Raw genomic sequence first — 42,616 nt, forward strand, 5'->3', positions numbered from 1 at the left:
CGGGGTGACTTCCGGGGCGAAGAACGTCAAGGTCACCCCGGAGGCCGCTTCGGAACTCCAGACCGGAGCTGGAAGGCCTGCTTCTTCACATGCCTGCTGGATCAATACGCTGCCACGCCCAAGCTTCTCCATATAGCCAAGCAGATAGAGGACATGGGCAATATCCGGGTTGCGCAAAACTGAAATATGTCCCTGCTGCAGCTGTTCTGCGCTGACACCTTCAGGAAGACTGCCTGAATTCCATATCTGCACCTGTTGCGGGCTGACTTCCACTTTGATGCCGCCGGAGAAACTGCTGTAGTCGCGATGAGCAAAAGCATTGACGAGACCTTCACGTATCGCCATTTCGGGGAACAGGGGAGTATCTTCACGTTGCGTGCTGCTACTGATGAAGCGGGCCCTGGAAGGCGTATTGCGCATGATGAACGTGTACAACTGCTCGATCACTTCAGCCATGGGGCCGGCGAAATGTTGCAGATCCGGATATTCGTCTGCGGCCTTGCTGCTATAGGAAACAGCTCGCACCCTTGCCTGTGGATGACGTCGTACAGGGTCGCTGGCAAGCAATACATCGGCGGCATTGGTCAAACGACCATATTTGGCCAATGACAGTAATTGCAGTTGATGTAAAAACCCCAGCTCGGAGAGTTTCGCCTCCATCGGAATACGCGAAGCAGAGAACAACTTGCGGCACGCGGAGCCGGAGAGCTGCTGTTCATCCAGTTCGGAAGAAAACAGTCGCTCCCAACGCTCAGGTTCGACCTGCTTGCGGAGCACCATATCCCGAATGGTTTCGATATCGGCCTTGTGCGTCGCCTCTCCCCGGCGGATGTAGATATCACTGCGGAACGCATATGGAATGTCCTTGCCGGAAGGTACCTCGATCACCAGCACTTGCTTGCCATCGATGTCCTGCACCTCAAAAGAGAACAACACCGGCGGCTGGATCTGGGACTTCAACATGCTTTCCAGTCTTTGGGCTGCCTGTTGCGCATTCTCGATGCCCAGTATCCGGCCTTCCGGGTCGATCCCGCACAGCAGGTAACCACCTTGGGAATTGAGAAATGCACAAATCTGCGGACCACAGCTTTCAGGACGTGCATGCGCCTTGAACTCAAGGATCTGGTTTTCACCCAACAGCAAAAGCGCTCTGAGTTCGGCAGGGGTCTTATTCATCCTGGCCTCTCAAACGCTGGGCAACACTTTGACGATTGCCCAAGTGATCCAGCAGCCGCTGCTCCACGTCCTGATAGCGCGAGAATTGAGCAACGACAAACAGGTTGGCATCGTCATCGCGCTCATATTTCTGAACCCAGTTTCCCTGACGATCGTCCAGAGGCAAGTGTTCCATGGTCGCGTCTTCATACATATCAACAACTTTCAGGTTAGTAATGGATGTCGACTTGGGTCTGAGAGTGAGTTGTTGTCGCTCTGTCTGCTTGCGATAACCAAGGTCGGCCATCAGGCGTCGAGCGAATACGACATGGTCATGAGCGAGAAACCAGCGCGGCTTTTTCAGTTCGACAGCCCTTTTTATTTCCTGATGGGTGATGGAAATACCGGTGCTATCGACGCCACTGCCATATTGTGGCGTGATGATACCCAGAAACAAATCGCATTTTTCCACCGCCATCAGGCAGCTTTCAAACGCCGACTCTTCGGAAAATACCGGAACAGTCCCCTTGTGGGACATCCAGACTTCATAACCGAAGCTGGTCAACAACGTGTATACACGATCAAGAAGCTCTTCCACACCAAAGACAGTGGAAGAGACCATGATTTTCAGCTTTTTCCCATCCATGCGCAGGTTGATCCGACCTTGAGTTCAGGCCGAAAAGTACAGCGCCAGACCTCGCCTGCCTAGTGTCCTGTCACAGAAATAAACGGTTCTTCTGGCCGTTGATCTGAACAGGATGGTGACTCGCTTCAAGGTTTGAGGAACGATCAGGGGATGAGGATGACCTTCTCTCCCCTGCCCTCGTTCACCTCGGCATAACGCGCCAGCCCTTCGCTCAGGGGCGACTCGAGCAACCCGCTCGGCAGCGCCAGCAATCCCTGATCGAAGAACTTCCCGAACTGGTTGAGCATTCCGGCGCAGGCTTCGCAGTCGTAGAGCAGCGAGTTGATACCGACCACCGAGCCTCCCTTGCGATACAGCGCCAGCGCTGGCAACTGAACATGGCCATCGACCGGTGCTGCAATGATCGCGATACGGCCGAACGGAGCCAGTGCCGACACAGCGGCAGGCAGCCAGAAGCCGGTGGTGTCGAAGATCACGTCTGCGCCGCCCTTGAAGCTTGCGTCAACCTGGCAGGCCAGCGCTTGCGGGGTATCGAGCAGGATGCCGTCGAAGCCTGCGGCCTGCAGGTCTTCAAGGTGTTCGGGACGACGCACTGCGCCCAGCACCTGAGCACCGAGTATCTTGCCCAGCGCCATGGCGGCGCTGCCGACGGCACCATTGGCACCAATGACCAGTAAACGGGTTTCGCCGCCCACAAGGCCACGTTGCAAGGCATCCCATGCGGTGGTGTAAGGCACTCCGAGGCTGGCGGCCTGGGCAAAACTCAGGGCCTTGGGTTTTAGGGCAACGCCCTTGGCAGGCAAGGTGAGGAACCCGGCATGGGAGCCGTCACGAAAGAAACCCGGCTCCTTGCCAGTTCCCCAGACTTCCTGCCCCAACAGCTCCTGAGGGCCTTCGATGACGACACCGGCAAAGTCCCGACCGGGGATCCGCGGCAATGTGGTATAGGGAAAGCGGCCCAGTACGTTCTTCACATCGCTGGGGTTCAGGCCAGCGGCTTTGACCTGAATCAGGACTTCACCGGCAGCCGGCACAGGGTTGGGCAGCTCAAGATACGCCAGTGCCGCCAGGTCGCCGGTTCGGGAAAATTGCAGGGCTTTCATGGGTGTCTCCGCTCAAACGTCTTGGAATGCGCAGAGTGTAGGGAGAGATGTAAAAGGCTATCGGCCAAGGGCTTCGGGATATCGGCCAGATGGACGCGGAATCAGTCAGGCAGAACCGCCTTGCCTTGTCGCGGGAGGGGTGTATTGCGAGGGCGCGACACCCAGTTCCCGGCGGAACATGTCGCTGAAACTGCTGGGCGTATACCCCAGTGAGCGGGCAATACGGCTGACCGGTACGCCCTGGATGATTTCAGCCACGGCAGTTGCCAGCTGGACCTGCCTGCGCCATTCGGCGAAGCCCATGCCCAATACGCCTTGAAACAGGCGGGCCAGAGTGCGAACACTGGCTCCGGCGTTTTCGGCGTGCTGCTCGAACGGGATATCCAGCGACGGCTCGCCCATGACCGCCTGGCAGAGGTTCATCAGCCGTCGATCCGAGCCGTCGGGCATGGGGACTTTGATTAACGAACGCCTGGCTCGCTTGAGCTCAAGCAAGGCCAGGGTGACCAGCGCATCGTAGTATTGCGGCTCAAGATCCCTGTCCAGCGCGACCAGGTTGAGAATCAGCTCGCGCAGCAAGCCAGCCACTTCAAAGACCTGAACCGAGTCTTCCAGTGTTCGGGCAATGGCCGGACGCAGGTAGATGTTGCGCATTTCCAGCTCTGACACCACGCGGATGCCGTGCTCGACTCCCGGCGGCAACCACACCGCCCGTTGCGGCGGGACGACCAGCGCTTCGCGAGGTGTCTCGACCCACATTACACCCGACATTGCATACAGCACCTGGCCCCAGACATGGTCGTGAGGCTCGATGTAGTGCCCACGCGGATAGGTGCGCGCCAGCGGTTGCACGGGAATGGCAATATCGGTGAGGTCAGGTGGAGCGGCGAGAGCCATGGGCGTGATCGGCTTGTGCGAGGGTTCGTGCATGGTAGCCGACAACCTTCGTGCGTCGCCATTGAGCGGAGCCCATAAAAAATGCCCCGATCCGAAGATCGAGGCATTTTCGACAGCGGTTTACACAGTCACGTCTTAGAAGACGTTGATTGGGTAATCCACGAAGACACGAACTTCGTTACCTTCACCGCCATCGGCGGAAGCACGCAGGATTGAGCTACGCAGGCGAACGGACAAATCCTTGGCCGGACCGCCCTGCACCACGTAAGTCAGCTGGTTGAAGAACTCGCGCTCTGTATCATCGCTGCCGGTGCCATTGTCGATGTTGTCACCACGCACGTAAGCAGTCTTGTAGCTCAGGCCCGGAGTCACCAGAGTTGACAGGTCGACGCCGTAGGCAACTTGCCACGAACGCTCGTCCTTGTTGTTGAAGTCAGACCAGTAGGAGTTGGCCAGGTAGATGGTGTTGCCGCCATCACCAAAGCCACCAGCATTCCGGTAGCCACCATAGTTGTAGCCGGTTTCACCGGAGCTACGCTGATGAGCCAGGGTGAAGGAGTGGATACCCACAGCCCAGGTCGCCGCCAGACTCCAGATCTTGTTGTCACGTGCGCCAGTGGTCGCTACGGTTGGATAATTCTTGTCCAGCTTGGTCTTGTAGCCGTTGAAGTCCAGAGTCAGAGACTGGTCTTGTGGCAAGGCGAAAACGTAGTTCAGGTTCAGGTACTGTTTCTTGAAAACGTCTTCGTTATCAGAAGCATAAACCGCTGCGCTGAAGGCGTCGGTGAACTTGTAGCTACCGCCATAGACATTGATGCTTTTCAGATCACCGCTGTCGCCACCTTCAGCACTCTTGCGAACTTGCTGGGTGAAACGACCGGCAACCAGCTCCAGGCCTTCGATCTCTTTGGAAGTGATCATGGTGCCGGTGTAACTTTCCGGTAACAGGCGCGAGTTATCGTAGCTCAGCACTGGTAGCTGAGGCATTTGATCGCCGTACTTGAGCACAGTGTTGGAGACGCGGAATTTTACCGCAGCGCCAGCACGGGCCAGATCATTGGCCGCGGAGCCATTGCTGCCATCAGCGTCAGGGCTACCTTGCTTGAAGAAGTCGATACCACCAGCACCACTGCGACCTTTACCGCCATCCAGACGGATGCCATACAGGCCAAATGCGTCTACACCGACGCCAACTGTGCCCTGGGTAAAACCGGAGGTGAAGTTGCCCATGAACGCCTGGCCCCATTCGGCCTTGTCGTCATTACCGTTCTTGAAATCACGGTTGATATAGGCGTTACGCAGATTCACGGTCAGGTGGCTGTCTTCGACGAAGCCCTTGGAATCTGCCTGACCCTCTGCCATTGCCTGGCTGGCGCTGATGATGCCCAGAGCGAGCAAACCGAGACGTTTGTTAAACATATTATTTTCCTTCTTTACACGGATTGACACGCGCCGTGGCGGCTTCCCTGAGGTCTGCCGGGGACTTCTGACTTTGGGCGAAGTATAGAAGACCGAACGAAATCATCGCAGTGGACTACAGATGGACGTACATGGCTCATAGCCACAAGCGGTGGGACGTGAATCCTAGTCCCAAGACTTGAGGGGTGTCAAACATGGAAACATCCGTTCTAGAAGGGTCGCAGTCACAGCTCAGTCTTTGAGCACACTCAGCAGAGCTTCCAGTTCTGCCTCGTTGAACAAACCTGCCGGATAGCGCTGCAACAGCATTGCACGCACATCCGGTCGAGGTTTTGGGAGCCTGGTCGTCCTTAACCAATCCGCCATCATCTGACGAGCCTCGTTACTAGCAGACAAACCATGTGCACGATGCTGGTTGATACCTGCGTTCATAATGGACAACCTCTTAAGTCATGAGGGGCTAAAGCTACAGATGCTATGTGACATACAAACGAATCAGCCGAACGGTTCCACACCCCACCGCCTGTTATTTTCAGGATAGTTGATACAAAACGTTACCCACAAAAAAGCCCATCGGGTGATGGGCTTAGTGCAGCAAAAACAGGACCAGCTGCCGGACAAGGATGTAAGTGAATGTTACAAAGGCGCTTTCCAGGGAGCTGGCTGCTGTTGCGTCAGGCAGTGAATATTGCCTCCGCCCAGCAGTAACTCGCGGCCAGGTGCCATCACCACTTCATGTTCCGGGAACAGCCGCTGCAGGATTTCACAGGCCTTTTCGTCCATCGGGTCATCAAAGCTGGGGGCGATGATGCCGCCGTTGACGATCAGAAAGTTCACGTAGGAGCCTGCCAGACGCACCGAAGGGTCGCGTTCCTGACTGCCGTGCACTTTATCTACGCCTGCACATTCTTCGTCGGTGGCGAACAATGGACCGGGAATTGGCATCTTGTGCACGATGAATTCACGCCCTTTGGCGTCCCGGGTGTTTTCCAAAATACTCAACGCTGCGTGACAACGTGGGTAGTTGGGGTCTTTGGGATCATCGGTCCAGGCCAGCAAGACTTCACCTGGACGCACGTAGCAGCAGAAGTTATCCACATGCCCGTCGGTTTCGTCGTTGAACAGGCCATCGGGCAACCAGATGACTTTATCCACAGACAGGTTGTCGCTCAGCACCGCTTCAATCTGTTCCCGCGAAAGGTACGGGTTGCGGTTGCGATTGAGCAGGCATTCTTCAGTAGTAATCAGCGTGCCTTCGCCATCGACATGAATCGAGCCGCCTTCCAGTACGAAACCTTCGGTCACGTAACGCGGGCAGCGTTCGATTTCCAGGACCTTGCTCGCCAGTTGCGAATCCAGGTTCCACGGCGAATACAGACCGCCGTCAAAACCGCCCCAGGCATTGAAATCCCAGTCCACGCCGCGCACTTCGCCATGCTCGTTGATGACGAAGGTCGGGCCGGTATCACGTACCCAGGCGTCGTTGTTGCTGATTTCCACCACGCGAATGTTGGGCATGTCGAGGTGAGCGCGAGCGTTGTCGTATTGACCGGCAGACACCGCGACCGTGACCGGCTGGAAACGGGCAATCGCCTTGGCAATCGCCACGTGTGCCGCCTGCGCGGGCTTGCCGCCCAGGCGCCAGTTGTCGGGGCGCTCGGGCCAGACCATCCAGACCTGAGTCTGTGGCGCCCATTCGGCAGGCATGTGGAAGCCGTCAGCGCGCGGGGTGCTCTTGAACATCGTCATGTGCTCAGGACTCCAGCGAGCCGTCGAGGGTCTTGATCGCGCCGTACAGGTTCGGGCGACGATCACGGAAAGAACCCCAGGCGCTGCGGATGTGCTCCAGTTCGTCGAGGTCGAAGCTGTGGACCAGCACGCCTTCTTCGGTTTCGTTGAGTTCAGCGACTTTTTCACCGAACTGGTTGGCGATGAACGACGAGCCGTAGAAGGTGATGTCGTAGCCGTCCTGCTCTTCGTTGCCGATGCGGTTGCTGGCGATCAGCGGCATCAGGTTGGCGCCGGCATGACCCTGCTGCACGCGCTGCCAGTGGTCGCGGGAGCTGATGGTCTTGTCATGCGGCTCGCTGCCGATGGCGGTCGGATAGAACAGGATTTCCGCACCTTGCAGCGCCATGCTGCGGGCGCATTCCGGGAACCACTGGTCCCAGCAGATGCCCACGCCGATTTTCGCGTAGCGGGTCTGCCAGACCTTGAAACCGGTATCGCCCGGATTGAAGTAATACTTCTCGTGATAGCCAGGGCCGTCTGGAATGTGGCTCTTGCGGTAGATGCCCAGGTTGGTGCCGTCGGCATCGATGATCGCGATGGTATTGAAGCGCGCACGCCCGGCCAGCTCGAAGAAGCTGATCGGCAGGACGACTTGCAGTTCTTTGGCGATGTTCTGGAAATGCTTGATCGCTACGTTGGATTCCACGCTGGTCGCCAACTGCAGATAGTCCGGGTTGGGCTTCTGGCAGAAGTACGGCATCTCGAACAGTTCCTGGATCAGGATGATCTGTGCACCCTTGGCCGCAGCCTCGCGTACCAGCTTTTCAGCGGTTTCGATGTTGGCTTCCAGATCCCAGGAACAGGCCATCTGGGTAGCGGCGACGGTGACGATACGGCTCATGGAAATGCCTCCGGGCAATCGTGGATGACGTAAAAGCTGTAGGAGCGTATTTATTCGCGATGGTTTTCGCGGTCGAAACCACTCCTACGGATATCGTGGCTTTATAGCGGATAAAAATCGGCTTTTAAAGTACATATCTGCACAAGCCGAAATAAAACCCCCTTTTAGGCCGATATCCATCGAACTCACTCCAGCTCGCTCAATACCTTGGACACACTCTCGACAAAAAATTCCACGCTTTGCCGGGTGGTGCACATCGGCGGTTTGATCTTGAGGATGTTCAGGTAATCACCGGTCGGTTGCATGAAAATGCCCAGCTCGCGCAGACGATCGCACAGTTGCGCGGTCTCTTCGGTGGCGGGCTCCAGCGTCTGGCGATCCCGAACGAACTCGACCCCCAGATAAAAGCCCATGCCATGCACGGCGCCCACCAGCGGATGTTTATCGGCCAACGCCTGCAACCGCGCCTTGAAGTGGTCACCGATCAGCCTGGCGTTTTCCCAGAGGTTTTCCTCTTCCATCACATCCAGCACCGCCATGCCGATCCGGCAACTGACCGGGCTGCCGCCGGAGGACGAGAAGAAATAGCCTTCGGCTTCCAGCGCTTCGGCAATTTCGCGACGGGTGATGACTGCGCCGAGCGGATGACCGTTGCCCATGCCTTTGGCCATGGTGATGATGTCCGGCACCACGTTCTGTTCTTCAAAACCCCAGAAGTAGTGGCCCAGACGGCCATAACCCACCTGCACCTCGTCGGCGATACATACCCCGCCACGCTCACGGATCTTCTGATAGATCTGTTGCAGGTAACCGGGCGGCAGGGAAATCCCGCCGGCATTGCCGTAAACCGGCTCACAGATGAAACCCGCGACCTGGCGCTGCTGTTCATCCAGTTTCGCCAGTGCCTGGTCAACGCTTCGTACATAGTCCGCCGTGCTGTCGCGGCCACGATAAGGCCCGCGGTAGGTATTTGGTGCGGTCACCGGATGCACCCAGTCCGGGCGGGTACTCAACGCCTGCGGGTTGTCGGCAATCGAGGTGGAAATGGCGTCGGCGGCCACCGACCAGCCATGATAGGCCTCCAGCACACAGAGCATGTCGCGCCCGCCGCTGTAGGCCCAGGCCAGACGAATCGCCAGGTCATTGGCCTCGGTGCCGCTGTTGACCAGAAACACCCGATCCATCCCTTCGGGCGCCAGCTTGAGCAGGCGCTCGGAAAACTCGACGAGGGAAGCGTAATGAAAACGCGAGTTGGTATTGAGCAGCGACCACTGGCGAGCAGCTTCCCGGGCCATGCGCGGATGACCGTGCCCGAGCACCGCGACATTGTTGAGCATGTCCAGATAGGAACGGCCCTGCATGTCAATCAAGTGATTGCGCCAGCCACGTTCGATCTGCGGCGGGGCCTGATAATAATGCTTCTGCGAACGGGCAAAACTGGCATCGCGACGGGCCAGCAGTTGGGGAGAGTCCTGAGTGGCCGGAGCATCACAATCGAAGCCCAGCAAGGTCGAGGGCGACGGGCTCAGGATTCGCCATGCCGCAGCCCGGGAAGCCGTGGTAAACAGCGGCGGGCTCAGTTCGGCCTGCGTGCACAGTTGCAGCAGCAAGGAGCCGCCGCCCTGCCCGATCACATCGCCGGCCGCGACAAGACTGCCCGGTTTCAGGTTCGTGTCTGCGCCCCATAGCCTCAAGCTCAGCACATCGCCGACCAGCCATAACGCCGCATCGGCGGTCAGGCGCAGGGTTGCGTTGAACGGTGCATGCAGCGCTGTCTCGGCGGGAATGTGCAGTTCGACATGCAGGGCAAAGGTATCGGGCTCCCTGGCGCTATCGGGCAAGGTGCGTGACAGCCGATATTCACCGAACCGGCTTGAGGCCACGCCGGTCTGTCCGGCAGCGGCCTTCAACAAACGCTCGTCGATGCCGTCCTGCTCCCAGTTGCCGGCCTCAAAGTGTTCGCTGAGCACGCTCAGATCCACGGTCTGGAACTCATGCCCGGCCAGGCTCGGCAGCAACGGAAAATAGACCGGTTGCACGGGCGTCGGAGGCTCGATCCCGACCGCTTGCAGGATTGCCGTTTCCATCAGGCTCATCGGCACCGACGTGGCTACCTCGAAGATGCCCCATTCGCCTTCGAGGTTGGCCTGGATATAGGCATTGTCCGGCTCGACACTGGCCTGCTGTTCACTGCTGAGCACCAGCACCGCCGAACGGGCGACAATCAGCGGCCACAAGGCCTGCAACTCGGCGAGTTTCAGAGGATTGATGGCGTGGTAAGCGCGTATGACTGGCAGGATATAGAACGGATCGCCTGCGGCGTGGTGCAGCAGCGCCGCGCAAGTGACCGACAGATCCGCTACCCGCCAGGTCGTGACCAGATCACCGAAATCGATCAGCCCCTGCAGTTGCCAACGCCGCTGCGCATCCCGCGACCAGACCACGTTGTGCTCGGTGATATCCAGATGAACAGCCTGAACCGGCAGTTGCGCAATCAGCGGCAGCAAGCGTCTGTGCGCCTGCTCGGCGGCATCCATCAGGCAGGTGCGCTCATGGGCGCTGTCTATCACCGGTAACAGATGCTTGATCAGCGCATGGGCATGCCGGGGGTCCCATTGCAGAATGCGCTCCAGGCCGGGATGCTCGAACCCGACAAGCGCCTGATCGACCTGTGCGCACAATTCGCCGAGCCCGGTCAGCACTTCATGGCTCAGGTGCTGAACATGGCCCATCGACTGACCGTCGATAAACTCCAGCAAACGCACATGCACAGCCTGCCCTTCGATGTTCAGGGACAACAACTGCTCGGTGCTGTTGGCACGAATCACGCCCGGCACACGCACATTTGAATGGCTGGCCAGATGTTCGAGCGCCGCATGCTGGGCGTCCAGCTCCACGGTGGAATAATCGCCATGGCAGATTTTCAGCACGTAGCGGCGCTGGCCGGCGTCGAGCAGAAAGTTGCGATCCTGCTGGCTGCCCAGCTCTTTCAATGACCCGCTCAACCCGTAATGTTGTTCAAGCAGTTGCAGGGCCTGTTCAACATCGACCTGCGGGCAAGGCAGGCCGGAGCGGCGGATAAGCGTAGCGAGCGGCATGTCACAACCTCGTTCCTGTTGATCCCCGGCCAGTTCGGCAGAGGCATTCCAATCGAGCAACTATAGGGTGCCAGCGCCACGTCACCAAAGTCTGTTCGCTGACCGAACGGCAGATTTATGGCGATGAGACTGCGGCCTATCAATTTATTTCATTGCATGTACGCCGGATATTGCCCGATGCGACAGGCTATGCTGCATAACGATCAAGACCTACTAGAGAGAAGACCCGATCATGCGAATACTCGTGACCGGTGGAGCAGGCTTTATCGGCTCTGCGCTGATCCGACACCTGATACAGAATACCGGCCACGAAGTGCTGAACTTCGACAAGCTGACCTATGCCGGCAACCTTGAGTCGCTGACCAGCATCGCGACCAATACGCGCTACGAATTCGTGCAGGCCGACATCTGCGATCAAGCCAGGGTCAGTGCAGTGCTTGAGCGGTTCGAGCCGCACGCCATCATGCACCTGGCAGCCGAATCCCATGTGGACCGCTCCATCGATGGCCCTGGCGATTTTATCCAGACCAATATCGTCGGCACCTACAGCCTGCTGGAAGCCACTCGCGGTTATTGGCTGAAGCTGCCCGAAGCCGAGAAACAGGTCTTCCGTTTTCACCATATCTCTACCGACGAGGTGTATGGCGACCTGCATGGCGTGGACGAGCTGTTCACCGAAACCACACCCTATGCGCCAAGCTCGCCCTACTCCGCCAGCAAGGCAGCTTCCGATCATCTGGTTCGGGCCTGGCATCGTACCTATGGGTTGCCGGTGGTTATCACCAACTGCTCGAACAATTACGGGCCGTTTCATTTCCCCGAAAAACTGATCCCGCTGATGATCCTCAACGCGCTGGCAGGCAAGCCTCTGCCGGTCTACGGCGACGGCCTGCAAGTGCGCGACTGGCTGTACGTCGAGGACCACGCCAGAGCGTTGCTCAAGGTGGTGACCGAGGGCCTGGTTGGCGAGACCTACAACATTGGCGGACACAACGAGCAGAAGAATATCGATGTTGTGCGCGGCATCTGTGCCTTGCTGGAAGAGCTTGCTCCGAACCGCCCCGCTGGCGTGGAACACTTCAGTGACCTGATCACCCATGTGGTCGATCGTCCGGGGCACGATCAACGCTATGCCATTGATGCAGGCAAGATCGAAAACGAGCTGGGCTGGACGCCGGTGGAAACCTTCGATTCAGGCCTGCGCAAGACCGTGCAATGGTATCTGGATAACCTGGACTGGTGCCGCAGGGTTCAGGATGGCAGTTATCAGGGAGAACGACTGGGCTTCACTGACCACAAGGATCTGATTGCATGACCAAAGGAATCGTACTGGCCGGAGGCTCTGGCTCGCGCCTGCACCCGATCACGCTGGGCATCTCCAAACAACTGCTGCCGGTCTATGACAAACCGATGATCTACTACCCGATCTCGGTGCTGATGCTGGCCGGAATCCGGGAAATCCTGATCATCTCCACACCACTGGATCTGCCGCAGTATCGCAAGCTGCTGGGCGACGGCAGCCAGTTCGGCGTAAACTTTCATTACGCCGAACAGCCCAAGCCGGACGGTCTGGCTCAAGCCTTCCTGATCGGGGAAGAGTTCATTGGCAATGACTCGGTGTGCCTGATACTGGGCGACAACATTTTTCACGGCCAGCATTTCAGCGAACAACTGCAACAGGCAGCCGCGAACCGCAAGGGTGCAACCGTGTTCGGCTACTGGGTAAAAGACCCGGAGCGCTTCGGAGTGATCGACTTCGATGATGAGGGCCGTGCGCTGTCCATCGAAGAAAAACCCGAAAACCCAAAATCCAACTATGCAGTCACAGGTTTGTATTTCTACGATAACGAAGTGGTTCAGATCGCCAGGGACGTCAAACCGTCAGCCCGCGGCGAGCTGGAAATCACCGATGTGAACAACGCCTATCTGCAGCGCGGCGAGCTGCGCGTCGAACGTTTCGGCCGCGGCTTTGCCTGGCTCGATACCGGCACGCATGACAGCCTCCTCGATGCTTCGGCGTATGTGCAGACCATCGAACATCGACAAGGCCTGAAAGTCGCGTGCCTTGAAGAAATCGCTTATCAGAATGACTGGATAGACCGTAAACATTTACTGCACCGTGCCGACTACTTTGGCAAGACCGGTTACGGCCAGTATCTGTTCCAACTCGCAGGGGAACGTAAGTGAAAGTGATTGCCACAGAGCTGTCAGACGTCTTTATCATCGAACCCAAAGTCTTCGGCGATGAGCGTGGCTTCTTCTATGAAAGCTACAACGCCAAGGCCTTTTTTGAAGCGACCGGCCTCAAGCCGAACTTCGTTCAGGACAACCACTCGCGCTCACAGAAGGGCGTGTTGCGCGGCCTGCATTACCAGATTGAAAACGCCCAGGACAAACTGGTACGCGTCACAGCAGGCGAAGTGCTGGACATCGCCGTGGATATTCGTCGCAGCTCCCCTACCTTCGGCCAGTGGACCGGGGTACGGCTGTCGGCCGAGAACTCTCGCCAGCTGTTTATCCCCAAGGGTTTTGCCCACGGTTTTGTGGTGCTGAGCGACTACGCCGAGTTCCTGTACAAGACCACCGATTACTACACGCCGTCCGCCGAGCGCTGCATCCGCTGGGATGACTCCGACCTGGCCATCGACTGGCAACTGGCCGATGCCCCGCAATTGTCGGCCAAGGATCAGCAAGGCAAGAGCCTGAAAGACGCCGATCTGTTTGCATGAGTGCCTGTCGCTCCGGCGGCAGGCATAATGCGGTTTTCTGATACGCCTGTTCTGACGCGATCGTGAGATTCGCGAATGAATTCGTTCCCGACGAACGCATTCATTCGCGCAAGACAGGCCAGTAAACCTTTTGGCCAGCGCCCAGACATGACTACCAAACCTGCCATTCCACAACGCCCCCGCTGGCGCAGCCTCGCCCTTCTGGCCCTGTGTCTTGCGCCGCTGTTGTGGCCGCTCGAACACCTTGCCGAGCGCTACTATCGCAGCGAACTGGCCAGCCAGAATCGCCAGACTCTGGATCTGTACGTGGCAAGCCTGCTGGGCACACTGCATCGCTACGAAACCCTGCCGCAGATCCTCGGCGACCTTCCGGCCCTGCATGATGCGCTGGACAAACCTCACGATCAGGCGACCCAGACCCACGCCAATCATCTGCTGCGCGACATCGTCCGCCAGACCGGCGCGGACGTCATGTACCTGATGGACCGCAATGGCATGACCATCGCGGCCTCCAATTCGGATCAGCACGACAGCTTCATAGGCCGCAACTTCTCGTTCCGCCCGTATTTCCGGGATGCGCTGGCCGGCAAGCTGGGGCGTTTCTTCGGCCTGGGCACCACCTCGGTCAAGCGCGGCTATTTTTTCGCGGCGCCCGTCAGTGAAGCCGGTGAAGTCACCGGGGTGCTGGTGGTCAAAGTCGATCTGGACCATACCGAAACGTTATGGGGCAAGACGCCCGAGCAGTTGCTGCTCACCGATCAGAATGGCGTGGTGATCCTGACGTCCAACCCTGAATGGCGTTTCCGGGCGACTCGCGAACTGAGCGAGGACGAAAAGAAAGCCATAGTCGCCATCCAGCCATATCCGACCCGTGATCCACGTCCGTTGAAGCTCGATGAACGCGCCTGGCTGACCCAGACCCGCTCGATTGCCGAAACCGACTGGAATGTGAGCATTCTGGCGCCGCGTGTGCTGGTCGACCGTCAGGTGCGTACCGTGGTGGCGATTGGCGGCGCAGGCTTGCTGGTACTGATGTCGCTGCTGGGCCTGATGATGCAGCGCCGTCGTCATTATCTGGAGCGTATCGCCTTCGAGGCCAAGGCCCGGCGCGAGCTGGAGATGCGGGTCATCGAGCGCACCAGCGATCTGGAAGGCCTCAACAGTCGGCTCAAGCAGGAAGTGCTGGAGCGCGAACAGGCCCAGCAGGAACTGGTACGCGCCCAGGATGAACTGGTGCAGGCCGGCAAGCTCTCGGCACTGGGCACCATGTCGGCCAGTATCAGTCACGAACTCAACCAGCCGCTGGCAGCGATCCGCAGCTATGCCGAAAACGCCGAAGTGCTGCTCGATCACCAGCGCACCGAAGACGCACGCGGCAACCTGAAGCTGATCAGCGAACTGACCGGCCGCATGGCTTCGATCATCGCCCACTTGCGTGCTTTCGCCCGTCGGGATCGGCATGCGCCGGAAAGCGTGGCCCTGCAACCGGCACTGGACGATGCCCTGGCTCTGCTGGCCAAGCGGCGGCGGGCCATGGAAGTCGAGTTGATCCGCGATCTGCCGGACGCGACGCTATGGGTCCAGGCCGGCGAAACCCGCCTGCGCCAGGTGCTCGGCAACCTGCTGGCCAATGCTCTGGATGCGCTGACCGAAAAAGGTCCGCCGCGCAGACTGTGGATAAGTGCCGAAGCCACCGCCGATGGCGTCAATCTGTACATTCGCGACAATGGCCCGGGCTTTACCCAGGAAGCACTGGAACGGGCACGCGAGCCGTTTTTCACCACCAAGACCCGCACTCAGGGCCTTGGGCTGGGACTGGCGATCTGCGATACGCTGATGCGCGCCCTGGACGGCGAACTGCTGTTCGCCAATCACCCGACCGGTGGCGCACTGCTTACCCTGCGCCTGCGCGCCGGATCTTCCGGGGCCAACCTTCAACCGCCAGAGGATCTCTCCGCATGAGTTCGGATACCGCCATCGACAGCCACATTCAAGTGGTGCTGATCGACGACGACTCGCACCTGCGCCAGGCCTTGAGCCAGACGCTCGACCTGGCGGGCCTGAAAGTCCTGCCGCTGGCCGAAGCCAACGGGCTGGCCAATCGCATCGGGCGCGACTGGCCGGGCGTGATTGTCAGCGATATCCGCATGCCCGGCATGGATGGCCTTGAGCTGTTGAGCCATCTGCACAGCCAGGACCCCGAGTTGCCGGTGTTGCTGATCACCGGCCATGGCGATGTACCGCTGGCCGTTCAGGCGATGCGCGCCGGAGCCTATGACTTTCTCGAAAAGCCTTTCGCCAGCGATGCCTTGCTCGACAGCGTACGCCGGGCCCTGGCCTTGCGCCGGCTGGTGCTGGATAACCGCAGCCTGCGCATGGCATTGAGCGATCGCCAGCAACTGAGCACCCGGCTGGTCGGCCAGTCGACACCGATGTTGCGTCTGCGCGAACAGATCGGCGCTCTGGCAGCCACCCGCGCCGATGTGCTGATCCTCGGCGAAACCGGTGCGGGCAAGGAAGTGGTGGCCAGAGCCCTGCATGACCTGTCGAACCGTCGTAACGGACCCTTTGTCGCGATCAATGCCGGAGCACTCGCCGAGTCGGTGGTGGAAAGCGAGCTGTTCGGCCATGAGTCCGGCGCGTTCACCGGCGCGCAAAAGCGCCGCATCGGCAAGTTCGAGTTCGCCAATGGCGGCACGCTGTTTCTCGATGAAATCGAAAGCATGAGCATGGACGTGCAGGTCAAGCTGCTGCGCCTGCTGCAGGAGCGCGTGGTCGAACGCATGGGCAGCAATCAGCAGATTCCGCTGGATATCCGGGTGATCGCCGCCACCAAGGAAGACTTGCGTCAGGCCGCCGACCAGGGTCGTTTTCGGGCTGACCTGTATTACCGGCTGAATGTCGCCTCGCTGCGCATCCCGCCACTGCGCGAACGAGGCGAAGACGCGCTGATGCTGTTCGAGCACTACGCCGATGCCGCCAGCACCCGCCACGGCATTCCCAAGCATGAACTCAAACCGGGCCAGCGCGCCCTGCTGCTGCGGCACAACTGGCCGGGCAACGTGCGTGAACTGCAAAATGCCGCCGAGCGCTTTGCCCTCGGACTGGAGCTGGAACTTGAAGGCGGCACCACGCAGGAAGCCGCGCCGCTCAGTGGCGGCCTGAGCGATCAGGTGGAAAGTTTCGAGCGCGCCTTGATCGCCGCGGAACTGGCACGCCCGCACAGTTCGGTGCGCAGCCTGGCCGAAGCGCTGGGGCTGCCGCGCAAGACCCTGCATGACAAGCTGCGCAAGCACGGCCTGAGTTTCGGCGACAGCAGCGGAGGCTCCGATGAGCTCGAATGAACATGATTCGTCAGGGCAAGCGCTGGAGCGTGTTCTGCACCACGATATCCCGCTGACTCGCGAAATGGGCATGCGGGTCATCGACTGGCAGGAACACCGGCTACGCCTGCACCTGCCGCTGGCCCCCAATATCAACCACAAGAGCACTCTGTTCGGCGGCAGCCTGTATTGCGGCGCGGTACTGGCAGGCTGGGGCTGGCTGCATCTGAGGTTGCAGGAGGCCGGGATCGACGATGGGCATATCGTGATTCAGGATGGGCAGATCAGTTATCCACTACCGGTGCGCGGTGATGCGATTGCCCTGTGCGATGCGCCGGATGATGCCCAATGGGACAGATTCATCGCCACCTACCAGCGCCGGGGCCGCGCGCGCCTGACCCTGCAAACCCGCATCACCGCTCAGGACAGTGATGTGGATGCGGTCAGGTTTACCGGGCAGTTTGTGTTGCATCGGTGAATGAAGCGCTTTCGCGAATTCATTCGCGAACGATGCCGTCAGCCAGTTCCAGCAGTTTCCCGCGCCATGTCGCCTGGGCAGGCAAGGCCAGGAAGAACGGGTTGAGCAAGGACTCACGGGGCGGATAGCTGAACGGCTGGCCATCGAGTTGCAGCACTTCTCCACCAGCGCCTTCCAGTACACCCTGAGCCGCAGCGGTATCCCACTGTGAAGTCGGTGCCAGACGTGGATAGCAATCGGCCGCGCCTTCGGCCAGCAGACAGAACTTCAACGAGCTGCCGATGCTGGTCAGTTGCAACTCGCCCATAGCGGCGGACAATCCCGCCAGCAAGCGCTCCTGTTCGGGGCTGGAATGGCGGCGGCTGGCGACCACGGTAAAATCCTGGCCGACACCCGGCTCGTCGCGCACCGTAACAGGCGCACTGTGCCCGGCATTATCGCTGCGCCAGGCACCCAGGCCGGCGCCACCGAAATAGCAGCGGTTATTGGTGGGCATCGACACCACGCCAAACACCACGCGGCCCCGTTCGATCAGCGCGACATTGACCGTGAACTCTTCGCTACCGGAGATGAACTCCTTGGTGCCGTCCAGCGGGTCCACCAGCCACCAGCGCTCCCAGCCCGCGCGCTCGCTCAGGGGAATATCGGCGTCTTCTTCGGATAACACATGAATCGAAGGATCAAGGGCCTGCAAACCATCGACCAGTACCTGATGGGCCGCCAGATCGGCAGCGGTCACCGGCGAATCGTCGGCCTTGGCGGTCACGGCAACGTCGGCTCGCCAGAACGGTAGGATTGCTTCACCCGCCGACCGGACAAGAGCGATCACCGGGGCAAGGAGTGGATGCGGCAGGTTGTCGAATACATCGGTCATGGTAGAAACAGTCCACGTTGGGTTAACAGGTCGCGCGTCAGGTACAGCGCAGCCAGGGCACGGCCCTCGGTGAACTGTTCGTTCTGGGCCAGGCTGACCAGTTCGCGCAGGCTGACCCGGTCGACACGAATCGGCTCGGGCTCATCACCCTCAAGACGCTCTTCGTACAGGTCGGTCGCGAGCACCACCTGAATCTTCTGGTTCATGTAACCGGGCGATAGCGACAACTCGGTCAGATGCTCCAGTTGCCGGGCTCCGAAGCCTGCTTCTTCCTTGAGTTCGCGGTTGGCGGCGGCCAGAACATCCTCGCCCGGCTCGATCAGGCCCTTGGGCAAGGACAGCTCATACTCGTCCGTACCGCCGCAATATTCTTCGATCAACAGCGCATGCTCGGCATCGATCATGGCGACGATCATCACCGCACCATATCCCGCGCCCCTGCCCACCAGCCTTTCGTAAGTGCGTTCGACTCCGTTGGCAAAGCGCAATTGCAGCTCTTCAACTCGGAACAAGCGACTGCTGGCGACGATTTCGCGGGCGAGTACGGTAGGTTTCTGGCGCATGACAGGCTCCTTTGCGGTGACGGAGTACTATACCGTGGCTTTTCCGATTGTCTGTCTCGGATATGCTTACTTCCGTCATCAATTCCTGAAGAGGCCAGAATGCTTTCAATGCCCTGGAGCGATATCGACACCGTCCTGCTGGATATGGATGGCACTCTGCTCGATCTGCATTACGACGAACACTTCTGGATGCAGCACTTGCCGCAGCGCTATGCCGACCTGCACGGCATCAGCCTGGCCATGGCCTGGCTGGAGATGCAGCCACTGTTCGAGAACAATGCCGGGACGCTCAACTGGTATTGCCTGGACTTCTGGAGCAAGGAGTTGAAGCTGTCGATACGCGACCTGAAACTCGAAACCGCGCACCTGATTGCCCTGCGGCCCGATGCCCAGACCTTTCTCGCCGCCCTGCAGAAGGCCGGCAAACGGGTGATCATGATCACCAATGCGCATCGTGACTCGCTGTCGCTGAAACTGGAAAGGATCGAGCTGGCGCCTTACTTCGAGCGGCTTATCAGCTCACATGACTATGGTTTCCCCAAGGAAAACGCGCAGTTCTGGGACGCCCTGCAGGCCGACACCGCATTCGATCCGGTGCGCAGCCTGTTCATTGACGATACCTTGCCGATTCTGCGCAGCGCCCAACGCTTCGGTGTCGCTCACCTGCTGGCAGTCAGCGAACCCAACAGCCAGAAAGGCCCCAAGGACACCGAAGAGTTCGAGGCGGTGAGGGATTATCTGGAGCTGATCAAAGGTTTGTAGAAGCGGATTCATCCGCGAAGGCGACATTCGCGGATGAATTCGCTCACAGTCATCTGCGCTGCGCTAATCGGGAATCCTCAACTGCTGTCCCGGATAGATATGGTTCACGTCCTTGAGCAGCGGTTTGTTGGCCTCGAAGATTTTCTGATACTGGTTCGGATCGCCATACACCCGCTTCGAGATCGCACTCAGGGTGTCGCCCTTTTCGACCGTGACGTAGCGTGCAGCCGCTGTCGCTGGCGCACCGGCGGCGATGGTCATCTGGTCATCCACCTGTTCGACGCCCGAGATATTGCCCAGCGCCAGCAGGATCTTTTCCTTTTCTTCCTGGCTGGAGACTTCACCGGTCACGGTAACCTTGCCGTCATCCACGCTGGTTTGCACAGCGGGATTACCCAGGCCGACCCCGGAAATGTGCTTTTTCAGAACTTCGTCGGCATTGGCATTGCCCGGTGTCAGCGCATCAAGGATGTTTTCACCTGCATCTTTCAAGAAACTGAAAAGACTCATTGCTCATTCTCCTTACGGTTGTTGCCACGCCCGCAAACAACAACGATAGCTCCCGTAATCACGGGGCTGACGCATTCCGACCAACGTTGCCCATCCCCCTCGGCACCGTTGAGGGCGTAGAATCGATCCCCTGCATTGCCTATCGGAGTGAAGATGGACATCAAGCAACTGAAATTCCTGATCGCACTCGACGAAACCCGTCACTTCGGCCAGGCAGCAGCACGCTGCAATATCACCCAGCCCACGCTGTCCATGCGCCTGCGCAATCTTGAAGAAGAACTGGGGTTGCCACTGGTCATGCGCGGCCAGCGCTTTGAAGGCTTCACGGCGCCGGGCGAGCGGGTGCTGGCCTGGGCACGCACGGTGCTCTCGGCGTATGACGGCCTGCAGGCCGAAGCCGCAGCCTGTCGCGGGCATCTGGTCGGGACGTTGCGCCTGGGCGTGGTGCCACTTTCGAGCTTCGATCCGCTATCGCTGTTGCAGCAATTGCATCAGATCCACCCGAACCTGCGCTTCGAGCTGTCGTCGCTCAGTTCCGAGCAGGTCCTGGAGCAACTGGCGAGCAATCGCATCGATCTGGGCGTCTCGTATCTGGAACGTCTGGATAACGAACGCTTCGACACCCTGACGCTGGACGAAACCCGCATGGGCCTGCTGTATGACCGGCGCCACTTCAGCTTCGGCGAGCAGCCGTTGAGCTGGAACGAGCTGATCGAGCTGCCGTTGGGCACCCTGACCAGCGGCATGCATTTTCGTCAGTCCATTGACCACAACTTCCACAGCCGCGGCCTGCATCCACAGCCCCTGCTGCAAACCGATGCCGTTCACCAACTGATGCAGGCGGTCCACGGCGGCTTCTGCTGCGCAATCATGCCGCTGGATGGCGGCCTGGATATGCTCACCGAGCATCTGGGCCTGCATCCCATCGAGGATGCACGCACGCTGGCGCCCATCGGTCTGATCATGCGCCGCAGCGCGCCACGCTCGGCACTGGCCGAAGCCTGCTTCACGCTCCTGGCAGAAAAAAATCGCTAAGTATTGATCGACGTCATCTATCAGAGCATTGGAACTAGCGATTAGACGATATCCGACAAGAGGCCTAGGCTAAGGGATATCAAACTGCCGGTAATCCAGCCCATGCACGCCAAGCGCACGGCCAGCACGGCGCCCGCCATTCAGTCGCCCGCGCCTCAAGCAAGCCAGTCCTATAGCTACTCGAACCTCGAGCGCGACGACTCGGCACAGACCGCCCTTGCCGAAGAGGTGGCCCTGGCCATTGCCTACAACGGCATCAGTCAGGCGGTGATGCTGGTCAGCCCGACCGATCTGGAAGACTTCATTGTCGGTTTCAGCCTGGGTAGCGGCATCATTGCGTCAGCAGACGAAATCTACGATTTCAGACTCAGCGGTTGCGGCTCGGCCATGCAGGCCGAAGTCGAGATCGCCAGCCGGGCCTTCTGGAACCTCAAGCAGCAACGTCGGCAACTGGCGGGCACCAGCGGTTGCGGGCTGTGCGGCGTCGAAGCGGTCGAGCAGGCGCTGCCGGAACTGAATGTATTGCCCGGCGCGCCGTTGCCACCGATCGAATGGCTGCAAGGCCTGCGTCAGCGGATCGGCGAATTCCAGCCGCTGGGTCAGCACTGCGGTGCCGTGCATGCAGCCTTGTTCATGGACAGCAATGGCGAGTTGCTGCTGGGCCGTGAAGATATCGGCCGCCACAACGCCCTCGACAAACTGATTGGCGCCCTGACCCGCCAGAACATTGGCCTGACAGGCGGCATCGCCATCGTCACCAGCCGCTGCAGCCTGGAGTTGATCCAGAAAGTCCTGCGCGCCGGTATCCAGACGCTGGTCAGCCTGTCTTCGCCCACCGGCCTGGCCCTGCAATGGGCGCGCCGACATAACCTCAATCTAATTCACCTGCCGCAGCACAGTGCGCCGCGGGTCTATAGCCCTGCGATGGAGATTCAAGCGTGAGCACTCATCACCAAGCCGACAAAACCCCAAAGCCCCGCTACAAACCTTACAAGGGTCCGGCAGGCGGCTGGGGCGCCCTGATCAGCGTGACACAGGCCTGGCTGGGCAGTGACAACGCGCTGAAGAACCTGCGCATGATGCTCAAGACCAACCAGAACGGCGGTTTCGACTGCCCTGGCTGCGCCTGGGGCGACTCGCCGGAAAGCGGTATGGTCAAGTTCTGCGAGAACGGCGCCAAGGCCGTCAACTGGGAAGCCACCAAACGTCGCGTGGATGCCTCGTTCTTTGCCCGCTACAGCGTCAGCTCGCTGCTGGAGCAAAGCGACTACTGGCTGGAATATCAGGGCCGCCTGACCGAGCCGATGGTCTACGATCAGGACAGCGACCGCTACAAGCCCATCAGTTGGGACGACGCTTTCGCGCTGATTGCCAAACACCTGAACAATCTGCCAAGCCCGAACATGGCCGAGTTCTATACCTCGGGCCGGGCCAGCAATGAAGCCGCCTATCTGTATCAGTTGTTCGTGCGCGCCTATGGCACCAACAACTTCCCCGATTGCTCGAACATGTGCCACGAAGCCAGTGGTGTGGCGCTGTCGCAAAGCGTCGGCGTGGGTAAAGGCACAGTAACCTTCGATGACTTCGAGCACGCCGATGCGATCTTCGTGCTGGGCCAGAACCCGGGCACCAACCACCCGCGCATGCTCGATCCACTGCGCGATGCGGTGAAACGTGGCGCGCAAGTGGTGTGCGTCAACCCGCTCAAGGAACGTGGCCTGGAGCGCTTCCAGCATCCGCAGCACGCGATGGAAATGCTCACCAACGGTGACCGTCCGACCAATACCGCCTATTTCCGCCCGGCCCTGGGCGGCGACATGGCGCTGCTGCGCGGCATGGCCAAGTTCCTGCTGCAATGGGAACGCGAAGCCCAGCTCAACAATGCGCCAGCCATTTTCGACCACGCGTTCCTCAATGAGCACACCCAGGGCGTTCTCGATTACCTGGCGGCCATTGACGAAACGTCGTGGGAAGAAATCCTCGAACAGTCCGGCCTGCCGCTGAGCGACATCGAGCAATCGGCGCGCATGTATGCCAAAGGCCAGAACGTCATCATGTGCTGGGCCATGGGTATTACCCAGCACCGTCACTCGGTAGCGACCATCCAGGAAATCGCCAACCTGATGATGCTGCGCGGCAATATCGGCAAGCCGGGCGCAGGCCTGTGCCCGGTACGCGGTCACAGCAACGTGCAGGGCGACCGGACCATGGGCATCAACGAACGCCCTCCGGTGTTCCTGCTCGACGCTCTGGAAAAACGCTTCCAGTTCAAGCTTCCGCGCGACAACGGCCATAACGTGGTCGAAGCCATTCATGCCATGGCCGAGGGTCGTTCCAAGGTGTTCATCGCGCTGGGCGGCAACTTCGCTCAGGCCACGCCGGACAGCCCACGCACCGCCGCGGCCCTGAGCAACTGCGACCTGACTGTCCAGATCAGCACCAAGCTCAATCGCAGCCACCTGTTCCATGGCAAGGACGCGCTGATCCTGCCGTGCTTCGGTCGTACCGACATCGACATGCAGGCCAATGGTCCGCAATCGGTTACCGTGGAAGACTCGTTCAGCATGGTCCACGCCTCCAATGGCCAGTTGCAGCCATCTTCGTCGCTGATGCGTTCGGAGCCTGCAATCGTCGCCGGCATCGCCAGCGCGACGCTGGGCAAGCAACCGGTGGACTGGCTATGGCTGGCTGAAGACTACAGCCGTATTCGTGACCTGATTGCCGACACCATTCCCGGCTTCAAGGATTTCAACGAGCGTATCAAGAACCCGGGCGGTTTCTATCTGGGCAACGCTGCAGGTGCCCGCCGCTGGAACACCGCGACGACCCGCGCCAACTTCAAGCCCAATGCGCTGCCGCTCAAGCTGATCCACGAAGACATCAGCGCTACCGGCCAGACTCCGGACCTGATCATGCAATCCATGCGCTCGCACGATCAGTACAACACCACCATTTATGGCCTCGATGACCGCTATCGTGGCGTGAAAGGCCAGCGTGACGTGTTGTTCGTCAATGAAGCCGACATTATCCGCCTGGGCTTCCAGCCGGGTCAGAAAGCGGACCTGATCTCGATCTGGAACGACAACCACGAACGTCGCGTCAAGGGCTTCACCCTGTTGCCGTTCGATATTCCTGCCGGTCAGGCTGCGGCCTACTACCCGGAGGTCAATCCATTGGTGCCACTGGAAAGCGTCGGCGAAGGCAGCCATACGCCGACCTCGAAATTCGTGGCAATTCGTCTGGAGCGTTCCAGCGACTCGGCGCGCATCATCTGATTGCGCGTTGATTCCTGCGGATATGAAAAAGGCCCGAATTCGTAAGAATCGGGCCTTGATCAAGTAAGCTCAGACTGTCCGAAACACGTTAAGTTCCGTATACAAAACAATAACTTAGCTATTTGTGTTGCAGTCGTGTTACTCGTCGGATTTTCGTTGCGACATTGCATGCCGCATATCAGGATCGCGCCGTCATCCCAATGAGATTCCACACATGAAGTATTCCTCGATTCTGTTGTTGTCTCTTACCCTCGCAAGCGGTTTCGCCTCGGCAGGCGGAACAGTTGAGGCAGGTGTAGGTGGTGCATTAGGTGGGGTACTCGGTTCGGTCGTCGGCCAACAGATCGGCGGCAGCACAGGTTCAGCGATTGGCGCTGGCCTGGGCGGCGCAGCAGGCGGTGCGGTCGGTGCAGACCGTCGCAACCGTACAGAGGCCGCCATTGGTGGCGGTCTGGGCGCAGCCGGCGGTAACGTGATCGGCCGCAGCGTAGGCGGTAACACCGGCAGCCTGGTCGGCGCAGCTGCAGGCGGCGGTGCGGGCGGTGCACTCGGTAACTATATGGGTAACGAGAGCCGCGAAGATGACCGTCGCTATCGCAATGGCCGCGATGATCGTCGCGATTACCGCGGCGGCCATGGTCATCGCAAGCATTACGGACATCGCAAGCATGGCCGTGACTGGCGTCACCGCTGATTGAAGCTGCGCAATACCTGACTGGCCGCCCTGAAAAGCGGCCAGTTCTGGTTTCGGCAATAAAAAATAAATAAAGCCCTTCAGAAATACAGCTTGCTGCCGACACGCCGTTTTGAAAAATTGCGCTTTGCATATCAAGGACCAGAGTCCGATCTGCAACCGGCCGATTCAATCAGCGATTCTAAGGAGCAGGGATGGATTCCACCAACCCACAGGATGACGACGGGATCATTCGCATTCAGCGTCTTGTCCCCGGACAGGTCGATGTGGTGCTCGGCTCACATCCTGGCAAGCCAAGAATCGCCAAACCGCGTAAATCACGTCAGCCTGCATGGATCATTCTTGGCCTGGGCCTTTTTGCGGTCATCGCCGTTGGCCTGGTTTCCCGGACCTATGCTCCCCGTCCCGTACCGCAACTCAATGCCGAACAGGCAGAGCCTGCGCCAGCGTTCAACTCCGAACCTGTAGACGCAGCTCTCATGCAGGTTGCCAGCGAAGTTGAACGCCCGGCTCCGGCACTGCGCGTGGAGCCGTATATCGTGCCGACGCCTGTAGCCCAGCCACAGGCTCCCGCAGCGCAACCGTTGGATAACTGCATCAAGAACGGCAATGTCATTGATGAAAGCGTGCTGAACTGCCGCTTCGGCCAGACTGGCCGCCCGGCTCAGAATGCACCGGCGACCGGCATGGTCTCGGCCAGCTATATGGCTGACTTCAAGTCCGACGCCTCACGCAAGGCCGCCCCGCGCGCACAGAAACCGCATACCGTCGCCACCGTGTCGATTCGCGAGTGGGACGGCAATGGACGCTACCGGGCGCAATGGCGTCTCTACGACGACCGCATCGACGGCGACAGCGTGTGCGAGAACTTTCTCAATCGCTCGGTGGAAAGACGCGAATGCCGCCTTTCGGCCCAGGTGCACTTCAAGGAAGAATGCCGGGAATGGACCCGCCGTTCGGCCCGGGATCGCAATGAAGAATCCAAAGGCATGGCCCAGCGATACTGTGAAGCAACCACGACCTTTACTCCCTGAAAGCCTTATTGCAAGTAAATCTCAATCTCATATATAGCCAAAGGCTTACACGCGATGACGGCATTTGGCTCTTTTCACCCTACATCAAGGTCCGTAATATTGGATCCAACAAGTGGCGAACAAGGAGTTCGCCAGGATCAAGGATGATCGACCATCGCCGGGAAGGCAGCCGACAGGGAGTTGGAATGGTCTTTGTGCAAACCCGCTTCGGCGGGTTTTTTATTGCCTGTGAAAAAGTGTTTTTACCCATACTGCCCAAGCCAGGTGAAACAGAAGGCGGTTTTATGCGGTATGGCGGGGTTCGCGAATGCATCCGCCATTACGGTATAGCCAAAGGCTTACACGACCTGAAGGTGAATCGCTCTTTCTACCCTGCATCAGGGCCCGTAATATTGGATCCAACAAGTGGCGAACAAGGAGTTCGCCAGGATCAGGGAAGATCGACCATTGCCGGGAAGGCAGCCGACAGGGAGTTGGAATGGTCTTGGAAAAACCCGCTTCGGCGGGTTTTTTGTTGCCTGGAGAAAAGCGGCGGCCTTGAAAACGTCAGGACCGCAAGCTGCGCAGTCCTGACGAGATAGCGCTTACTCGTGACTCAATGCGCCCACTTTACCCATGACGGTTGCCATGAACTGTTGCAGGGTCATTTTCTGGCCGTTGAAGTCGACCATGCCGTTGGCGTAATGCAGGTCGGAAACGATGTTGCTGCCTTCGACCTTGGCCAGTTGCAGCATTTCGGCCATGGCACTGAGCATGTCGCTGGCCGCAGCGGCCTGTTCGGCAATGGCATTGGCGTCGGTCTGCCCGTCAAAAACGGCCTGCAGGGTCGCGACGTCGTTAACCATCGGTTTGGACAGAACGACCCGCGCCTTGAGCTGCTCGACGGCCTTGATTGCAGCATCGCTGCCAGCCTGGTCAAGTGGGCCAGGGTTGGTCAGGTCCACGGCAATGTTCACGTGGCTCTCGCCATTGGCGGTCTTGAGCGAGAGTTTTTCCAGCTCCAGATGCGGTTTGCCGGTCAGGAACTTCGTCAGCTCGGCTTTCATCAATTGCTCGTCGGCAGGGCTGAGTTTCAACTGGAAAGGACGCCCGGCCTGTGCCGCAGCCTGTTGCTGTGGAAGTACCTGGTCCTGATAGAACTGGTACAGGAACTTGCTGGATAGCGCATCGAGGTTGGCGAATCTGAGGCCCAGATGCGCAGCGCCGATGTCCTTGCCGCTGTAGGAAATCATGCCCATGTCGTAATTGATCTGCATGGCCAGATTACCGCCCTCCTCCTGGGCAAGGTTGGTGTTGACGAAGTCCTTGATCAACACCGGCTGCTTGCCGACCATCTGGAAGCCGATATTGTCGACTTTCAGATTGGTGTGGCCCAGGTACATGCCGGACTGGCCCCTGGTGCCGCCGGTATCGAAAGTCATGCCTTTGATCTCGACGCTCACCGGGCCTTCAGTCGAGGCCACATTGAGCTGCAGATTCCCCAGCGCACCGGTGAGCTTGAGTTTCTCGGCATCGGCCGAGACCTCGAATTTTGTGTCCAGACCGGAAAACTTGAACACGCCGTCCGCATCGCTCATCTCCAGCGGAGACATTTTCACCCAGCCATTGGTAGAGCGGTCATAGCCGATACTGGCCTGGCCGTTGAGTGGCGAAGCATCGCCGCTCATGGCAAACCACTTTTCCGACGACGCATTCTTTTCCATCTGGAAGTTGCTCAGGGCCATGACCGGCATGAGCTTCAGTGTTTTCAGACGCGACAGCGGAATCGGCCCGTGCTCGATATTGTCGACGAACAGGAACTCGGCGTTCTTGCCGTCGCGGGCAAAGTCCTGACTCTGGAGCTCGACCCGATAATGTGCCGTGCTGCTGAAGAAATGGCGCTCCAGGGAAACCAGCTCGATGGTCACCCCGCTGTCGGTGCTGGCGAGCGACTTCTGCAGTTCCTGATTCGCTTTCTGGATCGACTCGTTGAGTACGCCTTCCAGTTGATTGCCGGTGTACCAGGCGCCAGCACTGGCCAATGCGCCTGCCACGACCAGAACGCCTATTGCGATACCTGCTGATTTATTCATAGCGACTCAAGATGTCCGTTCCGATGATTGAAAAAGTCTTCCCTGCGCCCACGGCGGGCCTCGGCCACGCGCCTTGATAGCGGGTTGACGCAGCCTGTAGCGCTGCCGAAAAGTCGCGAGAGATTATCACTGCCCGTTCGTCATCGCCCAGCGTTGTCGGCGGTAGAAGACTTTTCAGGAAGGGTTGGACAGGCAGGTCCACGCTTCGTTGCAAGGCTTGCTGGCAATGCTGCGCGCAACACATGGGTAGCCAGAGTCTTGAGGTAAACGTTAGGCTGATATCGAATCGAATCTGAAACGGGATCTGACGACATGAGTGCACAGCAAGGCGAACGAGGCCCGATCAAGGCCGTGATTTTCGATATGGACGGTTTGTTGCTGGACACTGAAGGGGTCTACACCGAAGTCACCCATCTGATTGCCAGTCGCTATGGCAAAACCTTCGACTGGAGCGTCAAACAGCACACCATCGGCCGTGGCGCCCGTGATTTTGCAGGCTACGTTATCCAGGCTCTGGAGCTGCCGCTTTCCGTGGACGAGTTTCTGGAAATTCGCGAACCCATGCTCGATGAGCGATTCCCTCGCGCTGCGGCAATGCCGGGCGCAGAAGCGCTGGTGCGACACCTGGCAGCACACGATATTCCCATCGCGGTAGGGACCAGTTCTTCGGTGCATTACTTCAAGGCCAAGACCACCCTGCACCGGGCCTGGTTCGAGCTGTTTGAAACCGTGGTGACGGCCGATGACCCCGAAGTCGGCGCCGCCAAGCCTGCTCCGGATATCTTCCTGGTCGCCGCACGCCGTCTTGGCGTAGCTCCCGGCGATTGCCTGGTGTTCGAGGACTCGCCCTTCGGCGTCACCGCAGCCAAGGCCGCCGGCATGTATGCCGTCGCCGTGCCGGACTCGCACATGCCGGTCGAACAGTACGAACATGCCGACCTGCTGCTGGCTTCGCTGGAAGACTTCCCGCTCGAAGCCTGGGGCTTGCCTGGAAAGGGTTGATCGTCAAAGGCTCTGTAGGAAAACCCTGTTTCATACAGAGCCTGCAATATGAAGGTTCGGCCACCGTCGACTTTTGATCTTTCTCTCATTTTGCCCGCCCGTCAGTGCGGGCATGAATGTCATCAAACCGGCTCGCCATTCACTTGGGCCTTTTCAAATCCCCCATAAACAAGCCAGTATGCCCTCCTGATCCCGCATTCAATGACAAGGAGGATGTTGAGCATGATTTACAGAACTCTTGGCCAGTCCGGCCTGAAAGTCTCCGCACTGACCCTCGGCACCATGATGTTCGGTGAGCAGACCGGCACTGAAGAGTCGCTGCGTATCATCGACAAGGCGTGGGATCAGGGCGTGAATTTCATCGACACCGCCGACGTCTACAACGGCGGGCGTTCCGAAGAAATCGTCGGTGAAGCCATTGCTTCGCGGCGTAGCGAATGGGTGCTGGCAACCAAGGTCGCCGTTGGTCCCGCCGATGGCATTCCCAACCGGGCCGGCCTGAATCGCAAACACATCTTCAATGCCATCGAAAACAGCCTGCAGCGGCTGGATACCGATTACCTGGATATCTATTACCTGCACAAAGAAGATCACGACACGCCACTGGAAGTCACGGTATCGGCCATCGGCGACCTGATCCGCCAGGGCAAGATCCGCTACTGGGGCCTGTCGAACTATCGTGGCTGGCGCATCGCGGAAATCGTCAACGTCGCCCAACGTCTGGGCGTGGACAAGCCGATCATCAGCCAGCCGCTGTACAACATCGTCAACCGTCAGGCCGAAATCGAGCAGATCACTGCCGCCGCGTTTCATGGCCTGGGAGTGGTGCCTTACAGCCCGCTGGCGCGTGGCGTGCTCAGTGGCAAATATGCACCGGATGTCACGCCTGACAGCAGCAGCCGTGCCGGTCGGCAGGACAAGCGCCTGCTGGAAACGGAATGGCGGATGGAGTCACTGCGCATCGCTCAGCAACTTCAGGAATATGTGCAGGACAAAGGCGTCGGCCTCGTCGAATTCGCCATTGCCTGGGTACTGAATAACCAGGCAGTCAGTTCGGCAATCGTCGGTCCGCGTACCGAAGAACAGTGGAGTCATTACACCAGGGCGCTGGAGGTGAAGATCAACGCCGCGGACGAAGCCTTCATAGACTCGCTGGTAACGCCGGGGCATGCTTCCACTGCAGGCTTCAACGATGTGCAGCATTTTGTTTCGGGGCGTCTGACACGTTGACGGCACGCTGTTCCCACAGAGACACCTTCGCGAACGACTACTGACAAATGTTCGCGATGGTTGAAAAAAACCTCTAAAAATCTGTGTGTATATAAATGCTCATTCAACATGTTGCCCACAGGAGCGCTAAAATGCTCTGCAACTGTGCGAATGCGGCTTGTACCGGAACGGGAACAGACCCTCGCCTGTTGGCAATCATAAATCCAATCCAGCCAGGTTGATGAAGAAGTATGGCGATGCGCAAAACCGATAGAGAAGCCTTTCTGTGCTCGGTCCTGGGAAACGAACAGCCTCCCGCACACCTTGCCAGAGCCGTTATCGAGGAAAAAGTGCGCAACGCCATCCTTGATGGCAGCCTGCCGAGCGGCACGGCCCTGCGCCAGCAGGAACTGGCCACCCTGTTCGGGGTGAGCCGCATGCCGGTTCGCGAAGCCTTGCGCCAGCTTGAGGCTCAGTCTCTGTTGCGTGTCGAAACGCACAAGGGTGCCGTCGTCGCCCCCTTGATTACCGAAGATGCAGTTGACGCCTACGGCCTGCGTATCCTGCTGGAGTCCGAAGCCCTGCGCCTGTCGATCCCGTTGCTGGATGCCGACGACCTGGCAACCGCACGCGGTTACATCGAGCTGCTTGAGGTCGAAACCGACTACTCGAAGATGGGCACCCTCAACCGCCTGTTTCACATGTCGCTGTACGCCAAGACGCCCAACAAGCGCCTGATGCGCATGGTCGAAGAAGGCCTGAACGAAGAGGAGCGTTTTCTGCGCTTCAACCTGTCTTCCATGGGCCTTGGCAAACTGTCTCAGGACGACCACTGGGAACTGCTGCGTCTGGCCGAAGAAAAAGCCGTGGAGCAGATTGTCAGCTCGCTGCAGCACCACCTCAACCGCGGCGTCAAAGCCATCACTCAATACCTGAACAGCAAGGCCGAACAGGAAAAACCACCGGTACGCCAGCGCAAGAAAAGCATCGCCTGACCCCAGGCGTCAGCGGGTGGCTCCGACCCTCGTGACATAGCGCTTTCTCACTCCCTTCACGCCTCCTCCCATGCGTTGCGCGGTATGTGCTCGCGTGCAGCGTTTTTATGCCTGTTTTCCTGAACCATCAGGTTGGTCTGCCTCAGGAATAAGGCAAACTCGGTCGTGACTGCGGTGGTACCCAACCGGAGGGTTACGCCCTGGTCATCTCGAACTGCCCGTCTGCTGCAGGGCAGCGCTCTGTTCATTTGAACGTATTGGGAAAGGAGTTCTTGCAAGGGCAACGAAGTATTGGAAGTCACTTCCATTGTCGCCCGCCAAAAATACGAAACCCTGATTGTTCGGCATAACAGCAACGCTGAACGAGGCATTCGTTCATTATTAATAATTTTGGCCTTAATCAGCCGAAAGGGTTGCTTACGCCCCTGTAAAACTCAACTAAAGAGTTTTATATAGCCACTTACACCCTCGAAAAACAGCAACTAAATTAATATTAAAAAATAATTGCGCAGCTCATTGAAAGTGCTTTAACTTTTATTCGCAGCCCGCATTTACGGCCGACATTCCACATGACACGACCTTGCCCAGAAGGCCGCCAGTGTGGGCGCCCATGGTTATGCAATGGGCTTTGCGAGAGGCTTTGCAACGGAACAACTGACTCCAGTAGTTATTGATCGTTTCAACTAACAGGCACTGTCTCGCCTGTTATTCGGCCCCCAGCAATGCGATGACTCAAAAAGAAAGCAGTTACTCAGCCACACGTTACAGCCAAAACTTGAACTTACGACTACCGGGATATCGCCATGCATTGTCAGAAAACGCTACTTGATCACAAGAAAACAGAACTTAGCCAACACCCCATCTTTGCGGAAATCAATTCCCTGGACGTGCTTAGACGTTTTATGGAAACCCATGTGTTTGCCGTCTGGGACTTCATGTCACTGACCAAGCGCCTGCAACAGGAACTGACCTGCACCCAACTGCCCTGGTTGCCGCCCCGGGATGCATCGGCAGCCCGGCTGATCAACGAAATCGTTCTCGGCGAAGAGTCCGACGATCGTCTGGAGCACGGCCACTACAGCCACTTCGAGCTGTATCTGGATGCCATGCGCGAGATTGGCGCCAGCACGCTGCAGATAGAGCGTTTCGTCGAACTGCAGAACCAGGGCGTGCATTACGCCACCGCATTGCAGCGCGTCAATGCGGGCCGGGCCGCCACGGAGTTCGTGACCCACACACTCAATACCGCACTGCATGAGCCAGCACACAGCGTGGCCGCAGCTTTTCTGCATGGCCGTGAAAGCGTCATCCCGATGATGTTCCAGAGCATCCTCGATGAATGGGGAATCACCGTCGATCAGGCCCCCACCTTCCGTTACTACCTAGAACGCCATATCGAAGTCGACTCCGAAGATCACGGCCCGGCTGCCGAGCAGTTGCTGGCCCGTCTGGTCAATGGCGACGAACAGCGCGAGCGGGAGGTTTATCAGGCCGCGATTGCCGCCGTGGATAGCCGGGTAGCGCTGTGGGACACCCTGCGCATGAGCATGCGTTCGCCATTGATGCAAGCCAGCGCCTGACATCGCGCCGCAAGCCCCTCTACAAGGAAGCCATCATGAAAGCAGAAGACTACAGCTCGTTCATTGATGCCTGGGAAGGTCGCGCCACCATTCGCACTCGCCCACGCCGGATCGTCGAGAACGATGAAAAACTGATCTATCCACTGAGCCGCCAGCCTCTGGTACTGAGTGAAACCTTCACTCGTGAGTGCCCGCACCTGCGCGACTATGCACTGGTGCAAAGCCTCTACAAGTTCATCAACGATGTGGTGATCTTTGAAACCGAGATCGTCGACAAGACCGCGCGCAGTATCGCCAAGAACAACTTCGCTATCCGCTTTCCCTTTGCCTGTCGCTACGACGCCATGACCGTGGTGGTCGATGAGGATTACCACGCGCTGGTGGCCATGGACTTCATGCAGCAGACCATCGCCCTGACGGGCATCGAACCGATTGAACTGCCCGATGAAATCGAGCTGAGCCGGGCGATTCCGGCGGCACTGGCGCTGGCGCCGGAACATCTGCGCAGCGCCGTGGAGCTGATCTGCGTGGCCATCGCGGAAAACACCGTGACCAACGATGTGGCCGCCTTTGCCAAGGACGATTCGGTCAAGCAGTCGGTCAAGGGCCTGATGGCCGATCATCTGCTGGACGAGGGTCGCCATTCGGGCTTCTGGGCGCGGCTGGTGCGCATCTATTGGCACACCGCATCCGAAGAGGACCGCGAAGCCATCGCCCGCATCATGCCGGTATTTATTGCTCAATATTTGACCAACGACATCCAGCACGGCTTCGACTTCATCCTGATCGATCACCTGCAGGTCGCGGACTCCGTGAAGCAGGCGCTCAAGGATGAAACCATGGCCATGAGCTTTCCCATCAACCGCCATCATCCGCTGATCGGCAACATCGTGCGCTTCTTCAGGACCAGTTCGATGCTGGAAGCACCTTGCGTGCAGCGGGCGCTGGCCGACTATCTGCCAGCGCAGGGAATGCTGCAATGAAACGCCTGGAGATCGTGCTCATCGGTCAGAGCCTGACCCTGAGCGAACTGCATACAGAACTGCTCGCCCACGGACACACCGTACAGCGCCTGAGCGATCAGGCCGAACTGCAGGCCAGCCCTGCCGGCAACACCTCGGTCCTGATCGAGGACGGCAGCCTGGAACTGAGCAGTGAACGGCTCAAGGCATTCGGCAATCCCGATCATCTGAGCCTGCGGGTCGGTATGAGCCCCGATGCACAGCAAGGCCTGCCGCGTCTGGAGTTGCTGTGCTGGCATGGCTCGGCCACGGCTCAGCACCTGATTGCGCGTGAATGGTTGCCTGTCCAGGAGTCTGGCAACGGGCGCATGTTGCGGGATGCCACCGTCGCGGAATTTGTCGACAGGATCGCCCTGCTGATCAGTCGCCTGTCGCGGGACGAAAAGCATTTCACCACGCTCGCCACCACCGCCCCCGCACAAAGCGAATGGCAGGATGGCCTACAGGCGATAGACCATCTGCTGTTCCGGCATCGCTTGAACCAGACCACTCAGGAGCACTTGCTGAGACAGGCACAAACGCCACTGGTCGAACGCCTGGCGCACAGCTTTGAGGCTTTCGCCGAACGCCCGGCACTGTCGATTGCCGGCCGGGTATTCAGTTATCGCGAGTTGCAGGCTCAGAGTGTCGCGATCCAGCATCACCTGCTGGCGCTGATCGATGCCCGGCCGCCAGCAGGCACGCCGCTTGTGATCGGCATTTGCCTGCCCAAGTCCGCCGCGCTGTATGCCGGCATTCTGGCGATTCTCGGCAGTGGCGCGGTCTATCTGCCGCTGGACCCGAGCCAGCCCATCCAGCGCCAGCAGTACATTCTGGAAAACTCGGGAGCCGTGCTGTTACTGCATGACGGTTCGCATCCGCTGGCCAAGGCCGGGTTTCCCGCGCTGGACATCAGCTCGACTCAGGCAACGGAGCCTGGTCGGCCAGTCACGCGCAACACGCCAGACAGTGACTCGCCGTGCATGGCGCTCTACACCTCGGGCACCACAGGACATCCGAAAGGCGTGTTGCTCAGCCAGCATAACCTCAGCCATTTCACCGCCTGGTATGCCGAGTACGTCAACCTGTCCGAGCGCAGCCGGGTACTGCAATTCTCGACGTTGAGTTTCGATTCGTCAGTGATCGATATCTTCCCCACCTGGCTCAGTGGCGCAGAGCTGGTGGTGGCGGACGAAGATCAACGCCGCGATCCGCTGCGACTGCTCAGTCTGTTACAGGACGGCATCAGCCATGCCTTTCTGCCGCCAGCCTTGCTGAGCATCCTGCCGCTCGATGAGCCCCTGGGCCTTGAACATGTGATGACCGGCGGCGATGTCTGCGAACCCTATGTCATCGAACACCTGACCCGACAGTGCCACTTTCACAACCTCTACGGCCCGACCGAGGCCACGGTGCTGGTCACGGCCGGGCAATTCCGGCCCGGCAGCAGTAACCGTAATCTGGGCCGGCCGATCGCCAACAGCCAGGTGTGGATTCTCGATGAACAGTTGCAACCGGTGGCTGAGCAGACCCAGGGCGAGTTGTACATTGTCGGCCCGGGCGTATGCCTGGGTTACCTGAACAATCCCGAACTGAGCGCCGAACGCTACGTGCAGTTGAGCCTGCCGGACGGCCAGCAACTGCGCGCCTACCGCACCGGCGATATCGGCAAGTGGACCTGCGACGGTATCGAGCTGGCCGGACGCCGCGACAATCAGGTGAAGATCCGCGGCTTCCGGGTCGAGCCGGAAGAAATCGAGCATTGCCTGCGCAGTAGCCAGTTGTATCGACAGGTCGCAGTGGTGGTCGACGGGCAACGGCGCATCCTGGCTTTCGCGGCCCAGCCACACGACGCGCAAGACGTCGCCTTGCAGGCACTCAAGGCGCATGTCCAGCGCCTGCTGCCGGACTACATGCATCCCGGCGCCTATACGGTATTGGCCAACATGCCTTTTGCCAGCAACGGCAAGATCGACCGCAAGGCGCTGCTGGAAATACCGGTGAGTTTCGTGGAGCAGCACACCCGTCGTCTGCCGGAAAGCGAGCAGGAGCAAAAGCTGCTTGAGCTGTGGGCCGAGCTTCTGGAGTTGCCCGTCGGCGATATTTCCACCGACGAAAGCTTCTTCAATCTGGGCGGCCACTCGATCCTGCTGTCGCGCATGCTGCTGGGGATTCGCGAACGGTTCGGGCGCAGCATTCCCATCAACCGCTTCATCGAAGCGCCTACCGTACTTACGCTGGCCAGCCTGATCGACAGCGAAGGTGTCTCCAGTTACACCGTCAGCCCGCAAGCGCTGCTGGACGCCAACGCCGAGCTGGAAATACCGGTGCTGCCGATCAGCAAACTGGGCGATGTGCACAAAGTCATCGTCACCGGCGCCAACGGTTTTCTCGGCGTGCATATCGTCGAAGCATTACTGGCCTGGGGAGCGAGCGAGATTGCCTGCCTGGTGCGCGAAGGTTCGGGACAAAGCGCCCATGAACGCTTCGTTCAATCGTTGCGTGAAAACCGCCTGGAGCATCTGGATCTGAGCCGGGTGACGGTCTACGCCGCAGACGTCACTCAGCCGCAACTGGGCTTGAGCGACGAGGTGTACGAACGGCTGGACCGGGACTTCGGTGCCCTGGTGCATAACGCGGCCAATGTGAACCACGTTCAGGACTACGAAACGCTGATCCGCGACAACGTGGCGCCGGTCTTTGAATGCCTGCGTTTGTGCGAGGGCCGCAGCAAGAAGATCTTCAACTTCGTCTCGACGCTATCGGCATCAAGCGCCGTCGATGCGGCCGGCAGTGTGCTGGAGCAACCTGCCGCCGCCACGCCGCCGATCTACATCAAGAACGGCTACAACCTGTCCAAGTGGGTCGCCGAGCGGGTTCTGCAACGGGCTCGGGAGCAAGGCGTGTGGGTGAATATCTATCGCCCCGGCAACATCGCCTTCAACAGCGTCACCGGCGTCTGCCAGCCGCAGAAGAACCGCTTGATGCTGATGCTCAAAGGCTCGCTGCAACTGGGCCAGGTGCCGGAGTTCGCCATGAATTTCGACTTGATGCCAGTGGATTTCCTTGCCCGTTTCATTGGCTTCCACGCCAGCCGTTATCAGGCCAATCGTGCGGTATTCAACCTGCACAACCCCGAGCCCCTGAGCTGGAACAACTATGTCGATGCCTTCCGCGAAGCCGGACGCGAGTTCGAGATGGTCAGCGTCGCGCACTGGCAAACCCAACTCAACCGGGTCGATAGCCAGAACGCGCTGTTCGGCGTGCTGGGTTTTTATCTGGATGGCTTCGAGGAAGACATCGGCGACATCTCGATGATCGAGTACCAGAACGCCCAGGCCGGCATCCGCCACATGGGCGAGCAATACCCGCAGAAAACCCCGGCGCTGCTGCGCAAGGGCTGCGAATACCTGAAAGAAATCGACTTTATCTGAACCATCCCAACGCAAGAAATGGAGAGCGACATGAACTCAATCAACACCCTGAAACCCGATACGCTGATCAAGAACCCTGAGCTGTGCAAGGTCGTATCGAGCGTTGAAGTCCCTGCCGATGCCAACAGCGTATGGGCCATCGTCGGTAACTTTGGCGGTTTCCAGTCCTTCATTCCGGCACTGGAAAGCACCGAAGTCACCGGTAAAGGCGTACGTTCGGTCCGCCGAAAGCTGTTCAAGGACGGCAACGTGGCCATCGAACAACTCAACTCTCACGATAACCACGCGCGCTTCATGACCTGGTCGCTGATCTACACCAGCCTGCCGGTCGGCAACCTGTGGGCAGCAATGACCGTGGAGGCCACAGGCGATAACGATTCGGTCGCCACCTGGACGATCATTGCCGAACCCGATCAAGGCGGCCCGGAAGCACTGCCAGCGTTCCAGGAGTTTCTCCAGGGGTTCGCGGACAGCGCCATGAGCAACGTGCGCAGTCTGTTTGCCTGATCGCTGTAATGTCCTGCACCCGCTCAGCGCCAAAAGCCTGAGCGGGTTTTGTCGTCTGGGCGGTTGCAAATTGCCGAACGCTTTCACACAATGCGACTTATTATCATTTGCATAGCGCTGGGATGGCGCGCCCCAATGCCTTCTCAGCACTCGGCCCTGCGCACGCTCTACAACGATCATCATGGCTGGCTCCATGGATGGCTGCGCTGCAGACTGGGCAATGCTGCCGATGCCGCTGACCTGGCGCAGGATACCTTCGTGCGCCTGCTCAATCGCAGTGAACTGCTTGAGCTGAAAACTCCACGCGCCTTTCTGCGCACGGTTGCCAAAGGTCTGGTGATCGATCACTGGCGTCGTGCCGAACTTGAGCGCGCCTACCTGGAAGCCATCGCTCATTTGCCGGCAGAGCAGGCACCGTCACCGGAATCACGCGAGCTGGTTTTCGAGCTGCTGGAAAGTGTCGCCCGCATGCTCGAAGGCCTGAAACCGAAGGTCAGGCAAGCGTTTCTGCTGGCCCAGTGTGAGGGCATGCCGCACAAACAGATTGCCGAACGCATGGGCGTGTCGCTGCGTTCAGTGGAGCGCTATATCGCCGATGCGCTTTATCACTGCTATCTGTTGCGCTACGACGCATGATGTCATCCCGTCAGCGGCAACCCTCTGCGCAGGTCGTGAGGCAGGCGATTGAGTGGTCGATGCGCATGAACAATCCGTCAGCCGATTCCGCCGTGCGCAGGCAATGCGAGCAGTGGCGCAGCGAGCACGCCGATCATGAATGTGCCTGGCAACGTATCCAGACGCTGAGCAGTGAGTTGCACAGCAGCTTCCAGGCATTACCCGGATCGGGAGCGGCCTTTGAAGCGCTGGAGAAAAGTGCCCAGCGACTGGGCCGCAGACAGGCTCTGAAATTGCTGTCCGGCGTGGCGGTGCTGGGCTCTGCCGCGTGGATTGCCCGCGATGTGACTCCCTGGCAGCAATGGCAGGCCGACTTTGCGACCAACATTGGGCAACACAATAGCTATTCGTTGCCGGATGGCAGCCGCCTGCAACTGAACACCGACAGTGCCGTGGATCAGGACTTCAATGCCCGGCATCGCCTGATAAGCCTTACTCGCGGGGAAATCATGCTTGCCTGCGGTGCCGATTCAGCAAGTGCCGTACCACGGCCATTACTGGTGCAGAGCCGTCATGCTCTGTTTGAAGGTATCAGCGGTCGCTTTGTGGTCCGTCAGGATCAGGAGCGGACCCGGGTCAGCGTGATGCAAGGCAGCCTGATCATCCGCTCACCTGCCACTTCACCAATCAGCGTCACGGCCGGCCAGAGCTATGTGGTTTCCGGACATCAGGCAAGCCTGCTGCCGGCCCTGGATATGGAAGCCGGTGCCTGGACCGAAGGTTTGATCGTGACCCGGAATATGCGCCTGGGCGATTTTCTCGCAGAGGTCGGACGCTACCGGCGGGGGTATCTGGGTTGCACGGATGAGATTGCCGATCTGCGTCTTTCCGGGGTGTTCCGCCTGGAGGATACCGACCGGCTGCTCGCGGTCCTGCCTCAAACCCTGCCGGTGCAACTCAGTTATCGCACTCGCTGGTGGGTCACGCTGCAGCGTCAGGCCTGATTATTTCTGGCGGGTTTCGCCGGCTTGTCCGGCATGGAGATCAGTAGCCCTTTTTCTCTCATTGAACCTGACGGAACTGACTCCCATGACCCGGCTTCAAGGTATCCCGCATTCACGCCATGCCAAGGACATTTGTATCGTCTCTGACTCGCAGGGAAGATCAGCACTCGGCATGGCCATCCATGCAGCATTGATCTCCATGGCCCTGGGTACGGCAACCTTGCCATTCCAAGTGCAGGCCCAGGAAAGCGCCACGTCTGCCAGCACTGTACGCAGCTATGCCATCGCCGCGGCGCCGCTGGATGAAGCGCTGAATCAGTTTGCCCGCCAGGCGGGCATCACTCTGTCTGCCACACCGTCACAAACCGCAGGCGCTCGCTCACCGGGGTTACAGGGCAGCTACTCGGTAGATCAGGCCTTGACCCTTTTATTGGGTGGCAGCGGCTTGCAGGCCGTTTCTCAAGATGGTGCGAGCTATGTGTTACGCCCATCGTCAGACCAGGCGCTGTCGTTGCCCGGCACGGACATTCGCGGTTTCGCTTTGGGCAATGCCCTGGGCAGCATGGAGGGCTACAACGCTACCCATAGCCAGGTCGCGACCAAGACCAGTGCCTCGTTGCTGGAAACTTCACAGTCGGTCTCGGTGGTCACTCGTCAGCAGATGGACGATCAGGGCTCGCAGACGGTTGCTCAGGCCATGCGCTATACCCCTGGCGTGCTGACCAATCCCTATGGCGCAACCCACCGCTACGACTACGTGGCGATGCGCGGCTTCAACGATGGCTCTGTGGATAACATCTATCTGGACGGCCTCAAGTCCATGGGCGATAGCGGCACTTACAGCACCATGCAGGTCGACCCGTATTTCCTGGAGCGGGTCGATATCCTTAAAGGCCCGTCTTCGGTGCTGTATGGCCGCAGTTCACCGGGCGGCCTGGTGGCACTGACCAGCAAGAAGCCGCTGTATGACCCTTATCACCAGATTCAGGCCACGGTCGGCACCCAGGGGCAACGCGGCCTGGCTTTCGATTTCAGCGGGCCTGTGGATGACGACAAACGGATTGCCTATCGCCTTACTGGCCTGACCGACAGGTCGGACACCCAGTTCGACCATGTGGAAGAGAAACGCTATGCGTTGGCTCCGACCGTCAGCATCGATTTCAGCGAGGACACTTCGCTGACCTTACAGGCCTATTTGCAGCACGACCCGGAAGGCGGTTATCACGGCGGTGTGCCGGCAGATGGTGCCCTTCATCAGCGCAACGGTCAGCGCATCTCGACGGACTTCTTCGATGGCGAGCCGGGAGTGGATGGCTACAGTCGCGATCAACAGTCCTTTGGCTATCAGTTCGAGCATCGCTTCAACGATGTATTCACGGCCCGGCAGAATTTCCGCTACCTGGACTCAAAGGTGAAAAACGATCAGGTCTATGCCTACGGCTGGACCAATGCGACCGGCAATGAACTGAACCGTTACTACTCGGGCGGCGATGAGCGCCTGCATGCATTCATCGTCGATAACATGCTGCAGGCCGAATTCTTTACCGGTGCAGCCAGGCACACTACCTTGCTCGGCGTGGACTACCAGCGACGCAAGACCGTGGTCGACTGGACCAGTGGGGCAGCCGCTTCACTGAACGCTTTCAATCCGGCATATGGCAATTCTGCGATCAGTTACTACAGCCCGACCAGCTATCTGCGGCGTCTGGAGCAGACCGGCCTTTATGCACAGGATCTGATCGAACTGGACAAGTGGCGCTTCTCGCTCGGATTACGCCAGGACTGGGTAGAAACTTCCGATGAGAACCGACTGGCCGAAACAGGGCGTCCGGCAGGAACCGAAATCAGTGACAAGCGCACCAAGCTGACTGGCCGGGCCGGAGTGCTCTACCTGTTCGATAACGGTATTGCGCCGTACCTCAGCTATTCCGAATCGTTTAATCCGAACTCGTATTCCGACAGCAGCGGTAACCCGCTGGCACCTACGGATGGCACACAATGGGAAGCCGGGATCAAGTATCAGCCACCCGGTACTGACAATCTGTTCACCGCTTCGGTATTCCATATCGAGCAGGAGAATCTGGCATCCAAGCTGCCGCAGGAGAACTTCTATCGTCCCGTGGGCGCAGTACGCTCTCAGGGTCTGGAGCTTGAGGCGCATGTGCAATTGACTGATAACTTCAAAGTACTGGGCAGCTACACGCTAACGGATATCGAATACTCGAAATCGATGATCAGCACATTGAGTTCGACCAGCAATATCATCGAGAACAAAGGCAACTCACCGACTCAGGCGCCCAGGCACATGGCGTCGCTCTGGGGCGACTACGCATTCAATAGCGGTGCACTCGACGGCCTGCGCCTGGGCGGTGGTGTGCGTTATGTCGGCTACAGCTGGGCGGATGCCGAAAACACCATGAAGGTGCCGGCTTACACGTTGCTGGATGCATCGCTGGGCTATGACTTGAGCAAGGTTGGCCTTAAAGGTGTGGATGTGCGGCTGAACGCAAACAACCTGACCAACGAATCCTACCTAGCATCCTGCGCAAGCCTGAGCTACTGCTATATGGGCGAAGAAAGAAATGTAAGTGCGACGGTGAGTTATCAGTTCTAGAGCCGTCGATGCAGTTCAACAGCCAGCCTTCAGAGGCTGGCTTTTTTGTGCGTGCTCTACAGGCTGCGGGATCTTTTGCGGGGACAAGAAAGACAAAACCCCTGTCTGCGTAAGCAGACAGGGGTTTCGGAATGAATCTTGACGATGACCTACTCTCACATGGGGAAACCCCACACTACCATCGGCGATGCATCGTTTCACTACTGAGTTCGGGATGGGATCAGGTGGTTCCAATGCTCTATGGTCGTCAAGAAATTCTGTTGCCGAACCGTTACCGGGTAACGTGTCAGCGAATTCTGGTGACTTCTACTTAAAGACAAAACCCCCACCTGCGTGAGCAGATGGGGGTTTCGGAA

At 58.9% G+C, this 42,616-nt stretch carries 36 protein-coding genes and 1 rRNA gene; 23 read left to right on the forward strand and 14 right to left on the reverse strand.

The genetic code is table 11. From position 1 onward, the window contains the following. The 9 genes from ALQ04_RS00360 to ALQ04_RS00400 all read right to left on the reverse strand — a co-directional run. On the reverse strand, window positions 1–1,176 hold a 1,176-nt coding region (locus ALQ04_RS00360), incomplete at its 3' end, for an RNA-binding domain-containing protein (protein WP_122313691.1). After that, window positions 1,169–1,801, reverse strand: a complete 633-nt coding sequence (locus ALQ04_RS00365; RefSeq protein ID WP_122313692.1) for a DUF4062 domain-containing protein — start codon at window positions 1,799–1,801, stop codon at window positions 1,169–1,171. The genes ALQ04_RS00365 and ALQ04_RS00360, both read right to left, overlap by 8 nt. Window positions 1,802–1,944: 143 nt before the next feature. After that, the gene (locus tag ALQ04_RS00370; RefSeq protein ID WP_122313693.1) at window positions 1,945–2,904 is read right to left on the reverse strand and encodes a zinc-binding alcohol dehydrogenase family protein; all 960 of its coding nucleotides are present in this window, start codon (window positions 2,902–2,904) and stop codon (window positions 1,945–1,947) included. Between the two features lie 105 nt (window positions 2,905–3,009). Continuing rightward, complete coding sequence (locus tag ALQ04_RS00375) at window positions 3,010–3,801, reverse strand: helix-turn-helix transcriptional regulator (RefSeq protein WP_122313723.1); 792 nt, start codon at window positions 3,799–3,801, stop codon at window positions 3,010–3,012. Between the two features lie 135 nt (window positions 3,802–3,936). After that, window positions 3,937–5,220, reverse strand: a complete 1,284-nt coding sequence (locus tag ALQ04_RS00380; protein ID WP_122313694.1) for an OprD family porin — start codon at window positions 5,218–5,220, stop codon at window positions 3,937–3,939. A 231-nt stretch (window positions 5,221–5,451) separates the two neighbouring features. Further along, complete coding sequence (locus tag ALQ04_RS00385) at window positions 5,452–5,652, reverse strand: hypothetical protein (RefSeq protein ID WP_122313695.1); 201 nt, start codon at window positions 5,650–5,652, stop codon at window positions 5,452–5,454. A gap of 204 nt (window positions 5,653–5,856) precedes the next feature. Then, window positions 5,857–6,969 carry an agmatine deiminase gene (gene aguA, locus ALQ04_RS00390; RefSeq protein WP_122313696.1) on the reverse strand — a complete coding sequence of 371 codons (1,113 nt, stop codon included), beginning with the start codon at window positions 6,967–6,969 and terminating at the stop codon, window positions 5,857–5,859. Window positions 6,970–6,973: 4 nt separating this feature from the next. After that, window positions 6,974–7,852, reverse strand: coding sequence for an N-carbamoylputrescine amidase (gene aguB, locus ALQ04_RS00395; protein WP_122313697.1), 879 nt, complete (start codon window positions 7,850–7,852; stop codon window positions 6,974–6,976). A 185-nt stretch (window positions 7,853–8,037) separates the two neighbouring features. Next, window positions 8,038–10,950 carry an aminotransferase gene (locus ALQ04_RS00400; protein ID WP_122313698.1) on the reverse strand — a complete coding sequence of 971 codons (2,913 nt, stop codon included), beginning with the start codon at window positions 10,948–10,950 and terminating at the stop codon, window positions 8,038–8,040. 232 nt (window positions 10,951–11,182) lie between these two features. Between ALQ04_RS00400 and rfbB the strand changes: the two genes are divergently transcribed. The 6 genes from rfbB (at window position 11,183) to ALQ04_RS00430 (ending at window position 17,480) form a co-directional block, all read left to right on the forward strand. Next, window positions 11,183–12,265, forward strand: coding sequence for a dTDP-glucose 4,6-dehydratase (gene rfbB / locus ALQ04_RS00405; RefSeq protein ID WP_122313699.1), 1,083 nt, complete (start codon window positions 11,183–11,185; stop codon window positions 12,263–12,265). Then, entirely contained in the window at window positions 12,262–13,137 is an 876-nt protein-coding gene (gene rfbA, locus ALQ04_RS00410) for a glucose-1-phosphate thymidylyltransferase RfbA (RefSeq protein ID WP_122313700.1), read from the forward strand. Before rfbB ends, rfbA begins: the two co-directional genes overlap by 4 nt. Further along, the gene (gene rfbC, locus ALQ04_RS00415; RefSeq protein ID WP_122313701.1) at window positions 13,134–13,679 is read left to right on the forward strand and encodes a dTDP-4-dehydrorhamnose 3,5-epimerase; all 546 of its coding nucleotides are present in this window, start codon (window positions 13,134–13,136) and stop codon (window positions 13,677–13,679) included. Before rfbA ends, rfbC begins: the two co-directional genes overlap by 4 nt. A 147-nt stretch (window positions 13,680–13,826) precedes the next feature. Continuing rightward, window positions 13,827–15,641, forward strand: a complete 1,815-nt coding sequence (locus ALQ04_RS00420; protein ID WP_122313724.1) for an ATP-binding protein — start codon at window positions 13,827–13,829, stop codon at window positions 15,639–15,641. After that, window positions 15,638–17,023 carry a sigma-54 dependent transcriptional regulator gene (locus ALQ04_RS00425; protein WP_122313702.1) on the forward strand — a complete coding sequence of 462 codons (1,386 nt, stop codon included), beginning with the start codon at window positions 15,638–15,640 and terminating at the stop codon, window positions 17,021–17,023. Before ALQ04_RS00420 ends, ALQ04_RS00425 begins: the two co-directional genes overlap by 4 nt. Further along, window positions 17,010–17,480 carry a YiiD C-terminal domain-containing protein gene (locus ALQ04_RS00430; protein WP_122313703.1) on the forward strand — a complete coding sequence of 157 codons (471 nt, stop codon included), beginning with the start codon at window positions 17,010–17,012 and terminating at the stop codon, window positions 17,478–17,480. The genes ALQ04_RS00425 and ALQ04_RS00430 overlap by 14 nt, the downstream gene beginning before the upstream one ends. Window positions 17,481–17,499: 19 nt before the next feature. On the opposite strand, the gene cysQ is transcribed toward ALQ04_RS00430, so the two are convergent. Together cysQ and nudE are read right to left on the reverse strand one after the other, a co-directional pair. Continuing rightward, window positions 17,500–18,354 carry a 3'(2'),5'-bisphosphate nucleotidase CysQ gene (gene cysQ, locus ALQ04_RS00435; protein WP_122313704.1) on the reverse strand — a complete coding sequence of 285 codons (855 nt, stop codon included), beginning with the start codon at window positions 18,352–18,354 and terminating at the stop codon, window positions 17,500–17,502. Further along, the gene (gene nudE, locus ALQ04_RS00440; protein ID WP_122313705.1) at window positions 18,351–18,917 is read right to left on the reverse strand and encodes an ADP compounds hydrolase NudE; all 567 of its coding nucleotides are present in this window, start codon (window positions 18,915–18,917) and stop codon (window positions 18,351–18,353) included. The genes cysQ and nudE overlap by 4 nt, the downstream gene beginning before the upstream one ends. Window positions 18,918–19,016: 99 nt before the next feature. On the opposite strand from nudE, the gene yrfG reads away from it, so the two are divergent. Next, window positions 19,017–19,679 carry a GMP/IMP nucleotidase gene (gene yrfG, locus ALQ04_RS00445; protein ID WP_122313706.1) on the forward strand — a complete coding sequence of 221 codons (663 nt, stop codon included), beginning with the start codon at window positions 19,017–19,019 and terminating at the stop codon, window positions 19,677–19,679. A 63-nt stretch (window positions 19,680–19,742) separates the two neighbouring features. Here yrfG and lysM read toward each other — a convergent pair whose 3' ends face one another. Continuing rightward, window positions 19,743–20,189, reverse strand: coding sequence for a peptidoglycan-binding protein LysM (lysM, locus tag ALQ04_RS00450; RefSeq protein WP_122313707.1), 447 nt, complete (start codon window positions 20,187–20,189; stop codon window positions 19,743–19,745). A 153-nt stretch (window positions 20,190–20,342) separates the two neighbouring features. Here lysM and ALQ04_RS00455 point away from each other — a divergent pair, with 153 nt between their 5' ends. The 6 genes from ALQ04_RS00455 to ALQ04_RS26830 all read left to right on the forward strand — a co-directional run bounded on the left by ALQ04_RS00455 (window position 20,343) and on the right by ALQ04_RS26830 (window position 26,808). Continuing rightward, on the forward strand, window positions 20,343–21,224 hold the full coding sequence (locus ALQ04_RS00455; protein ID WP_122313708.1) for a LysR family transcriptional regulator: 882 nt from the start codon (window positions 20,343–20,345) through the stop codon (window positions 21,222–21,224). Between the two features lie 102 nt (window positions 21,225–21,326). Next, window positions 21,327–22,166, forward strand: coding sequence for a formate dehydrogenase accessory sulfurtransferase FdhD (gene fdhD / locus ALQ04_RS00460; protein WP_122313709.1), 840 nt, complete (start codon window positions 21,327–21,329; stop codon window positions 22,164–22,166). Further along, window positions 22,163–24,499 carry an FdhF/YdeP family oxidoreductase gene (locus ALQ04_RS00465; protein ID WP_122313710.1) on the forward strand — a complete coding sequence of 779 codons (2,337 nt, stop codon included), beginning with the start codon at window positions 22,163–22,165 and terminating at the stop codon, window positions 24,497–24,499. Before fdhD ends, ALQ04_RS00465 begins: the two co-directional genes overlap by 4 nt. Before the next feature lie 214 nt (window positions 24,500–24,713). Then, on the forward strand, window positions 24,714–25,193 hold the full coding sequence (locus ALQ04_RS00470) for a YMGG-like glycine zipper-containing protein (RefSeq protein WP_122313711.1): 480 nt from the start codon (window positions 24,714–24,716) through the stop codon (window positions 25,191–25,193). A 194-nt stretch (window positions 25,194–25,387) separates the two neighbouring features. Further along, window positions 25,388–26,227 carry a hypothetical protein gene (locus tag ALQ04_RS00475; protein WP_122313712.1) on the forward strand — a complete coding sequence of 280 codons (840 nt, stop codon included), beginning with the start codon at window positions 25,388–25,390 and terminating at the stop codon, window positions 26,225–26,227. A gap of 143 nt (window positions 26,228–26,370) precedes the next feature. Continuing rightward, window positions 26,371–26,808, forward strand: a complete 438-nt coding sequence (locus ALQ04_RS26830; protein WP_183142069.1) for a hypothetical protein — start codon at window positions 26,371–26,373, stop codon at window positions 26,806–26,808. Between the two features lie 3 nt (window positions 26,809–26,811). On the opposite strand, the gene ALQ04_RS00480 is transcribed toward ALQ04_RS26830, so the two are convergent. Beyond that, on the reverse strand, window positions 26,812–28,299 hold the full coding sequence (locus ALQ04_RS00480; RefSeq protein WP_122313713.1) for a YdgA family protein: 1,488 nt from the start codon (window positions 28,297–28,299) through the stop codon (window positions 26,812–26,814). A gap of 312 nt (window positions 28,300–28,611) precedes the next feature. On the opposite strand from ALQ04_RS00480, the gene ALQ04_RS00485 reads away from it, so the two are divergent. The 10 genes from ALQ04_RS00485 (at window position 28,612) to ALQ04_RS00535 (ending at window position 42,260) form a co-directional block, all read left to right on the forward strand. After that, entirely contained in the window at window positions 28,612–29,301 is a 690-nt protein-coding gene (locus ALQ04_RS00485; protein WP_122313714.1) for an HAD-IA family hydrolase, read from the forward strand. Between the two features lie 222 nt (window positions 29,302–29,523). Beyond that, window positions 29,524–30,531 (forward strand): aldo/keto reductase, encoded by a 1,008-nt coding sequence (locus tag ALQ04_RS00490; protein WP_122313715.1) that lies wholly within the window; start codon window positions 29,524–29,526, stop codon window positions 30,529–30,531. Between the two features lie 236 nt (window positions 30,532–30,767). Then, on the forward strand, window positions 30,768–31,505 hold the full coding sequence (locus ALQ04_RS00495; RefSeq protein WP_122313725.1) for a GntR family transcriptional regulator: 738 nt from the start codon (window positions 30,768–30,770) through the stop codon (window positions 31,503–31,505). A gap of 803 nt (window positions 31,506–32,308) precedes the next feature. After that, window positions 32,309–33,085 carry a DUF3050 domain-containing protein gene (locus ALQ04_RS00505; protein WP_122313717.1) on the forward strand — a complete coding sequence of 259 codons (777 nt, stop codon included), beginning with the start codon at window positions 32,309–32,311 and terminating at the stop codon, window positions 33,083–33,085. A 35-nt stretch (window positions 33,086–33,120) separates the two neighbouring features. Beyond that, window positions 33,121–34,068: a diiron oxygenase gene (locus ALQ04_RS00510; protein ID WP_122313718.1), complete on the forward strand. Its 948-nt coding sequence runs from the start codon at window positions 33,121–33,123 to the stop codon at window positions 34,066–34,068. Further along, window positions 34,065–37,520 (forward strand): non-ribosomal peptide synthetase, encoded by a 3,456-nt coding sequence (locus tag ALQ04_RS00515; RefSeq protein ID WP_122313719.1) that lies wholly within the window; start codon window positions 34,065–34,067, stop codon window positions 37,518–37,520. Before ALQ04_RS00510 ends, ALQ04_RS00515 begins: the two co-directional genes overlap by 4 nt. A 30-nt stretch (window positions 37,521–37,550) precedes the next feature. Further along, window positions 37,551–38,027: an SRPBCC family protein gene (locus ALQ04_RS00520; RefSeq protein ID WP_122313720.1), complete on the forward strand. Its 477-nt coding sequence runs from the start codon at window positions 37,551–37,553 to the stop codon at window positions 38,025–38,027. A gap of 135 nt (window positions 38,028–38,162) precedes the next feature. Next, window positions 38,163–38,663, forward strand: coding sequence for a sigma-70 family RNA polymerase sigma factor (locus ALQ04_RS00525; protein ID WP_122313721.1), 501 nt, complete (start codon window positions 38,163–38,165; stop codon window positions 38,661–38,663). Beyond that, window positions 38,663–39,646 carry a FecR domain-containing protein gene (locus tag ALQ04_RS00530; RefSeq protein WP_122313726.1) on the forward strand — a complete coding sequence of 328 codons (984 nt, stop codon included), beginning with the start codon at window positions 38,663–38,665 and terminating at the stop codon, window positions 39,644–39,646. Before ALQ04_RS00525 ends, ALQ04_RS00530 begins: the two co-directional genes overlap by 1 nt. A gap of 172 nt (window positions 39,647–39,818) precedes the next feature. Next, a complete protein-coding gene (locus ALQ04_RS00535) occupies window positions 39,819–42,260 on the forward strand; it encodes a TonB-dependent siderophore receptor (protein ID WP_122313722.1) in 2,442 nt (813 codons plus the stop codon). 136 nt (window positions 42,261–42,396) lie between these two features. On the opposite strand, the gene rrf is transcribed toward ALQ04_RS00535, so the two are convergent. Then, a 5S ribosomal RNA gene (rrf, locus tag ALQ04_RS00540) occupies window positions 42,397–42,512 on the reverse strand. Window positions 42,513–42,616 lie beyond the last annotated feature (104 nt).

Origin of the sequence: Pseudomonas cichorii, assembly GCF_003700275.1 — a bacterium.
In the GTDB taxonomy this organism is placed as follows: Bacteria; Pseudomonadota; Gammaproteobacteria; order Pseudomonadales; family Pseudomonadaceae; genus Aquipseudomonas; species Aquipseudomonas cichorii_B.

What these genes read in the sequence shown, in the direction of transcription:
- ALQ04_RS00365 (WP_122313692.1), bottom strand. Translation starts at nt 1,801, where the DNA reads ATGGATGGGAAAAAGCTGAAAATCATGGTCTCTTCCACTGTCTTTGGT.
- ALQ04_RS00370 (WP_122313693.1), bottom strand. Translation starts at nt 2,904, where the DNA reads ATGAAAGCCCTGCAATTTTCCCGAACCGGCGACCTGGCGGCACTGGCG.
- ALQ04_RS00375 (WP_122313723.1), bottom strand. Translation starts at nt 3,801, where the DNA reads ATGGCTCTCGCCGCTCCACCTGACCTCACCGATATTGCCATTCCCGTG.
- ALQ04_RS00380 (WP_122313694.1), bottom strand. Translation starts at nt 5,220, where the DNA reads ATGTTTAACAAACGTCTCGGTTTGCTCGCTCTGGGCATCATCAGCGCC.
- ALQ04_RS00385 (WP_122313695.1), bottom strand. Translation starts at nt 5,652, where the DNA reads ATGAACGCAGGTATCAACCAGCATCGTGCACATGGTTTGTCTGCTAGT.
- aguA (WP_122313696.1), bottom strand. Translation starts at nt 6,969, where the DNA reads ATGACGATGTTCAAGAGCACCCCGCGCGCTGACGGCTTCCACATGCCT.
- aguB (WP_122313697.1), bottom strand. Translation starts at nt 7,852, where the DNA reads ATGAGCCGTATCGTCACCGTCGCCGCTACCCAGATGGCCTGTTCCTGG.
- ALQ04_RS00400 (WP_122313698.1), bottom strand. Translation starts at nt 10,950, where the DNA reads ATGCCGCTCGCTACGCTTATCCGCCGCTCCGGCCTGCCTTGCCCGCAG.
- rfbB (WP_122313699.1), top strand. Translation starts at nt 11,183, where the DNA reads ATGCGAATACTCGTGACCGGTGGAGCAGGCTTTATCGGCTCTGCGCTG.
- rfbA (WP_122313700.1), top strand. Translation starts at nt 12,262, where the DNA reads ATGACCAAAGGAATCGTACTGGCCGGAGGCTCTGGCTCGCGCCTGCAC.
- ALQ04_RS00420 (WP_122313724.1), top strand. Translation starts at nt 13,827, where the DNA reads ATGACTACCAAACCTGCCATTCCACAACGCCCCCGCTGGCGCAGCCTC.
- ALQ04_RS00425 (WP_122313702.1), top strand. Translation starts at nt 15,638, where the DNA reads ATGAGTTCGGATACCGCCATCGACAGCCACATTCAAGTGGTGCTGATC.
- ALQ04_RS00430 (WP_122313703.1), top strand. Translation starts at nt 17,010, where the DNA reads ATGAGCTCGAATGAACATGATTCGTCAGGGCAAGCGCTGGAGCGTGTT.
- cysQ (WP_122313704.1), bottom strand. Translation starts at nt 18,354, where the DNA reads ATGACCGATGTATTCGACAACCTGCCGCATCCACTCCTTGCCCCGGTG.
- nudE (WP_122313705.1), bottom strand. Translation starts at nt 18,917, where the DNA reads ATGCGCCAGAAACCTACCGTACTCGCCCGCGAAATCGTCGCCAGCAGT.
- yrfG (WP_122313706.1), top strand. Translation starts at nt 19,017, where the DNA reads ATGCTTTCAATGCCCTGGAGCGATATCGACACCGTCCTGCTGGATATG.
- lysM (WP_122313707.1), bottom strand. Translation starts at nt 20,189, where the DNA reads ATGAGTCTTTTCAGTTTCTTGAAAGATGCAGGTGAAAACATCCTTGAT.
- ALQ04_RS00455 (WP_122313708.1), top strand. Translation starts at nt 20,343, where the DNA reads ATGGACATCAAGCAACTGAAATTCCTGATCGCACTCGACGAAACCCGT.
- fdhD (WP_122313709.1), top strand. Translation starts at nt 21,327, where the DNA reads ATGCACGCCAAGCGCACGGCCAGCACGGCGCCCGCCATTCAGTCGCCC.
- ALQ04_RS00470 (WP_122313711.1), top strand. Translation starts at nt 24,714, where the DNA reads ATGAAGTATTCCTCGATTCTGTTGTTGTCTCTTACCCTCGCAAGCGGT.
- ALQ04_RS00475 (WP_122313712.1), top strand. Translation starts at nt 25,388, where the DNA reads ATGGATTCCACCAACCCACAGGATGACGACGGGATCATTCGCATTCAG.
- ALQ04_RS26830 (WP_183142069.1), top strand. Translation starts at nt 26,371, where the DNA reads ATGATCGACCATCGCCGGGAAGGCAGCCGACAGGGAGTTGGAATGGTC.
- ALQ04_RS00480 (WP_122313713.1), bottom strand. Translation starts at nt 28,299, where the DNA reads ATGAATAAATCAGCAGGTATCGCAATAGGCGTTCTGGTCGTGGCAGGC.
- ALQ04_RS00485 (WP_122313714.1), top strand. Translation starts at nt 28,612, where the DNA reads ATGAGTGCACAGCAAGGCGAACGAGGCCCGATCAAGGCCGTGATTTTC.
- ALQ04_RS00490 (WP_122313715.1), top strand. Translation starts at nt 29,524, where the DNA reads ATGATTTACAGAACTCTTGGCCAGTCCGGCCTGAAAGTCTCCGCACTG.
- ALQ04_RS00495 (WP_122313725.1), top strand. Translation starts at nt 30,768, where the DNA reads ATGCGCAAAACCGATAGAGAAGCCTTTCTGTGCTCGGTCCTGGGAAAC.
- ALQ04_RS00505 (WP_122313717.1), top strand. Translation starts at nt 32,309, where the DNA reads ATGCATTGTCAGAAAACGCTACTTGATCACAAGAAAACAGAACTTAGC.
- ALQ04_RS00510 (WP_122313718.1), top strand. Translation starts at nt 33,121, where the DNA reads ATGAAAGCAGAAGACTACAGCTCGTTCATTGATGCCTGGGAAGGTCGC.
- ALQ04_RS00515 (WP_122313719.1), top strand. Translation starts at nt 34,065, where the DNA reads ATGAAACGCCTGGAGATCGTGCTCATCGGTCAGAGCCTGACCCTGAGC.
- ALQ04_RS00520 (WP_122313720.1), top strand. Translation starts at nt 37,551, where the DNA reads ATGAACTCAATCAACACCCTGAAACCCGATACGCTGATCAAGAACCCT.
- ALQ04_RS00525 (WP_122313721.1), top strand. Translation starts at nt 38,163, where the DNA reads ATGCCTTCTCAGCACTCGGCCCTGCGCACGCTCTACAACGATCATCAT.
- ALQ04_RS00530 (WP_122313726.1), top strand. Translation starts at nt 38,663, where the DNA reads ATGTCATCCCGTCAGCGGCAACCCTCTGCGCAGGTCGTGAGGCAGGCG.
- ALQ04_RS00535 (WP_122313722.1), top strand. Translation starts at nt 39,819, where the DNA reads ATGGCCATCCATGCAGCATTGATCTCCATGGCCCTGGGTACGGCAACC.